The organism is Erythrobacter sp. HI0063 (assembly GCF_001635685.1).
Taxonomy (GTDB): domain Bacteria; phylum Pseudomonadota; class Alphaproteobacteria; order Sphingomonadales; family Sphingomonadaceae; genus Qipengyuania.
This window is the reverse complement of record NZ_LWFF01000108.1, coordinates 1-52,514: the sequence shown is the minus strand read 5'-3', so window position 1 is coordinate 52,514 and position 52,514 is coordinate 1. Positions and strand designations below refer to the sequence as shown.

The following is a 52,514-nucleotide window of genomic DNA, read 5'->3' as shown; positions in this document are numbered from 1 at the left end:
TCGCCGAGCTGGGTCAACGTATCCGTCGAACGCGTCGTGTAATTATTTACGTTCTGACCAAGCGAGACGTCGCCGCGCAGAACGCCGTTATTGACGAGCGTTCCGTCGAGCGCGGCAAGCGAAGCATTGCCGGTCACAAGGCCGTTATTGGTCAGCGTGGCCGTACCGCCGGTTGCCGCATACGTGGTGGTGGTCGTGTCCGTACGGGTCACATCGTTCAGATCGGTCCGGGTCGTCGTGGACGAAATATCCTCGTAGAGCGAGAAAGCCCCGATCGATCCGAAAATCTGGCCATTATTCACTGCGGTAGCCGCAGTGGTGCTGTATACCCCTGCGAAGGCGCTGGTTCCGTCGAAAGCCGCACCGCCATCGTATCCGATGCGTCCGGAATTGGTCAGGGTGGCAGCACCGCCAGTCCCGCTGCGCTCGAACGTCGTGGTCTGGCCGGTCAGGACGCCATTTGTATATTCGTCTTCACGGGTAGAGACCGTGTCGAAGAAATAGGTGCCGACCTGCATCGAAGCACCGTTCGTTGCGGCCAGCACGCTGCTGTTCGCACCGATCGTCGCACTCGATCGTTCGAGACCTACAACCGCTATATTGCCGAAATTGGCAGGAATGTCGGCATTGGCGGCATTGACAGTCAAGGTTGCCGTTCCGCCGGTCCTCGCGGAAGTTCTTTGCTCGGAGTAGCTGGTGCGCAGACCATCTTCACGCTCTTCCTGAAAAGCGAAAGTGGTTTCGGCACCGGAGGCGATAACCGAGATACCGTTGCGAACCTGACCGGATACCGTCGCAATGGCACTGCCAGCGTCGGTCGACAGCGACAGGCTGTTGCCGCCGGCAGTCGCAAGGTCGCCATAGCCCAGCGGATCAACATCCCCGATGCCGATGGTCCCGGCAACGGTAGCCGAGACGTCACCGCCCGATGCCGTGCGCGTTTCAGCGTACTCTTCCGTGAAGGTCGATCCGGTTGGCGTCGAGGTCGAAATCTGGGTGCGATCGTAAGCGAGCGCGGAGTAGCGGCTGTTTTGCGAAACGACGCCACCAATCGAGCTGTCAGCACCAAGCGTGACAGTGTTGGTTCCACCAGCACCATTCGTGAAGATCGAACCTCCAACGGCGCCAGAAGTAATCGCAACGCTAACGTTGCCAGCACTTACGAAATCCTGCTGAGAGAAAGTCCGAACGAGGTCGCTGCTGACGAATGCGCCGTCTTCATCGAAACCCTGCGCAAGATCGTAGGTTTCCGTAAAATCACGGCCACCGAATGCCTGTGCGGTCGCAGTAAGGTTACCACCGATCAGACCGTCATTGCCAATCTGCGCGCTAGCGGAACCCGTAGCGCTGAGGCTGGCATTGCCAGTGATCTCGCCGCCATTGACGACCAACGAGCTGTCGCTGTCTGTGCGACGCTGAGACTCCTCGCGGGTATACTCCCGATCGAAGCTACGCTGGTCGCCATCGACATCGAAAGTGCTGGTCTGACTATCGGTGAAGCTGGATACGAACTCGTCGCCGTCAGCATTACCAGTGAAGCCGCCAAAGATCGTCCCGCTGACGACAGCCGAGCTGTTGCCATTGGCCGACTGGAACACCGAGCCATCGCTTGCGCCACCGAACGGAGCGAACTGAACGGCACCATTGGTTCCCGCATAGACGCCCGTCACGTCGCCCCCGCTCGAGGTTTGTGCCTGGTCACGCTGAATATTGCGCGTCGTCGTCGTGCCGCCGTCCGCACCCGGGACGAAGACCGTGGTCGTCACGTCCGTCTCGAGGAAAGCGGTATCGGTCGCGCGGCTGTTGGCCGAGGTCTGGCCGATCACCGCGCCTTCATTGACTACATCGGCGCTGCCGGTGCCGCTCCCATTGACATTTCCGGTCACAAGACCGCCCGCTGCATTCGCGAAGCTGGCATCGCCGCCCAAATTGGTGCTGCTGTTCGCTCGGGTGTTTTCGTTCACATCGGTGACGATCCCGGTCGCGGCATCAGTGGTTGTCGTGAAGCTGTTGCTGTCGGCATTCTCCGACGAGAAGGCGCTGGCGTTTGAGTTCACGTTGCCATTGATGCGCCCGGCGTTGATGACGCTCGCGGAGGTGTTGCCGAATGCGCTCACCGAAACGGGCGAGGTCGCGGCAAGGCCGATCAGCCCACTCGCTGCGTTGTTGATCGAGGCATTGCCGCCTGTGCCCGCATTGGTCGAGAAGCTGGATGACTGACTGTTGCCCGTCCCGTCAGACGAGGAGGAAGAGCCGCTGGAGCTGCCGTTACCGCTTGCGTTTGCGAAGACCGAATCACTGATAACCCCGGCATTGGTTACGGCCGCGTCATTGTTAGCAAAGACGTTGACGAAACCATTCACCTCACCGGTTTCGCCGACACTGAGTGAACCATCGGAGCCAGTGCTGGTGTTGGTAGAGACTTGAGCGAAGGTACTGGCGCCGGTGTTGGAATCGGAAGAGCTTTCCTGTTCGAAGGTGCTCGCGTTGCCGCTCGAGTTTGCGACCGCAAATCCTGAAGCGCCAGGCGTGCCGACCGATCCATCGATCGAGACATTGGCTCCGGCGAAACCGGATGCATCCACACCGTCGCCAACCGTGCCCGTTTCGCCGACGGCTATAGTTGCCGTACCGCCGGTGCTTTCGCTGCTGGACGATTGCGAAGACTGATTGAAGCTCGCACCATCGAAGGAGGATGCGAAAGCGTTCGAATTGGTGCTGCCATCGGCCTTGGCAAACAGGGATGCACTGACTTCGCCATCGTTCGATACGCTCGCGTTCCCGTCGGCGTTCGCTTCGACAAAGCCATTTACGAGACCGGTCTCTCCGATGGCAATCGACGCATCCGAACCGGTGCTGGAGTTGTTGGACGATTGTGCAAAATCGCTTGCGCCGGTGCTGCTATCGAACGTGTTGTTCTGCGAGAATGTGCTGTTGGTGCCTCGCGAGGAAGCGACGACGAAGCTCGGACTGGCTTCGGTCCCAACGGCACCGTCCAATTCGATAGTTGCCCCTGCAAAGCCGATGGCCTGTACGCCGCCCGTTACGCTTCCGGTCTCACCGACATCTACGGAGGCGGCGCCGCCAACCGTAGCAGATGCCTGCGAAAAACCAGATGTCGAAACAGACCCAACCGTCGTGGACGTATCCATCCCCTCGAAATCGCTGCTCCGCGATATCGCAGCAACATTGGAATTGAACGCATCGTTGCCAACCGCGCCGTCGATCCTCACGTCGGCGGATTCAAAACCGCGCGCTTCGACGAAGCCGCTGACGGAAGCGCCGTCACCAACAATTATGGAGGCCGTCGATCCGATTGATGTCGCGGTCTGGACCCGGTTGAAACTGGAATCGGCACCGTCCATGCTCGACACGGTTACCGTGGCGCCTTCCTGCGTGTTCGAGGACGCAAAGAGGTAGTCGAACTCGGTTTCGGAGCCGACCGCGCCATTATTGACGATCGAGGCACCTTCCAGCGCAACGACGTCGATTGACCCTGTGTTCGCTCCCTCGCCTATGGCGACGGAGCCGGTTCCGCCTACCCGCATGAAGCCAGAGGTGGTGGTCGTCGTGGTAACGCCGTCCACGGTCTCGGTTTCCAAGGTGGATGGAAGGGCGGTGAAAAATTGCGATTGCGCGTAGGTGTCGCGAAGGTCGGAATCGTCGGTCGCGGTCGCTGCCGTCCCCACATCGCCGTTGAGAACGACGTCGGACGAAGTTCTCGAAGCGAGATAGATCGCCTGCGGGCCCGAACTGTCGATCTGGCCTGAACTGGTCAGAGTGGCGGGACCTTGGACGTTGACGAAAACACCTTCGGCTAGAAGCCCGCTATTCGTGATGTCGGTCGCGCCCCCGACGCTCAAAACTGCGACCTCACCTGTAATCGACCCACTGTTGTCGAAGCTGAAAGTGTTTGCCGCGCTGGCTGATGTTCCGACATAGAACAGGCCGACTGGGGCGCCGCTGGTGCCGACATCGCCGCCATTGCCGATCGCGACCGCGCCCTGCTGCGAAGGTTGGATCTGATCGTTCGGCTGGATGACATTCGCGGCATCGGCGATCTCCAGCGTCACACCGCTTTCTGTTACCGATGCAAGAGCCGCATTCACTTCGGCTGCCGTGCTGTCGGCCGTGCAGGTAACCGTGCTGCCGTCCACCGTGCACGCGGCATGCGCGGGGCCGGTGGCGCCGATTGCGATTGCGGTCGATGCGGCGCCCAGCGCCAAGCGAACTTTATACTTCATTTTGAAGCCCCCTCATTGATGAATCGAAGGACGCCATATTCAATCAACACGCGGGTGCGGATATCCCCACATATGGGGATGACGAAAAAATTGTTTTCCGCCAGAGCTTTGGCAAGAGAGAAGGAAATACCTTGGGGGAAGGGTATGAATCTAAGCTTTGAGAAGGCCTATGATCTGGTGACGGATCACGAACAGTTCCTTGCCCACCTCAGCGAGGTCGCGATCTCTATTGGCGCGAAAGATTACGCTGCCGGATGGGCTTCCGATGCAATGGTGGAAAGTATGTTCGCGATCTCGGCCGAGTGGCCGGCGCACATGATTCAAAGATACCACCTGGAATTCGCATCCCAAGACCCCTGGACCGTTGCAATGATTCAGAAGGGATCGTCTGACGGATCGTTCGTCATCATGGACGATCTGGTGCTCACAAAAGTGTTTGATAGAAGCCTGCTTCGAAACGAGCTTCTCCTTCCGGAAGGCGAAGACCTTCTGCACGGGATTGCCAATTCGGTTCAGCTGTCGAATGGCGGCAGGGGCGGTGTGACATTCTATCGTGGAGCGAAACAGAAGCCTTTTTCTGCGGAAGAACGCGCTCGGCTCAACGCGACGTCGCGGGATATGACGCGGCTTATCAATCTGAAGGCCCAGCTCCATAGTCAGCAGATGATTTCGAAAGACTGGCGCAGTCTGGTCGACACCTTCACTTTTCCGGTGTTCGTCATCGATTTGAACCGCAAGATCGTAGCTTCAAATGAGACTGCAGAACGGATTCTGCAGATGGAGCGTGGCCTGATCTGCCGGAACGGTTCGCTCAGTGCTGCTTTGCCGGAAAGAGCGAATGCCCTCGTCGAAATCTGCTCCGCGGTGGCGCATGGCCAGATCGACGACGTAACGAGCTTTTCGGTCCAGTGCGGCGATATCTTGCGGCATTTCACCGTTCTGGTTCCGCCAAACCCCGGAGGCGGGAAGCGCATCCTACTAATCGGCGATCGCGCAAAGCGATTGAGCGCGAGTACCGTGCAACTGCTTCGCGCAAGGTATCGCTTGTCGCCCGCTGAAGCCGAGATAATCTGCGCGATGGCAGAAGGTCATTCGCCCAAGGAGCTCTGCGAAATAAGATCGGTAGGCCTCGAAACTATACGCACGCAATATAGATCGGCGATCCACAAAATGGATTGCAGGGACCTCACCGATGCCGTTATCCAAGTTCGGCAAGCGCCCGATATCATTTGTGACAAGTGAAAAGAAATTGACCGTTCGATACTGAATTTTTGAAGTCACGGGCATACAGCGCGGAACGAAGAGTAAACCATCCCTCACGGCAAATCGATCGAAATTACCCAGCAATTAGAGTGCCCATCTTTGTCGTCTATGGGGCACCATTTGTTCTCATCAGAACGTTCCAAAACATTGCAGAAATGGCGGAATTCTGCCATTCTTGACCTCTAGCGCAGAAAGCGAGGTCTTGTTTTGTTCCGCTTTGTTCCAACGTCTCTGGGGGCCTCGGCTGGGGGCTCCAGCTCAAAGGCCCCCAAATCGCACGAAAGTGAGGCCCCCAAATGAGCCTCAATGTGCAGGAAATCAAAGGCTTCCGGGCTGCCGACAAGTCGTACAAAAAATACGACTCGCGGGGGCTGCTGCTTCTGGTGAAGCCGAACGGCTCCAAGCTCTGGTATTTCAAGTACCGCTACGGCGGGAAGGAAAAGAAGCTGCCCATCGGCGCGTTCCCAGAGGTCAGCTTGTCGCAAGCGCGCCAGCTTCGCGACCGGGCTCGGCTCAAGGTTACCGACGGCGTCGATCCGATGCTGGAGCGGAAGCGCAAGAAGGCCAGGATCAAGCTAGGCGCAGAGAACACATTCGAGGTCATCGCCAACAAGTACATCGATGAGAAGATGGTGCCCGAGGGCCGGGCGGAAGCCACGCTGCGTAAGGCGCGCTGGTTCCTTGACCTGCTCAAGCCTGCAATTGGCAATATGCCGATCAACGATGTCGATCCGCAGTTGATGCTGGCGGCGCTCAAGAAGCTCGAAGCCAAAGGCAATCTGGAGACCGCGAAGAAATGCCGATCCTTCGCAAGCCGGGTGTTTCGGTATGGAGCCGCGCTTGGCCAGTGCCAAACCGATCCAACATCGATCCTACAGGGCGCACTGGTCACGCCCAGAGCGCGGCACTACGCGGCGATCCTCGAGCCAGAGAAGTTGGGCGGGTTACTGCGCTCTATCGATGACTTCGAATGCTATCCCGCCACCAAATTCGCGTTGAAGATCGCACCACATGTCTTTGTGCGACCCGGCGAGCTTCGCCATGGCGAGTGGAACGAGATCGATTGGGACAAGGCCACTTGGACAATTCCGGAAGGCAAGATGAAGGCGCGTCGGACCCATGTGGTGCCGCTTTCACGCCAGGTGTTGGAACTGTTTCGCGAGCTAAAACCGATTACCGGCGGCAAGGGTTACATCTTCCCGGCGTTCCATACGCGACAGCGCCCAATGAGCGAGAATACGATCAACGCCGCATTTCGGCGTATGGGCTTCACCAAGGACGAAGTGACGGCGCATGGCCTGCGATCAACGGCCTCGACCATGCTCAACGAGAGCGGGCTTTGGCACCCCGACGCGATCGAGCGCGCCTTGGCTCACGGCGATAGCAATGCAATTCGAGGGGTATATAATCGCGGTAACTACTGGGATGAGTGGGTGAAAATGGCTCAATGGTGGAGCGACTACCTGGACAAGCTCAAGACGGACGGAGCGATCTCTTGACGTGGGCGATTGGAAGCACGCTTATCGAGCAAACACTGGCGGGGCCAAGCCGTCGCACGATCACCGGCTCAATGTCAGGCGCCTATTTCTTCGGGTTCCAATAGAGCGACACGATCACATGGCGCACATGGTATTCCCTGCCGGTGCGAGCGTGAGTATGTCGAGTTCTCATCTCCAAATCGCCGGTGGCGCGTTCTTCGATGGTGACGTCTTCGCGGGAGGCTCGAAGGTGCTCTTCCCACTTGTCCATCACCCGATCTGACCGCTCACCGAAGTGGTAGATAATTAACCCACCTCGATCTTGATCCTTGTTCGCCGTGGCGTATCGGCTGTCCAGTTGATTGAACCCCTGTAGCAGCCAATCATAGCTGCTGTGGGTCTTAGCCTCTCCGAGCCAGAGAAAATCAAACCTACCATCTATAACGATGTCGCAGTGACCACCGGTCGTAGTGTCATGCGAAGCTTGGAAGCCAAGATGCTTGAGCGAAGTAATGATGTCGATTGAGAGGCCGTCCTCGCTTCGCCCCTGCCTTTCCTTGGGGGTGCGGGAGAACTCTTGGAGGATGTGGTCGATTGCCGGATCAACTTGCTCAAGCAAGTCTTGGGCGCTTCCAGCGAATGCCACCGCAAGCGCGATTTCCGATGCGACATTGCCGTTCGCTTTAAGCTGCAACTCCCGCAGCGTGTAGCTAGTCATCCGTTCGAGCTTTCAGAAAGCGTTCGGATGATTCGAAATAGGGGATCAGCTTGCTCTCAAAATCCTCGATCAGTTCCCCGGTGTGCGGGTGTTCCAATGAACCGGTGCGCCGCGCGCTAGCAAGCTCGACAGCGTCGACATGAAACTCCTCGTCATCATCCTCGGAGTAGAAAGCCTTGGCATCCAGTACGTGAACCGTTGACCCGGCCAAAATAGCCAGCGCGGCAAGAAACTCTTGGTTCACCTCGTCGCATCCCACAGCATGCAACAATGTAGGCACGGTCAGCATCCGCAACTCTTGGTCCTCGAGCTGTCCCATGAAGTCGATAATGCCCAGCGCAAAGGTTGCCGCAGGAATGTCTGGCCATCCCTCCGCCACTTCGTGCTTTAGATCATCTATAGACATCAATTTCCCATGACACTTGCTGCTAGGCGAAGTGAATTATGCGCTCTCGGACGTAGTCGTAGTCGAACAATCCGACAGACTTTCGGATCAACGCGTCGAAAAGTTGGGGGTTCGGGTTCTCAGCAACGCGGCGCGTGGTGTGCAGATTGACCTCTGGATGGGCCTCTACGCCCCCGCCAAGGTCGATTGTGTAGGCTAGACTGAGTTTGTACGGCTTCACTGGGGTTTTGAGCTTCTCTTTGCCGCCCTTGTGATAGAGTTCGTCGCGAAGGCAGTCGCCAGACAGCCTCATGCGCTCCTGCTTGATCGAGCGCGTCGTGGTGCCAAATGCAAGTTCCACGACACGCCCTTCGGAGGCGTCATCATACATGGCCTTCATCGCCGGGAACAGATTGAGTGGCTTCTTGAACGGATCAGTGCCAACCAATTTCCGAAATACATCCATCGCAATCATCTGCGACCCACGCGCAATGTCGGCCTGGGTGTTGCGTGGGCAGTCAACTCGAAGGTCAAAGTAGTCGCCGCTCCCCGGAATCCAAATTACATCGAAAGCCTGATGTCGAATCAGCTTCAGCCCAACCACTTCGTCATAGATTGACAGGGCGTTTGCCGTGCCATCGGCAAAGCTGGAGGGATCTAGCACCACCCTCTCCCGCCTTGCCCTGACCGAGCCGAAGACCGCGCCGATGCCTCCGCCGAACTCTTCGATGGCAAGCAACACCGGCTGGCCCAAGGGGAGCTTTTCTAGCTCCGTCTCATTGAGTAGGAAAGGGTACGCTTCCTGCAATGGGCCAGTCGAGACAGTCGCCGATTTTAGCTTGGCACGCATCGCCTTCATCACTGAGTCGCTGGCCTCGTAGAGCGTCACGAGCTTTTCGCCAGCCAACTGGTGCTCGTTCAGAGCCTCTAGGAGTCCATCGAGCTTGCCGTCTGGCGTCTCTTTCTTGTCGTTGAGCTTGTCGGCAGTTCCCTGCCAGCCACGACCTCTTGGAACGCTATTCAACTCGAATATTGGCTTCGACACATCATAGGGCACGCGTGCGGCCAGACTTGATGCGAGTTTGGATCGACTTTTCTTCACGATGCCTCCTGCGATACGGCAACCTATTGGCGAAATTCACAAGTGTCACCGGTGAAGTTCTCGAAGGAAGCGAATTGGGGCAATCCAAAGCTACCATCCTTTGGTGTGAGAAAAGATCACAGCATAGCGCATGCTCGCAATGACTTTTTGGGCTTCAAATTTTCGGAGGTTGACACACGCCCCCTTGGTAGCCGGCTTTCCCGAAAGCCGGGCGCTAAGCGCCCGGTTCCTTCTTCTCGTCGTCCAGCGAAGGGCGAAGAACGATCCGACCGTTGATCGGCACCACTTCCAGTTGCAGCGAAAGCCCCTTGCGGTCGCGGTGGAACCACGCGGCTCCGATGCGGGTCCAGAACCCCTTGTCGCCCTTGTTGGCGACATGCCAGGCGAGGAAGTCCGGCGGATTGGTCTCCTGCGCGGGTGCGGTATTGCTGCGTGCCATGATGATTTCCTTTCGTGTCTGGTGGCTCGTTGCACCAACGGAAGGGCCGCACGGCCAAGGGCAGAATTCATGTCCCACACGGGTGAGCGGAGCGAACTGGCGCGGGCCGGGCATTGAAGGCTGACCGCGTGCGGTCAGTTGGGTGCTCAAGAACGAAACCGCCTGATCGAAAGGCATGCAAACGCATGGCAAATCGTCACACTTGCGCGCTGGATCACTCTCGCCCAAACCTTCGCCATGGCAATCGAGGGCAGTTCACGGAAACGCTGGAGCGAAGAGGAGACGGTGCTCGCGCTGTATCTCTACTTCCAGCTGCCGTTCGGAAAGCTGCACTCGGGCAATCCGGAAATCCAGGAGCTTGCCGCTGCGCTCGGGCGAACGAACAGCTCGGTTGCGATGAAGCTGTGCAATTTCGCCAGCCTTGATCCCAAAATCACCGATAGCGGACGGAAAGGTCTGGAGGGTGCGTCCAAGCTTGATCGTGCAACCTATGCGGAATTCGGCCAGGACTGGACCGGTCTCGTCTTGCGGGCCGAAGACCTATGGGCTGCACAGATCGGGCAATTTGACTCGTCACCCGCGCCATCGCGCCTCAACGAGAAGCGCAGCGAATTCCGGTTCGAGCCTTATCAAGGCGAGTCCACGACACAGGCGCTCGTCAATCAGCGCGTCGGCCAGGACTTCTTCCGCCGTGCGGTGCTCGCCAATTACGAAGAGACCTGCTGCATCACCGGCATCGCCGATCCGCGCCTGCTAACGGCAAGCCACATCAAGCCATGGGGCAAGGACAGCGACAACCGGCACAACCCCGCAAATGGCCTGCTGCTTTCTGCGACACTCGACCGCGCCTTCGATCGCGGGCTCATCACGGTCGATCGCCAACGGCGCATTCGCGTCTCGCGGCAACTGCGCGAAAGTCAGAGCCGCGAGACGCGCGACTATTTCCAGCAATTCGAGAACGCAACGTTGCGGTCAGCAATCCGGTTCGATCCCGAACCGGCGTTCCTCGATTGGCACAACGAACATTGCTTCGTCGATCAACGCGCCGCCTGACGTGTCAGGCGGCGCGCGGACTGCCTCCCCTCAATATTCGCTGGCGAGCATGAGGGTTAGCACCCTCCGGGTAACCGCAGGATTGGCCGGGTCCTCGCTGCCAAACTGCAAATCGCGGTCGTATGCATCAATCTTCCAGAACACGGTTTCGGCAGGCCTCGCCGGTCGCGTCGTTGTCCAGCGACCTTCGCTGTCTCGATAAATCGCCCCGAAATCGCGTTCGCCATAAGGATCGTTGTCCGGCGTGAAGGCGTCAAAGGTCTCGACCAGCTCGCGCACTCGCGACTGATCCGCCTCGGGCAATGCCCGGAAACCTTCGGTTGCAAGGGCAACGCAAGCCAAGCCCATCGCCTGCCGCGCCAGGTCATTGAGCCGGGCAATCCGCTCGCTTTGGGAAAGGATGCCAGCGGTCATTGCACCGCCCTCCCGCCGCATTCGCAGATGTGAACAAGCTCGCCAAAATCCTCGCGCTCACCCAGTTCCTCGGCCAGTCGCCGCACGGTCCCGAACGGCAAGCCGTTCTCGATCGCCAGCATCCGCAACCAGTCCTCGCGGCACTCGGCACCGCAAGCCCGGTAGTTCAAGATCAGATCACCCATCTTCTGCCCTCCTTCGGCTGAAAGCCGCATCCGACACGCGGCATGCGGCCTGCCTTCCGGCGAGGATGGGAGGGGGAGGGAAAACCGGAATCGATGCCCTGGCGCGGGCCAGCGGGCGAAGCCCGCCACACGGGGGCGTCTATTTCCGGTTTCGGGAACGAGAGGGCAAAGCCCTTGGTGTTCCCGCCAAGGATCGTCCGGCGATCCGGAAAGATCGGCACCCTTGCAACGGCGCGAAGCCGACGGAGGTCCTGCGCGCGCGATCAGTGCGCCAGCGGGCGTCCGGCAATGAGAGAGGCAAGAGTGCCTGCGGGTTAGTTCAGGAATGCCGCGCCCTCAGTAGCGCAGAATGCGCGGGACAGAGCGTGTCCATCAGGAATTCCCGCTCCGCTTAAGACTGCTCCTGATCGTCACCCGGATGGGACGGGACTACAGGCCCGGTCCGCGCCAGCGGATAGAGCGGGTTGCCCGGTAGGGTAGCTCTTTGTTCTCCTTCTCAAAGGATGGCAGTCATTGCCGCATTGAGACCCAACACGAATACTCTCTGGATTCCGAATTGTTTAGGCGTATTGGTAGCTTAAGCGAATGGCCGTAGGCCAAATAAGGCGATCCGCGAGGGGGGACAAATGGCCGGCGCAGAACCACATATCAATGCCATGCCTACCAAGGCGTTCTTTGTCGATATGTTGGTGAAGGACATACCTCTCGAGCGAGCGATACTCGACCTTGTCGACAACTGCATCGACGGAGCGAAGCGCCTTCGCCCGGCCGATGAACCGGACTTCACGGGACTACAGGTAGCCCTCAGTCTCAGCGATGAGGAGTTTGTAATCGAAGATAACTGCGGCGGTTTCGACGTAGCGACTGCCCAAAATTATGCCTTCAGATTCGGCAGGCCATCCGAAGCGAAATCGACTGACTACTCAATCGGTCAGTTTGGCGTTGGAATGAAGCGGGCTCTGTTTAAATTCGGTCGGTACTTCGAAGTCCATTCCACGACACAGAATCAGAAGTGGTCGATGACGGTTAATGTCGATGATTGGGAGGAGGCCCCGGAATGGGTTTTCGACTTCGACGAAATTATCGAAGATCAGGAATTCCCATTGGAGGACTGCGGGACAAGGATCATCGTCCGAGAACTAAGGCCAGAGGTATCGTCGCGGTTTGGCGGAGAGTATTTTAGGCGCCAACTTTCTGAGATGATACGCTCTCATCAAAGGCAGTTTTTAGCCTCCGGTCTCGCCATAGAGTTCGATGAGACCCACCTCACAAATACCGAATTGAAGATTAGGACGGGCGGTAAGTTCAATCCGGCGATAGAGGAGTTTTCCTACGACGAAGAGACCGAGGCCCCGATACTCGTCCGAATTGTTGCCGGACTATCTGAATCGATCCCCTCAGAGGCAGGCTGGTACATCGTCTGCAACGGTCGCGTGATCCTATCGGCTGATCGTTCGGACCAGACTGGCTGGGGTTCGGTGGCGGATCAAAAAGTCGGCATTCCAAAATATCACAATCAGTACGCTCGCTTTCGCGGCGTGGTCTTCTTCAACTGTAGATCGTCCAGCAAGCTTCCTTGGAACACAACGAAGACGGGTCTCGATACATCTTCGGCTGTCTGGCAGGCTACATTCCCAAAAATGTTGGATCACACTCGGACAGTCATCAAGTTCCTCAATTCTCTCGACGAGGAAATTGAGGAGTACGGACGATCTGCAGCGCCATTACTTTCAGCATTGAGCCGTGAAACGCAGGCACAGGAAGTTGAGAAATTCAAAGGGTCGCGGTCATTCTCGTGGAACACTTCGCCTCGTGCTCCAGGCCCGAAAATGACCAAAATCCAGTATTCGCGCGAGGCGAGTAAGATTCGCTCCCTTATGACGGCCTTGGGCGTCGGAAGTGCAAAGGCGGTGGGCGAAACGACCTTCGACATCATCTACAAAGAGCAAGCCGAAGGCGAAGAAGAGTAATGACGGCTAGCTATCAACTCATTGATTATTCTGTGCGGCCGGCGAAATTCGCCGAGCGCAAGATGCTCAGCGAAATGCTTGGGCGACTGAAGGTATTTGGTTCGCTCGAGACATACCGATATATTGGCTTCGGTTCGATCTGGTTCTCAGATTGCGTGCTTTTCCATCGCGCGCTCGGTATTGAGCATATGGTGTCGATTGAGCGCGAACTCGAGCATGAGGCTCGCTTCGAATTCAATAACCCATACCGTGGAATCGAACTTAGGATGGGCGAGTCCACAGATGTGTTGCCTGGGCTCGATTGGAACCAAAGATCCATCGTCTGGCTCGACTATGACGACCCTCTTTCTCCCGCGATCCTCGACGATGTTAGAACTGTCGCAACAAGGGCAAGTCCGGGAACGGCGTTTATTGTTTCTGTGCAATCCCATAAACTTTTCGACAATCAAGACCCTGACGAGCAACCTATTCACATTGACGACCGCGCCAAGTTTCAGCAGTTTTTCGGCGATGCACGCACACCTCCAGAAATGGAGCCGGTCGATCTCCGAGGTTGGACGTTATCAAGCACTTCTCGTCGCATTATCCGCCTGGAAATCGAAGAGGGATTACGGCAAGTGAACGCCGCGCGTGGGCAGGGGCAAAGGCTGCAATTCCGCCATATTGCGGCCTTCGAATATGCTGACGGCGCAAAAATGACTACCATTGCCGGTGTCTTCACGGATGAAGGGCAGAATGGGTTGTTCGAAGGTGCAGGCTTCAGGGAGCTAGCATTCTTCCGAGAGGGTGATGAGGCTCTTCGCATCAACGTCCCGATGCTTACACCCCGCGAAATGAGGCATTTGGACCGAAGTCTCCCTTGTCCGAATGATGCCGAAATTGATCGAGGCCCCATTCCCCAAAGGGAGACAAATCACTACGCGCAGCTCTATCGCTATCTCCCGAATTTTGCGTCGTATGAGCTCTAGCGCAGCCGGAGAACTTAGGCGCTAGCCCTCCGATTGTACTCTTGCAATTCAGTCTCGGTGATATCGCCTTCGGGCACCAGCTTGTAGTGCTTCTCTTGGACAATCCTGACCGAGTCTCCTGAAATTGTGAGTTCGAAAAGTGCGATCACACCTTCACTCATGAACTTTGCAGCCAAAGCGCGGCAAACCAAATTTGGGTATTTCGCCTGGCAGTAGGCGAGGTCTTGAAACAGCTGAGCATAGCCTATCTTATCATTCCCGACCTTGGCCTGTGCTGGAATGATGAAGTGACGACCGTCCTTATCGACGCCCACATAGATCTCATCGATTTCGATCTGTCCAATCGACTCAACAGTCGTCCTGAGATGGTTCTGCAGCGAGTAAGTCGTGATTCCGAAGAAAATATCAGCCAACCGATTATAGCGGACACGCGCGAGAAGTGCTTGCTCGTCGGAGAATGCATAGCGCTTGATCATCTCGGGCGTAGAGTCTGGAATCTTCGTCGAGAGGAGGTTTTCGTTCGGCAAGATGTTGCTGGCCGAAACCAAGCGAAATTCGTATTGCGAAATACCTCGACCGAGTATCACCCACTCCTTACCTTCGGGCTGTGTTTCTAGGATTTCTTTCGGGAGTTTGGTTCGATACCGATAGGAATATAACGCGCCGTCTCCCATGTTTTTGAGCGGTTCAATGTCATGTTTGGTGCAGGCATCGAACAAGTCTTGCCTAGAGAAAAAGACTGACGTCTCGCCCTTCTCAAATCGGTCAAAAAATACAGCTTTTACAATCTGACTTTGCCTGCTTGGTTTCTTAGGCATAATTGGGGTTCCCGGAGAGACGCTCGCGCTCGATCTCGGCCTGCTTACGCTTCTTAGCGCCGCTCTTTCGGTCCCGCCGAGAAGGTGGGGTGTCAACGTCGAAGTAAGCCGCCGCTTTCGATAGCTCCAAGTAAAGCAAATCGGGATTGCCAAGTTTAAGGGTCCTAATTGGACGGCTCGGCTCAATTCCAATTGAGTTTAGAATGCTGCTTGCCACGGCGCGTGCGAGCGGCGGCGGAACTGCATTTCCAATCTGCCTTGCTCCATGCCACTTCGTCGAATGGAAGCGGAACCAATCGGGGAAGCCATGCAAGCGAGCCATCTCCCGGACGGTTATGCAGCGATCATGCTTGAAATGGATTGGTCTAGGGCTTGTGAATGCACCGCGCGATCCATCCGTTCCGGCGCGTAAGGTGTTCGATAAGCCATCCGGTGCCAACTTGAAGAAGCGACTGATGGGTTCGACAGTACCTGGCACTGTCTCAGAAAAACGGCGTCTGGAGATATCCGTATGAGATGTCCGAATGCTTGATGTCAGAATGCTCGGATCCCAATCTCGTACGTAACCAAAATGCCAAGCTTCATTCGTCATGCACCGTAGCTCGGCAGCATACAGCGAGGGTTCTCTGAAGTCCGAGGTTTTGACGCAATCGCTATCTACGAGCGAATTGAAACGCTCAGCATTTGGTAGGTCGCCAATCGCATCTTCGCAGGTTGGACCAAGGGGCAAATTAGGAACTGCCTTTTTCCCATCGGCAGGGGATGACGAGGGTTCTGGGTATTCGGGAAGTGGTCTGCCGGTTTTTGCGCCAAGCAGAATTAGGCGTTCACGATGTTGAGGCACCCCAAAGTTGTCAGCGTTCAATACGTGCCATGGACGTTGGACAGCGTATCCGTGAGCTTCAAATTCATAAACAAGTTCTTCGAGAAACGCTTTGTGCTTTCCGACCGTTAGCCCCTTGACGTTCTCGAAAACGAATGTGTCAGCGTCCAGTTCGGCGACAATCCTGACGAAATCTTTCACCAAATTGTTCCGAGGATCGTCGAGTACTCTATGGCCGATCAGGGAAAACCCTTGGCACGGTGGACCTCCGAAGACGCACGCAATGGGAGCACCACCGATACCTGCAGCCTTCCTGATATCGTCCCCCGAAAGAGATGCGACAGACTCGGGAATGACCGTTGTTTCGGGGAAATTGAACTCATGCGTGGCGCAATGGATTGGGTCGATTTCGACGGCTGCGACAACATCGAAACCCGCCTGCTCGAAACCTAAACTCATCCCTCCTGCTCCTGCAAAGAGATCGATAGCAAGCGGTCTCTTCGAGCGACCGGACTCAAATTTCATGATGGATGAGGCGTTCGACATACTCATATCTTAGGTCCGTGTTCTTGTTTTGTCGCGCCCGAATTGCGAGCCTTCCACGAAAGATTCGAGTTTGGCGACCAATCCGTTTCGATCAGCCAACTCGCACTGCCATAGGACAAGCGTTTCCCATCCGCTTTCATGGAGTGAGCGAAGGTTTCGTGCGTCCCTTTCTCTAGTGGCTGCAATCTTCGGTTGCCAATAATCGAGGCGCGATTTGGGGAGCTGACCCTTAGAGCAATCGTGACCATGCCAGAAGCAACCATGCACGAAGATGGCTTTGCGGCGCCCCGGCATGGCGATGTCTGGCTTCCCGGGGAGTTTCTTGTAATGCAGGCGATATCGATATCCCATTGCAAATAGGAGACGTCTCACCGTCCACTCAGGGCCGGTGTTCTTAGCTTTGACGGATTGCATAATGCGCCGTCGTTGTTCTGGCGATCGTGTGTCGGTCATTCTTGTGGATAGATTCGCAATTGACCATTCGATAGGCGAGGCGATCAATTACCCCAACCCTGCACCCATTTCCTTTGATTTGACGGCCTCGGGAGGGCTCGCGGTCAGGGCCGTCTGCTTCTCGCCCGCGCGTTCGTAAATCGCACGGACAAGCCTGTCCTTGTCGTCGGTCACAACCACGGCCTCGGCCTTGGCGCGCGATAGCGCGACATAGAGCATCTTCTGGTCGACCAGATTGGTGGACCGGCTGTCGGCATGGATCAGGACCCGCTCGGCGGTCTGGCCCTGCGCGGCATGGGCTGTCTGGACATAGGCGTGGCGCAAATGGGTGTCGCGAGGATTGGAGAGGTCGAGCCGCTGCTCGCGTCCGTTGGCGAGCTTTACCGTTGCCCGGCCACGGTCGGAATCGATGCGGGTAACGGCACCGCCAAGGCCATTGACCCGTCCCGTATCGCGGTCGTTGCGGGTGAACTGCACGTGGTCGCCGGTGCGGAGCTCCATCGGTTTCGGCTCGAACACCTCGGACTTGCCAGCGCCCCATTGCCGGGGATGCCAGTCCAGCGACCGGCCATTACGGCCTTCCAAAGCAATGCGCCCGCGCTCGGGATCGACAGCGGAAATAGCGAAGCTCTCGCCCCGGCGCACGCCCTTGGCGGCATAGTCGCGGCTGAACCGGACGATATCGCCGATGGCATAGCTTGCTGCCTCGTGCACTTCGGCGCGGGTGAGACCTTTCACCTCTAGCGCCTCGAAACGCACGGCTTCCGCTGAAAGCTCACCGCGCTGGGTCAGTTCTGCTCGGATCATGCCGGTGAGCCTGTCCCCGCCTTCTCGCGATGGCTCGATCACCAGCGTTCGTGCGCGCTCTGCAGGTGACAAGGCGAGATAGTGCCGGGCCATCGCTCCAAGGCGCTCATCCGGCGTAGTCTCCTCGATAACCCTACCGCCGCCACGCTCCAGCGAGGCCAAGACCTTGCCTGCATGGCCTTCGATTGAGGCCATGACGGCTTCGCGGGTGTCGGCATTGGTCTGACGGACCACCTCGGCAAGTTTCGCGGTCGCCATGCCAGCCTGCTGCAATTGCGCGAAGGCTGCCCCCGCGCCGACCGATCCCAGCTGTTTGACGTCACCTACCAGAACGAGTCGGGCTCCGGCCTTGTCGGCGCGGGTCATGAGTTTCGCCATATCGTGAGCCGAGAGCATCGAAGCTTCATCGACGATCCACACTGCGTCTTTGCCCGCTGTCTTCGCCTCTGGCGCGAGCAAATGCCGCGCCACGGTGTCTCCGCGCAGACCGAGCGCTTCGCCGAGAACGGTTGCTGCCGATGCGGTTGGCGCAAGCGCGGTCACAACGAGCCCGTGGCGCTTTGCCTCGCGCGCATAGGTCGCGAGCACTGTGGTGGTCTTCGCGGTCCCGGCATAACCCTGGACGGCGGCAACGCGGTCGCGTGAAGTGAGCAAGTCTGCGGTCGCGCGTTTCTGGTCCTCGGTCCAGGCATAACCGGAGCGCGCCGATTGGCGCGCGGCGCGTTCGATGGTCCGCGCTGCTGCCAGCGGACTGGCGAGTGATTGCGCCATCCCGCGTCCGGCTTCCTCCAGGCGAAGCATGCTTCGCTCGGTGTCGATGGCCTGCGGCGTCGTGAATCCGGCAAACTCCGCCCCGCGCCGATCAAGGAAAGTGCGCGGGACAAGCTCGCCGCGCTTTCCGGCATCGGCAATCGCAGCACTGATGGTGCCGTGCCCGGCCTTGCCGAAGGCGAAGTCACCGGCTTCGCGCGCCAGCGTGCTGGCCGAAAACACCGCTTCGCGTTCGGACAGCTTGGCAGCGGCCCAGGCCACCGCGTGCCGTGCCAGCAATTCCGGGCTGGCGGTTGCTTCGCTGCTCTTGGCCCGCTCTCTCGCTTCAGCGATCAGCCTGTCCCGCGCTGCCTTGTCGAAAGCATTGGCATCGGCGGTTGCCCGCCAGTCGGCGCGCAAGGTGCGATGATGCGCACTGGTCTTGGCTTCCCGCGTATCGAGCGCTGCAATCTGCTTTTCGGCAGCGCTCGCCTCCGCACGACTGGTGCCGCGCTCGGCAAGCCGCGCATCGATAGCTGCTGTGCGCTGGCTCAGCGCGTCGATGGCCCTTTCCGGAACCCCTGCGATCTCGAACAGCGAATCTTTCCCGGCCTCGATCTTGTATCCCAGGGCGGCAACGCCGTGCGCCAGTTCCTGCCGGTAGATCGCACCGATCTCCTTCTGGAGCTGGTAGAAGGCGCGCGGCTCAAGGCTGCGCCAGTTACCGTCCTTGTCCTGCGTCGCGTTGATGATCACGCCGTGGGTGTGCAGCTGTGGGTCCTGTGCCCTGCTCGTGGCATGGCGGAAGGTGGCGATGGCTAGATTGCCTGTCGCCTCGCGCCGAACCTCGCCGCCCTGCCTGATCCGCGTTGCCGCCATGTGCTTTTCGACATGGGCAAGCGCCACTTTCACCGCCGCGCCATGCGCCTTGATCAGCCGCTTGTCTCCGGCAACCTCGGCCATGATCGAGACCGACTTGGGCGCGGACAGGGTGATGTCCCAGCCTGGCCTGTGCTCGACCTTGCCATCGCGGGTGGTGCCGAGTTGCTGTCCAGCAACGCGCCCTTCCAATAATTCGGCAAACTTCTCGCGATCAACCTCACCCGACAGGCCCAGCTTCTCCGCTGACTCGCCAAACCATTCGGACGGAGCCATGCCGCCTTCGGCGTAGTAATCGTCGGCCTCATAATAGCTGGCCGCCTGACCGGCACTCGACAGCGCCGAGACCGATGCAACCATCAGACCGGTCCCGGTTTGGCATCGGGTTCGGCACCTTTGGCGATCTCGCTGACCCGGCTCCACAGTGTGCCTGCCGGATCGCCTGGCACGTAACCGGGCTGACGCGGCTCGCCACGCCGGGTGATGTGATCAGCGGTGAGACCGATACGCGCGACTGGCAGGCCATCGGGAAGCAGCAGGTAGCCTTGATGCGGACTGAGCCGCAATTCGCTTTCAAGCACGGCGGGGCGGAACTGCCGCTGGGTCGCGATGGTGGTGCGCGGCACTTCGCTGCCAATCGACAACGTGTCGGTGGCAACGCGCAATTCCACCTCGCACTGACCGATGGTCTCGCTCGCCCATTTGCGGGTTTCCTGATCGACCGTTTGCAGGAACAGCTTGGTGTTGCAGCAGGCGAGCATGGCTTCAGCGATGTTCGCACCATACCGATTTCGCATCTGTCCGAGCGCCTGAAAGGTGAGCACAATGGCCGCACCAAATTTGCGACCTTCGGGCAGAAGGCGAGCCAGGTTCTCGACACGTGGCAGGTCGGCCAGCTCGTCGAGCACGAACCAGATGCGGCGGTCTGACGATGGCGACAGACCCAGCACTGCACTCGCCGCGCATTCGAGCCAGCAAGCCATGAGCGGCTTGGACGCTTCAAAATAGTCCTCCTTGCGGGGGACGAATATCCAGGGCTTTGCTCCCTCACACTCGTCCAGCTTGACGATGAAATCGCGGAAGGCGAAGCGCTCCTCTCCCTCATCCTCGACCTTCAGGAACTGGATCAGGTTCGCGGCCTTGGCGAGCATGAAGAGCACGCTGCCGGTGGCGCGGTCGGCGTCATTAGCAAAGGTGCGCGCCGACGAAGTGTGACCCAGCCATTCCTTCAGTTGCTCCTTGTCCTTGACCTGCAAGGTTTCAAGCAAAGCTTCGAGGCTGCAGTTCTTCTCCGCCCAGAGCGAGCGGATCATGTTGGCGACAAGAATGCGGCTTGTTTCAAGCCAGACATCGTCATCCTGGCTACTGGTTTCAGAAACGAGCTGGCGGGCTATCCGGTCTGCATCGGCGGGATGTGATATCTCGTCGAATGGAGTCCAGAAGGCGCAGCGCGCATCGAAGGGATTGAGGATGATGTCCCCGCGCGCGGGGTTGTAATAGTGCGCGATGAACTCGCCCGATGTGTCATATACCAGCGCCGCTTCGCCGCGCCTTTCGATACCGTCGAGCATCTGGCGCAAGGCAGTGGTTTTGCCGCTGCCGGTGGTGCCGAGAAAGGCGAAGTGACGGGTCTCGATCCGGCGCGGAATTGGGACCGGACCGATACGCAGGGCGTCCCTGCCGCAAAGTAAAGTGGTCTGTGCCGCAACATCCTCTTCGTCCGCTACGCGAGTGCCGCCGATGACCCGGTCGGCAAGCGTATCCCTGCCTTGCTCAGACATCGATCTTTTGACAACAACCGATAGGAAAATGCCGATGGCCAGCCCCGCGAGCGTGCCTCCAATTACCTGTCTCACAGTCCAGAAGAAGTTCGCGGCAGTTGCGGGATCGCTGGCAATAACGGAAGCGGGGACGATCAGCCTCTCGCCGTTGACCGTGATCCTCATATCGAAATCCTTGCCAGCGAACTCGCCCAGCAATGAGAGTGCCTTTGCTACAATGAAGTGACCCACAGCAGCTATCTCTTCCGGACCAAGCCGGAGCAGCGGGGTGATGATCGCTCCTGCGACGCAGCTGAATAGAAGGAGCTTGGCAAAGAAGCCGAAACGTTGCTGCCAATGCGCCATACGCACGCGCCAAAGGGCATGGGCGCGGGTGACAAAATCGATGTTCGAATTCATGGCTCGATCTCCAGAGCAAGCGAGCGCTGGCGCTCGAACGCGGCGCGCGCTTCGCCTGCAATTGTCTCGTCGGTTTTCTTCGTGCCCAGCGCGGCATGGCGGGCGTAAGCGTAGGCCGCACAGGCGGTGAACAAGGTACGATCGAGCACCCGTTCGGCCTCGGCCAGGCGCTCCGATATTGCCCCGATCTCGCGCGCCAGTTCGGCAAGATCGGTCTCCTTGTCGGTGCCGTGAAGCATGGCGAGAAAACCTGCTTCCACCACCCGCGCCAGCATGGCGTATTCGGAAAGACCGCGACGCTTTGCGAAGTCAGCCAGCACCCGGTATTGCGACGGACTGAGGCGCACCGTCTGCGCCCGCGCGCTCATCGGTCCGCTCCGGTGGAGATGCTATCCGCCATCGCAAAGAATGGCGGAATTGCGCGGGTCTTGGGCAAGTGGCCTGAACGCGATGCTATCCGCATCCCTTCAAACCCGCAGAAATCCTTGATGCACACGTGCGTGGGGTGTGTATGGAAATCACGGGTCCGATACGCAGTATCGTGGCCCCATCTTTCTCCAGTTTTTTTCCTGTCAATTGGCATGGGCTTCTTGCTCCATGCTTGCCGTTGGAGGCGTCGCAGACAGGATCAGATTGCGGGCGACATCATCGTCGAAATAGCGCTGGCGGGATTGGCGCGAAGGCAACTGGCGGTCCGCCATTTCGGGACGCGTGAACCAGCGAAGCAGGGTCAGGTCGATTGCGGACCGAACCTCATCTGCGAGCTGGTTGGTCTCTTCTGGTGTGAGGTCAAGCCACCCGAATTCGGTACGAAGCTGGCTGCCGAGCGGATACCCGGTTCCGTCCCTGCTCCTGTAGATCGGACCCTCGACAGTGAGGCAACAATCTTGCCCCTCAAACCGCTCGCGGACAGGGCGTTCGTACCAGAGCCAGGGCTGCAATGTGTGGCGACGGGCGCGCCCATCTGCGTTGTCTTCGGCGAGCAATTTGATGAGCTGGGCCGCGCGATCTTCTTCGTCAATCGGAAGGCTGGCGATCAGCCAGCCATGATTCTGCAGGGCTGCGTTGATCAGGGAAAGGATAGACATGGAGGATTGGCTTTCTGCGGGCCATTGCCCGCCTTGGAGGGGTCAATAGCTGCGCAGGGGGAGGGCCTCGATCCACTCCTCGATGTCAGTGGAACGCCAGCGGATACGTCCGCCGCCAATGTCGATGGGATGAGGAAAGGCACCCCGGCGGATGCGTCGCCAGATCGTTGTCCGGCTGCGAATGCCAGTCAGGCGCATGACCTCATGGCAGGTGAGTAATTCAGTATTCGGCACGACAGACTCCTTTGCTTCAAGGTTCTGTCACCGAAGCCGTGTTCCCCCACGACGATGGGTTGTCCTTCAATTTGCCGTTACGGACCGTGCGATCAGATGTTCAACTCAGCGCCACCCTTGGCTTAGGTGACGCTGGACAAGCTATGCGAATCGCAATGCTGTAGGAAAGAACAAATATAGAACTATTGCCGTTCCCCAATGGCGGGTGGACGATGTTGGATCGCTGTGGACAGTCTGGGACTGAAAGATTTTTTCCCGCTGGTGTCCGCTCCCGGGCGATGCAGGTCCGAATCTACGGTTCTGGTGCAGCGGAAGTCCGGTTTCCGCGCGAATCGAAGCTCGAGTCGATATGACAAGCAGTCGCGCTTTCGCTTTGCACGTCGATACGCACATGCAAAGAAAACGCAAAAATCTTTACACGTTGCCCCGGTTCGAGCGCATTTATCCCGCGTTTATTGAAAATTGGAAAATTGTGGGATAAATCGCAGCGATGGCTGTGATCCAACCTTTCTCTGCCGAACAGGAGCGCGCGCTCGTCAATATGCGCCAGCGCTATGACGCGTGGATCGAGGCCGACCGCGAGCTCTATGCGATGCCATACGACCTGAGGCGCAAGAAGGTCGGCGAATACGAGTATCTCTATGAGATATTTGACCGCAGCGGGAACGGCAAAAGTCTCGGTGCTTGGGACGATGATAAGCAATCCCAGCTTGAGGAATACAAGGCTGCAAAGGCTGCTTTGAAGGAGCGCCGTGACGGAGCGCGGGATGCCCTTGGCGAGAGCAGCCGGATTGCCCGCGCGTTGCGCTTGCCGCTCCTTTCGGCGGACGCAGGCCCTATCCTTCGAGAGGCAGACAAGCGCTCGCTTCTCGGCAGCCATCTGCTTGTGGTTGGGACAAATGCGATGGCCGCCTACGCGCTAGAAGCTGCGGGCACTTTCCGCGACGTGCCTGACGAAACAGAGGACTTCGATCTCGCCTGGACGGCTGACGAACCGGAAGACGGAACGCAGCTTTGGGACATGCTCAAAGCGGTCGATCCGACATTCACGATTAATACCGAGCGGGAATTCCAAGCGCGCAACGCGAAGGCCTATGAAGTCGAATTGCTGGTAGCACCATCGCGTGTCGAAACGCTTGCCGGAAAGGATCGGCCAAGACCAGTTCCGCTACCCGAACAGGAATGGCTCTTGCCCGGTCGGCGGGTAGATCAGGTCGTCCCATGCCGTGATGGCAGCCCGGCGCGCATCGTTGCACCTGACCCCCGCTGGTTCGCGCTCCACAAACTGTGGTTGGGCGCTCAGGCCAAGCGGAACCCGCTCAAGCGGCGCAAGGACACGGTGCAGGGAGCGGCGCTACTCGAAGCGGTTGCCGAGGCGATGCCTCATTATTCATTGGGCCAAGAGTTTGTAGAAAGCCTGCCAGATGAGCTAGTGCGCTATTGGGAAGAGTGGGCGAAGGCGCGCGGATAACCCCTGCATTCAGTCACTCGGTTGGGGCAAAATGGCTGGTCATTCCCGTAAATTTGCTGTAAAGAACGGGCATTGAAATCATTAGACTTTTTTGAGGATGAGACCCAAATCCTCTGGTAAAAATGCAATCTGGGGGCACCGACGGGGGCCTCACTTAAGTAACCAAGGTCAAGATTCTCGCAGTTTTGCGACATTCTGAGAGCGGTTCGAGTCCTCTTCTGCCACCACTTCTCTCGTAAAGCATTGGCTTTATGCCTTTTCGACGAGTTCGGTTCGAGCACGGCTCGAATTGTTCATAAACCCGTACACACACTCGTTCACAAGCGGGTGATGGGCGTTGCTGACCATTCGGGAGTGTCTGCCTGTAACATCGGACCCGGTTCGGCGAACGGAGTAATGCGCTGATGGCGTTTTACCCGTTCGTCTGGCTGCGCGGCCGGAACTATCACCTCCCCCGGCGGGTGCCCTTCGGATCGAGTGCAAAAAATCCTATAAGTATTTCCTTGAAGACCCGTGATCCTGATCGCGCCCGTATTTTGGCGCGGCGGCTCGCGGCCAGATGGGATTCCGAAGCGACGCACATGAGTTCAATAAACCATCTGACGCTCGATCAACATTCAACAATCTATCGTGACACGTCCGAACGCCTCGCCCCGAACGGCGCAAAAGATAGGTCCGAACAACTAGCGGACCTTACGCCTGCGGAAATTGAGCTCACACGTTTTTTAGCGCATCTTTGCCGACGAACAGAGTCTCAAAGAAGGTGCCCATTGGAAATTATTTCGTTAGCACAGTCTAATCGCGGAAAGGCCAATACTACAGGAGCGCTGTCTAGGAATCTTTAAAATCTTTCAGCGCCGTCCCAGTATCGGCCATCGCGGAAGGATGACGATTAATTTTATTCGATATAATAAAACGACCTTGAGCGAAGTCTTTTACCGCGTTTACGCAATCAAGTGCAATTACCTCTCCATCGCGCAGATAGATGACTGAGAATGATCGAGTGGCCGGATCGCCACGAAGTATTGTCATATCATGACCAAGGGACAGACCTGCGGTTTGAAGCTTTAGGTCATACTGATTTGACCAGAACCAAGGAAGGGCAGTATAGTCTTGGTCTCGGCCACAGATAGTCAGTGCGGCCACTCTCGCCATTTCATTAGCGTTTTGGACTGACTCGATTCTAATGATAGCGTTTTCCGCCCACTGACTGCGATGCGCAGCGCAGTCGCCGATAGCGAACACATCCTTCAGCGAAGTGCGGCACGATCCATCCACCTCGACGCCGTTCGAACAGATTGCGCCGGCCCGGCGAAGTGGTTCGACCGACGCAACGATGCCGATCCCAACAATCACCACATCTGCTTCAAGTGCGGAGCCATCATGAAGTCGGACGCGAGCGACCCGGCCACGCTCCCCTTCGATAGAATCGACTTGGGTTTCGAGCCGCAGATCGACACCTCGTGTGCGATGTTCGGTCTCATAGAATGCGCTGATTTCCTCTCCCGCCACTCGCGCAAGAATGCGGGATTGCGCTTCTAATAGGGTGACCTCGCAGTCGAGTTTTCGTAGTACCGCCGCCATCTCGAGCCCGATGAAGCCGCCGCCTATAACGACAGCCTTCCTTGCGCCACGGTCGATCGCCCCGACTAGGTTGTCGATATCGTTGCGAGTACGTATCGCATAGACACCTTTCAAATCCGAACCCGAGCAGGTCAGCGATCGCGGCGCGCCGCCAGCAGCCCAGATGAGCTTGTCGTACCGGATCGAGTCGCCGTTGCTTAGCGAAAGTTCATGCTTCGAGGATTCGATGGCGACAACCTCGGTATCGAGAAGACGCTCGATTTTCTTGTCATTCCAGAACTTTTCGGGGCGGATCAGAATCCGTTCGAAAGGCTTGTTGCCAGAAAAGTATTCTTTAGAAAGAGGAGGGCGCTCGTAAGGCAATTCGCTATCATTGCTTATCATCAGAATGGAGCCCTCGAACCCGTTCTGTCGTAAGTAGATAGCTGCTTGCGCTCCGCCATGGCCGGAGCCGACGATGACTACGTTTCTTCTTTCCATAGCAAGTCGTTGCCTGTCTGAAATTGACCTCGCTAAACTAATAACGATAGCGCATCTCCACTCCTAACACCCTGCCGCGGTTAAGCGGAGAGTAGGTAGGACTGGGGCGCGCCCCCGCGCCATCGCCGCCGAATTGGGGGATGTCGGGTAACAGAGTGTCACTTCCATATGTCGTTTCGTTGGTTAGGTTCGTGCCGTAAAACGTTACAGAAAGATCCGACGCATCGGGACGCAGGGTGATATTTAGATCCAAGATATCAGTCGCATCGAAAAACCCGCGATTGTTGTCTGAAAAGAAGTTGGCGTCGCGGTGGTTCCAACTGAAGCGCGACGTAACCAGCGCGAAGCCCGGGAGGTCGAGGTCGTGCGTAAGAGTAGCGCCGTAGGTCCATGGTGCGAGGCGAGGAATTTTCAGAGCAAGGTCGGTGCGGTCGACCAGGCCATCCCCGGTAATATCCGCGATTACGGTCGTATATTCCCCATCGAGATGTCCGACTTGGCCAGATAGAAGCAGATTGTCGGCGAGGCGCAGATTGGCCTCGACCTCGAAGCCACGAATTCTTGCGTCCCCCGCATTGGCAATGATCTGCTGGACGCCAGAAATTGGGTCGGCGGTGATCTGTTCACGTTGGAGGTTCTTGATATCGTTGGTGAAGAGCGCCCCATTGATCCTGAGACGGCGATCGAACAGGTCAAACTTTCCGCCGATTTCGAAAGTCGATTGCTCTTCCTGCCCGAACGGACGCGGAGTGATGCCGAGAGCGGTGTTGCGCAAATTGATCCCGCCGCTGCGATAGCCCCGTGTCCAGAACCCATAAACGAGGATATTGGGCGTGGGCTCCCAATCCAGCCCGATCTTGGGCGACCAGTTGTCGAAGGAGAGGTCGTAGCCGGTATCCGTGAAAGCCAGTTCCCGTGTCTCGAAGATGCCGCCGACCCTGCCGTCGATCGCATTGCCGACCGGTCGGATGCGTGAGATATCGGCCTTCTTGTCTTCCTTGGTGTAGCGAAGACCGGCGTTCACCGTCAGCGTATAGGTCAGGCCGTAGTCGATCGCTGCGAAAGCGCCCAGCGCAGAGAAATCGCCGATCCCGCCGCCGACGGGCACGCTTGCGCCAGGCACCAGAAGATTGGTGTCGATCAGGCGGCGTTCGACGTAGGTCAGGTCCTGCGTGAAGTAATAGAGGCCGGTGGTCAGTTCGAGGCGCCCGAAGGTACCGGCATAGCGCAATTCCTGGCTCAACTGGTCCTGAAGGGTGTTCGTGTCCAGATTGAAGGCCGCGCCCGGCCCGAAATCGATCCCGTCCGAAATGCCCGGGCGGCGAAACGTGCCGTCGACATTGCTGGACGAGATGCCTTCGAAGCGCCGATAGCCCGTGATCGAGGTGATTGTTCCGTCCCCGAAACCCACGTCGAGATTGGCCTCCAGGGTGACCTGGTCCGCCTCGTACTCGAAAAACCCCGCGTAACCGCTCGCATAGTCGTAGGAATTGCGGGAATAAATCGCGTGGTTCTGAGGAACGGGGCCATCGCCATCCCCCTCATTATGATCGTAGCGCAGGATCGCTTCGAAAGCGCCGGTCGTAAGCTTGAGCGCACCGCGCAGGATCAGGGCTTCCGATTTTCCGAGATTCGGGCCAGCGCGATTATCGTCGAACCAGCCTTCGTCCTTAGAGTAATAGGCCGCGACCTTGCCGCTCAGAAGCCTGTCGACCAGGGGCCCGGTAATCACGCCGTCAACGGTGTAGCGGGTTCCGGTTTCAACACCCGCGTGCAAGTTCATGGTGAATGTGTCCGTGGGCTCGGTCGTACGCAGCAAGACGGCGCCGCCCGTCACGTTGCGGCCGAACAGCACCCCCTGTGGTCCACGCAGCACCTCAAGCCCCGCAATATCGAAATTATCGAGAATGACACCGGACGTGATGCCGAGGTACACGCCGTCTACAAAGACGCCCACGGTCGGGTCGATAGAAGGGATCGAGCTGTTGATGCCTAGCCCTCTGATCGAAAAGCTCGCCACGCCCTTCACCGACCCGAGACTTTCAAGCTGAACGTTCGGGACCGAGAAACTGATCGAGGTCAGGTCGCGGAAGTTCTGGGCCTCGAGCTGTTCGGGACCAAAGGCCGTCGCGGCGATTGCCACGTCCTGAATCCGTTCTTCGCCGCGCTTGCGGGCGGTGACGACGATTTCTCCGGTCAGCGCTTCGACGCCGCCGCGCGGGCTCGCCGTGGGAGCAGGTGCGTCTTCTTCAAGCGCGGCTTCGTCACCAGTTTGTGCTCTAGCAGATTCCTGAGCGGCAACGGGCGTGTTGAGGAATGCGATTCCGGCGCAACCAGCCAGCCAAGAGGCGTTCATTTTCATGGTGTTTTCTCTCCCTTGATGATGCATCTTTTGATGCTTTGTCAGTGCGGGAAATATAGCAGACCGACGCGTCGGTCTAGCAATTAATTGATGTCTCGCCGGCGACGGGTGGCTATGTGGAACTTGGTGTGGCAATGCGAAGCGTAAATCAGATAGTTATGGATTAAAGAACGCCTATGCCCCGCGTCCGTGCAAAGGATTACGACGAAAAAGCCAAGACCATCATGGATAAGGCGGCCGCCCTGTTTTCCGAGGTCGGTTATGCGAATGCGAAACTGCAGGCTGTCGCCACCGCTTGCGGGGCGACGAAGTCGATGCTGTATCACTACTTTTCGAGCAAGGACGACCTGCTCAGCGCCATGCTGACCGAGCATCTCGATCAGCTTCTCTCGGATATCGAGGACGTCGGGTCGAGCGATCTGGAGCCGGAAGAAAAGTTCCGGAAGTTTATCGTGCTCTACGTGCAAAAATCCAACGCATCGCGCCAGCGCCACGTCAGCGCGATGAACGATGTGAAGTATCTGCCCGAGGAGAAGCGCGAGCCGCTGATCCAGCTCGAGCGAGACGTGATCGAAGCCACGGCGCAGATTCTGGCGTCGCTCCGTCCCGACCTTCCACGGGACGAGGTCAAAACGCGGTCGCTGCTGCTGCTCGGCATGCTGAACTGGACCGACCTTTGGTACGATCCGGCAGGGCGGCTGTCGCCCGACATGCTGTGCGATCGTATCGGACGGTTGTTTTTGGACGGATATCTGAACGTCTAAGCTTTCGGTTGAATAGTCCGACTCGTCGGACTAACATCGAGCCCGATATGATGGGAGAGGCTCGATGGATTGGGAATTGGTACAACCGTTGATGCATCACGCGCGGTACAGCGCGGATGCAATCGCGACATCTTTCGAAGGGCGGCGGACGAGTTGGCGCGATCTGCAAGATCGCGTGGCGCGACTGGCGGCGGCCTTGGCCGAGCTGGGCGTCGCGGCGGGCGATCGCGTCGGCATCCTAGCGGACAATAGCGACTATTACCTGGAATCCATGCTGGCGACTTGGTGGTCGGGCGCGGCGATCAACCTGATCAATATCCGGTGGAGCGCTGCCGAAATCGCCTTCTCCCTAGACGATTGCGATACGCGCATAATCATCGTCGACTCCGGTTTTGCGCATCTGGTTCCGGACCTGAAGGGCCGTTCCGCCTCGCTCGCCACCGTGATCGCCGTAGGCGGATGGGATGAGGGGGCGGAGGCCACGTATGAAAGCCTGATAGACCGCCATGCGCCCGCGCCGTGCGTCCATCGTGAAGGCGCCGACCTGGCGGGCGTGTTCTACACTGGCGGGACGACCGGCTTTCCCAAAGGGGTGATGCTGTCGCACACCATGCTTGCGAACAACACACTCATCAATCTGCTCGAGATTCCGGTCGATGCCGACGACGTCGTGTTGGCGGTGGCGCCGTTGTTCCATCTTGCCGGCATGTGCGTGGCTATGCGGGCCTATTTTCGCGGCGCGACATGCACCTTCCTGCGCACTTTCGAAGAGCGCGCCTTCATCGACGTCGCCGAGCGGGAGGGTGCGACCTACACCCTGCTGGTGCCCGTCATGCTTCAGCGCCTTATCGCCTACGAGGAAGACATCACCGGTGCGCTCGCGAAACTGCGCCTCATTCAATATGGCGGCGCGCCGATCGACGAGACGCTGCTGCGCAGCATCATCAAGCGACTGCCGCATGTCAGCCTCGTGCAGGGCTATGGCATGACCGAGACGAGCGGCCCCTACACCGTCCTTCCCGCCTGGGTGCATCGCGATATGGACCTGGCGCAAACCGGGCGACTGCGCTCGGCCGGGCGCCCGGCGGTGGGCGTGACCCTGCGCCTGCGGCGCGAGGACGGATCCGAAGCCGCGATCGGGGAAGTGGGCGAGGTGACGTGCAGCGGCCCGATCGTAATGGCGGGATACTGGAACCAGCCCGAAGCGAGCGCCGAGGTTCTGACTGACGGCTGGATGCGTTCGGGCGACATGGGTTATGTCGACGAGGACGGATTCCTGTTCCTAGTCGATCGCCGCAAAGACATGATCGTCAGCGGGGGAGAGAATGTCTATTCTGCCGAGGTCGAGAACGCGCTGGCCAAGCATCCGGCTGTCGCCGCTTGCGCGGTCATCGGCATTCCCAGTGAAAAGTGGGGTGAGCAGGTCCATGCCGTGGTGGTCCCGCATCCGGGCAGCACGGCGGATCCGCGCACGCTTCGCGAACACTGCAAGCAGCATATCGCCGGTTACAAATGCCCCGTCTCGGTCGAGTTCCGCGAGGAGCTGCCCTACACGGGTACCGGAAAGCTGCAGAAGAATGTCCTGCGCGAACCTTTCTGGCGCGAACGCGACCGAGGAATTGGTTGATGCGCATCTTCATCGTCTATGCCAATCCCGAACCGAATTCGCTGGGCGCAGCGATGCGCGATCGGTCGGTCGAGGTCTTGCGGGCAGAAGGCCATGAGGTCGTCGTGTCCGACCTTTACGCGATGCAGTTCGATCCCGTCGCGCGCGGCGATGATTTCCAGGAACGCCGCTTTCCCGACCGGCTGCAGTATGATCGCGAGCAGAAGCACGCGGTTCGGGAGGGTGCCTTCGCGCCGGACATCCGGCAGGAAATCGACCGCCTGTTCTGGTGCGATCATCTGATCCTGCAATTTCCGCTATGGTGGTGGTCGGTGCCAGCCATCCTGAAGGGGTGGATCGACCGGGTATTCGTCAACGGCCTCGTCTATGGCGCGGGCCTGCGGCTGGAGCATGGCGGACTGAAACCACGCAGCGCAATGCTGGCCTTCACGACCGGCTGCTATCCCGAAATGGCGGGGCCGGGCGGCTTGCTTGGCAACATGGAAGCCAGCCTCTGGCATCTGCATAGCGGCACGTTCCACTACGCAGGCCTCTCAGTGCTGCCGCCCTTCATCGGATGGCGCGTACGCTACAGCGATGGCGACCCGCGCGAAGCGACGCTGGACGCTTACGCCGCCCATCTGCGCGCCATGCCAGAAGCGAAGCCTTACGCCTTCCACATATCGAGCGATGTCGGCGCAGACTGGACCTTGCGCGAGGATGTCGCGCCGATCAACGCCGCCTATGCACGCGAGGGATGGCGGCTTTGACCGGCCTGCTGCCCCCCGACCAATTAGCAAAGCGGCTCTTCTGGCAGGAGGCGTCGCCATTCATACGGACGCTCGGAGCCGAGATCGCGGTCGACGGCGATATCGCGCAGATGCGCATTCGTCCGCTGGCGCGCCTGGCGATGCCGGGTGGCTCGGCAATCGACCCGCTCGCCGGGATCGGTCTGATGGACGATTGCCTCAGCCTCTCGATCGGTAAAAGTGTGCCCGCCGACCGTGGTATTGCGACCCTGGATCTGTGGTTCTGTGCACTACGACGCGAGATCGAGGGCGAATGTGTTGCCCGAGCGAACTATGTCGGCGCGGTTGGCGATTTGGCTACGGCCAGAATCGAACTCCGCGACGCAAGGGGCATCGTCATGCATGGCGGGGGCAATTTCCTGCTAGGCAGATTTCCATCGGGCGAGCCGGGCGATCCCGAACATGCCGGTCGCTTCAGCCCCGACGGATATCGCGGCCCATTTCGCGAAACGATCGGTCTGCGAGAGGCAGGGCCCTGTAAGGTGTCGATGGTTGGGAGCGACGCGGTCATCGGCTGGGAGGCGGGGCCGATCGTGCATGGCGGCGCGGTCGCGATCGCGCTGTTCGAGGCGGCCCAGCGAACGGCGCCCGATGACCAGTTCGTCCGGACCATATCCCTGCGTTATCTCAGCCCGGCCGCACATCGCGGGGTCGTGGCTTGCGCGCAGATCGATCGTCCGGCGAAGCGCGCTTGCCATCTTTCGGCCAGCGCGACGGTAGAGGGAAAATTGGTGGCGACGGCCACGGCGGTGACCGCACCGGACCGATAGCGGCGTCAGTCCCGCTCCCCCGGTGCCAGCACGCCCAGTGCGGTTTCGTAGAGAAATGCCTCGTAGCGGCGCTGCAGCACCTCGGTGATGCCGGGTTCGCCGAAGATGTCGCTCATCACGAGCCCGCTCGCCGTAAAATGTTCGGTCGCGCCCACCAGCATGAAATAGAACAATCTCGCATCGACCACGCGAAAAACCCCTTCTCGCGCGCCCTGTTCGATGATCGACTGATAGAATTCGGAGAGCGGGCGAACGTAGATTTCGGCCACCTTGTGCGCGCGCCCCGGATTGTCGGGCAGCATCATGAGCTGCAGCAGCTGGTTGGCGTAGGGGACCTGGATATAGGTTCGCACCAGCCCGGATATGTGCATCCGCAGCTTGGTCTTCACGGGAAGGTCAGCCACGGCGAGCTCGGCGAGCCCGGCCACGGCCTGCGACACGCCAAGGTCTAGCACGGCCAGTAGCATGCCCTCCTTGCTGCCGAAATAATAGATCACCAGTGCCCGGCTCATTCCGGTGCGCTCCGCGATATCGGCCAGCGAGATGTCCGGGGAACGGCGCTCCGCCATCAACGAGGTCGCAGCATCGAGCAGCAGGTCGCGCGTTGCAGCAGCGGATTTGCGCTCCCTTTTTTTCACTTTTCAACACCTGTTCAAAGTTGGTAGGGCCATGTTGGCAGCAAGGGGGACATAATGCGAAGGTTCGAGAACGCAAAGGCACTCGCAACGCAGATCGGCCACGTCATCGGGGCGAGCGATTGGATGGTCATCGATCAGGCGACGATCGATGCATTTGCGCGGACGACGGGCGATTATCAGTGGATCCACACCGATCCGGTGCGCGCAGCACAGGAAGGGCCGGGTGGGAAAACCATAGCGCACGGATATCTCACCCTGTCGTTGATCGCCTCCCTGATGCCTGAGATCCTCGAGGTGGAAGCTTCGCGCGTTCTGAACGTGGGAGCCAACAAACTGCGATTTCTCGCTCCGGTGCCTGTCGGATCCAAGGTTCGCCTGGCGCTTGGGATCAAGCAAGTCGAAGAGGCGTCCGGTGGCATCCGGGTCACGGCTGACGCGACGATGGAGATCGCCGACGAGGACAAGCCCGCCCTCGTCGCCGAACTCGTTTTTCTGTACTTCGACTGATCGCGATTAAAGTGCTTCTACGATGGTGACATTGGCTTGGCCGCCACCCTCGCACATCGTCTGGAGGCCGTAGCGCAGGCCGCGCTTGCGCAGCGCATGGACGAGCGTGGCCATCAGCTTGGTGCCGCTGGCACCCAGCGGATGGCCTAGTGCGATCGCGCCGCCATTGACGTTCAACTTATCCGGGTCGGCGCCGACATGCTTCAACCAGGCAACCGGGACGGAGGCGAAGGCTTCGTTGACTTCGTACAGGTCGATATCCTCGATCTTCAGGCCTGCCCGGTTCAGCGCCTTGTCGGTCGCGAAGAGCGGTTCTTCCAGCATGTTTGCGGGGTTTCCGGCAGTCACCGTCATCGAGTGGATGCGTGCGATCGGAGTGAGGCCGTGTCGCTCGACCGCCGCCGCGCTGGCGACAAGCACGGCGCTGGCGCCGTCGCAAATCTGGCTGGCCGAAGCGGCGGTAAGGCGCCCGCCTTCTAGGATCGGGGAAACACCGGCGATGCCTTCTAGGGAAGCGTCGCGCCTGACGCCTTCATCTGCCGTGTGCAAGACTGTCTCACCGTCTACGGTAACTTTGACCGGCACGATTTCATCCTCGAAGTCGCCGCGGTCCTGCGCCGCGGTAGCACGGCGATGGCTTTCCAGCGCGAAGCGGTCGAGCTCTTCCTTCGAGAGGTCGTGATCGCGAGCGATCTGCTCTGCGCTTTCGAACTGGCTGAAATCTTCACCCGGATAGATTTCCTTCAGGGCTGGGGAGTAGGGGCCGCCCAGGCCCGCCTCCTTGCCGACGAGATGGTTGGCCATCAGTGGCACGCGCGTCATGCTTTCGGTACCCGCAGCAATGACGATGTCCATCTGCCCGGACATGACGGTCGCGGCGGCAAAATGCAGCGCCTGCTGTGAGGAGCCGCACTGGCGATCGACTGTGGTGGCCGGTGTCGATTGCGGCAGTTTCGAAGTCAGTACGGCTTGCCGGGCGATGTTCATGCTCTGCTCGCCGATCTGATCGACGCAGCCCATGATGACATCCTCGACCAGCGCAGGATCGATCCCCGCTCGATCGAGCACGCCATCGATCGCGCTCGATCCGAGGTCTGCGGGATGCACGCTCGCCAGTTTGCCTTTGCGGCGACCGCCTGCGGTGCGGACGGCGGCGATCATATAGGCCTCACTCAATTTTTATCTCCTGAACAACTGTTCAAACAATCTTGGAGGCGTTAGGAGGCTCGTGATCTGGTTGCAAGGCGGAGTTTTGAAAAATGGGTATCGATCTCACGGGGCGCGTCGCTCTCGTCACCGGCGCCGGTGGCGGATTAGGCCGCGAACATGCGCTGCTGCTGGCGCGGTCGGGAGCGCACGTGGTGGTTAACGATCTAGGCGGGGCAATGGACGGCGAAGGCGGCGGTTCCAGCGCCGCTGATCAGGTGGTCGAAGAGATTCGAGCCGCTGGCGGCGTTGCGATCGCGGATCGCAACAGCGTGTCCGATCCGTCTGGCGCAAAGGCCATGATCGACGTGGCGATCAAGCAATTCGGGAAGCTGGATATCCTTGTTAACAATGCAGGTATCCTGCGCGACAAGTCCTTCGCCAAGATGACCGCGGACGATTTCGCCAAGGTCGTCGACGTCCATTTGATCGGCGCATTCCAAGTTACGCACGCTGCCTGGGCGCACATGTTGGAGCGGCAATATGGCCGAATCGTTTTTACGACGTCGGCGGCGGGAACAAATGGCAATTTCGGCCAAGCCAATTACGGCGCGGCGAAGATGGGGCTGGTCGGACTGATGAATTGCCTTGCGATCGAGGGTGCGCGCAAAGGCATCACGGTCAACTGCATCGCGCCAGGGGCCCGGACCCGCATGACCGAAACGATGGAGTTGGGCGCGCTAGCGGACCTGATGAACCCCGCGCTCGTCTCCCCAGCGCTTGCCTATCTGTGCAGCGAAGGCTGCGCGGAAACCGGACTGATCGTCTCGGCGGTAGCAGGCCATTACAGCGCGCTGAAGATGTTCGAAACGCACGGCGTGCAGTTCGACCCGGCCAGCGACGTCGCGCCGGAGGACATCGCCGCGAAATGGAGCGCGATCACCGATCTCTCGACTGCACAGCCGGTCAAGCCGGGGCCAATGGGGGACTTGCTGCGGCATCTGAAGGAAGCCGGACACCTTTAACCGACGCGTCGGTCTGATTTCATTTGACCAAGTGTTCAAAAAAGAACATCGTTCATCGATAATAAAAGCGGGAGGTGAAAATGAAGGCACGTGTGACGGTTTCGGCGATCCTGCTCGCCAGTGGTTCCATTCTGGCTTCGGCCGCGAGCGCGCAGGCGATTGAACCTGCCACCGAGGCCCAGCCGGACAGTGGGGCGCAGCCGGGGATCGATGTCATCATCGTGACCGCGCAGAAGCGCGATCAGGCGGTCAACGACGTGCCTCTTTCGATCAGTCTCGCCACCGGGGAGACGCTGGCGCAGACCGGCGTGCAGAACGTCGCAGACCTGCCCAAGCTCGTGCCCGGCCTGACATTTACGCCCAGCCTCAACGCGTCGCCGATCCTGACGCTGCGCGGAGTCGGGTTCAACGAATACACGCTGGGCGCAAGTCCCACCGTCAGCGTGTATAACGATCAGGCTCCGGTGCCCTTCCTCTCCATGGCGCGCGGCAACACCTTCGATCTCGAGCGAGTCGAGGTATTAAAGGGGCCGCAGGGCATCCTGTTTGGCCAGAACTCGACCGGGGGCGCGATCAACTACATCGTCGCCAAGCCCGTCGATCGCTTCGAGGCGGGATTCGACGCGTCCTATGGGCGGTTCGACGAAACCGTGGTCAGCGGCTTCGTGAACGTGCCGCTAGGCGACACGCTGGCCGGCCGAGTCTCGGTCCGCACGCTGCAGATGTCGGACTGGCAGTACGATTACCGCAATCCTAGCGATACGCACGGCTCGCAGGACTTTCTCGAAGGCCGCGCGCAGATCGGCTGGCAGCCGTCGAGCGGCGTCAACGTGCTTCTGTCCGCTTCGGGCTGGCGCGACAAGTCGGATACGCCCGGCACGCAAATCACCGGCTTCCGCTTTCAGACCACCGCGTCGGCCGCAGCCCAGCAGCGCGCCAACGCTCTACTCGCCGTCCCGCTGGCGCCGGAGGAGGCGCGCGCGTCCAGTTGGGGCGATTTTCCGCGGGAGCGGGACGACAATTACCTGCAAGTCTCCCTGCGTGGCGATTTCGACATGAGCGATAGCGTCACCTTCACCTCGCTGACGTCCGTCGATCGCTATCGCGAAGACTATTCTTACGACCGCGACGGCACTTCGCTCAGGATCCTGGATCTGCTCGAGTCGCTCGGCAGCATCGACGACTTTTCTCAGGAGCTTCGTCTGACCGGCGTCGGCGATCGCTTGAACTGGGTGCTTGGCACAAACATTTTCACCGCCCAGGCATCATCCGTCAACACCTTGACCGTCGCGGATGCGACGAACGGAATCATCCTCGGCCGACCGTTCAGCATAGTGACGCAAACCTTCGATCTGGATATCGACGAGTTCTCTTTCTTCGGTAACGCCGATCTGACGCTCGGCTCGATCGTGACGCTGACCGGTGGTTTGCGGTACACGAACAGCGCCCGTCGGTATAACGGCTGTACCCGTGGCGATGCCGGACTTTCGGCCGGATTGACACAGCTTTCGACGATCCTTTCGGGCAGCCCGACGACGCCGATCGTTCCGGGTGAGTGCGTGACCCTTCTGGCCAACCAGAAGCCCGGTGAGTTCTTCGACCGCCTGGAGGAAGACAACCTGTCATGGCGCGCTGGTGTGACCGTGGAGCCGTCGGCGGACGCACTGCTTTACGCCAACGTGACGAAAGGTTTTAAATCGGGCAGCTATCCAATCCTTTCGGCATCCACCTTCACGCAGTTGCTGCCGGTGACGCAAGAATCGATCCTGGCTTACGAAGCCGGCTTCAAGCTGACTCTGGCCGACCGGCGCGTCCAACTGAACGGAGCGGCGTTCTATTACGACTACCAGGACAAGCAAGTGCGCGGAAACATCCTCGTGCCGGTGTTCCAGGTGATCGAACGACTGGTCAACGTGCCAAGCTCGAGGATCGCAGGGGCTGAACTGCAACTGCAGGTCGCGCCCGTCACCGGACTGACCCTTTCGGCATCGGGCACCTATCTGGACACCAAAATCCTGGAGTTCACGGGACTGAACGATGCACGCGTCTCGCAGGATTTCCGCGGCCAGCCGATACCCTACACACCGAAATGGCAGATTTCGGGCGATGCCGAATATCGGTTCTACGACATCGGCAATTTCGAACCCTTCGTCGGCGCGAACTTCGTTTACAACAGCGAGACCAATTCGGCGATCTCCACACCCGCATTCGCGCGTATCAAACCGTTTACGGTGATCGATCTGCGCGCCGGTGTAACGACGGCCGACGGGCGTTGGACCATCGCCGCCTATGGCCGCAACGTGACCAACGAGTATTATTGGACGAACGCCTATGCGACGCAGGACGTCATCGTGCGTAACGCCGCACGACCCGTCACCTACGGATTACGAGTGAGCGCACGGTTCAACTGAGGGGCGGTGCTACACCGGATTCTCTCTCTCTCTCTTCGGTGCTTGAAACCGCATTCCAACTCCCGGCAGCCGATGACGGCTGCCGGGTTTTTTTGTGCCGCGATCGCACTTTGCCCGGCCCAGCAGACAGCGCGCTGGCGCGGTGCGCCCCACGCAATTCGTTGACGTTATGGTACCGAAAAGGGGCGGGGCCGGCTTAACTGGCCGACAGCACGCCCGAAGCGCGGGGCGACCGCGCCGGCCCGGGAACGGTATTTCAGCAGTACCGCTCGCGCAGAACCCGCTTCAAAACCTTGCCGCCAGCGTTCTTGGGCAGTTCGTCCGCGATGATCACCTTTGACGGGCATTTGTAGTGCGCGATGCGTCCCCGGGCGTATGCGATCAGTTCCGCCTCGTCGACCATGCGGTCGGGCTTTGGCACGACCACCGCAGTCACCGCCTCGCCCCAGCGATCGCAGGGGCGCCCGATGACCGCGATCTCACCCACGGATTCGTGAGAGGCAAGCGCCGCTTCCACTTCCGCCGGGTAGACATTCTCGCCGCCGCTGATGACCATGTCCCTGATCCGGTCGCGGATCGTCAGATAGCCGGAGGCGTCCCGGCTTCCGACATCGCCCGTGCGGTACCAGCCGTCATCGAGCACCGCCGCGGTTTCCTCCGGCAGGCGCCAGTACCCCTTCATAAGCGTATCGCACCGGATGAGGATTTCGCCCGGTTCTCCGGGCGGCAGGTCCGCGCCATCTTCATCCACGATGCGGATGGTTACCCCGTCGAGAGGCTTGCCGCATGATCCCAGGACCGCCGCGTCCCCGCTGCGGTGCTCTTCGGGGCCGAGAACCGTGCCGCTCGTGAACGTCTCGCTCATCCCGAACAATTGCAGGAAACCGCAGTCGAGCGCGGTCTGTGCGCGGGCGAGCAGCGCGGGCGTGATCGACGATCCGCCGTAGATAACCAGCTTGAGCGATGCGAAGGCAGACATATCGATCGTAGGCGAATCCACGATCAGTTGGATCAGCGCCGGAACCAGGCCGATGCGCGTCGCTCCGTGGCGCTGCGCCATGTCGGCGATGGCGGCGGGTATCGCATCGCGCAGGATGATCGCGCCAGCCCCCGAGGTGAGAGAGAAGGACAGCATCAGCAGCGCGCTGACATGGAACAGCGGCAGGACGATCAGCATGCGATCATCGGTGGTCCATTCGCTGCCGATCTGGCCGGAATGCACGACCTGCGCGCCCCGCAGCACTGAACTGTGAGTCAATTCGACGCCCTTCGGCTTTCCGGTGGTGCCCGAACTGTAGATCTGGAGCAGAATGTCGTCGGGGTCGATGGCGGGCAGCGCGCCCACGTCGGCATCGACGCAGGCCTGCCATGCGGCGTCATCGTCCACATCGACGGTGTCGAGCCCGCTCGCCGCAGCATAAGGGCCATGTTCGCGGCTGTGGAATAGCAACGAGGCTTCGCAATTGCCGACGACATAATCCAGCTCCTCATCGGACAGGCGCCAGTTGATCGGCGTGAACACGCAGCCCGCGAAGCCGCAGGCGATCAGCAGCACCGCCATGCGATCATGGTTGCGTCCCAGATAAGCGACCCGGCTGCCCTTCGTGAGGCCCCTGGCCGCGAAGTGGGCAGCGATGTTCCGTGCTTCATTGGCAAGCGCGCCGTGAGATCGCGTGCGGTCTTCGAAAATCGTCGCGGGCATATCGCCGAGATTGCGTGCGTTCGCTTCGACGAGGTCGCCCAAGGTCCGATACTGATCCATCTCCACTCCCATTCCCGTGTTCCAAGCTCCATGCGCTCGCGCCGGGGCGGGTTTCGCCATGCCTCCGGCAATCTGGAAGAAAGCACGATCGCGAGGCAATTGCAAACCGTCGCGTCGGACTAAGAATGGGAGGCGCGGAAAAGCGACGGTCTATCGGGCAGATGGCTGCGCGAATGCCAGCGTGCCGCTCGCTTCCAGCTCCGCGGCACGCTCGGCGGACAGTCCGAATCGCTGGAGGATGTCCAGGGGCTCAGGGCCAGGTTGCGACGGGTGGCGCGCCGTGGTGCGGGAAAAGCGCGGTGCGGGCGTGGGCTGGACGATGCCTTGCGCCTCCACGAAGGTGTCACGCGCCCGGTTGTGCGGATGTCGCGGGGCTTCCTCCATCGACAGTACGGGTGCAACGCAGGCGTCGGTCTGTTCGAGCAGCGCGCACCATTCGTCACGCGTGCGGGTGGCGAAGATCGCGGCGACCCGGCGCTTCAGGTCGGGCCAGGCGGCGCGGTCGAATTGGTTCTCAAAGGCGGGATCGTCCATTCCGGCCAGGCTGCACAGCGTGCGGTAGAACGGCTTTTCGATCGCGCCGACCGCGATGAAGCGATCGTCGCGCGTGCGATAGGTGTCGTAGAAATGCGCGCCGCTGTCGAGGAAGTTACTCCCCCGCTCATCCCGCCACTGGTCCTGCGCGCGCAGCGACCACATCAGCGTGGCGAGCAGCGCGGAGCCATCGACCATTGCGCAATCGACGACCTGGCCCTGGCCGCTGGCGCGCGCCTGGATGATCGCGGCGCACATCCCGAAGGCAAGCAGCAGGCCGCCGCCGCCATAATCGCCGAGCAGGTTAGCGGGCGCGGTAGGGCATTCCCCCGCGCGGCCCAGCATGTGCAGCGTGCCCGACAGGGCGAGATAGTTGATGTCGTGCCCGACATCCGCGGCCTTGGGCCCGGTCTGGCCCCAGCCGGTCATGCGACCGTAAACGAGCGCGGGATTGAGGCCGAGAAGGAGGTCCGGCCCAAGACCCAGCCGCTCCATCACGCCGGGACGATAGCCTTCGATCAGGCCATCCGCCTGTCCGACCAAATCCCTGACGATGCCGACGCCTTCCGGTGTCTTGAGATCGACCTGGATCGCCGGCCGTCCGCGCAGCATCACGTCGGCCCCGTCATCCGCGCCGATCGGGGACGCGGTTCCGCCCAACCGTTCGATCCGGATGATGTCCGCGCCGTGATCTGCGAGCATCATCCCGGCGAAGGGGCCGGGCCCGATCCCCGCCATTTCCACGATCCGGACCCCCTTAAGCGCTCCCATACGTCTCCCCTTTTGTTTGCCGCAACCGGTACAGCCATTGACATAGACCGACCGGACGGTTTATCAATAGCGCAAGATGGTTTTTGGGGACTTTGGATGACGCCGAACACTGCGCAGGTCACGCCGGCAATGGCGGGGCCGACGGGCCTGTCGGTCCGCGATCGGATACGGCCCGACTCGGTACACGGATCGCTCTACACCGACCCCGCCCTGTTCCAGCTGGAGCTGGAGCGGATCTGGCGGCGCGGCTGGGTCTATGTCGGCCATGAGAGCGAAGTGCCTAGGCCGAATGATTTTGTGATGAAGTCGATTGGTCCCGAGCCGCTGATCATGATCCGTGGCAAGGACGGCGAGATCCGACTGTTGCACAATCGCTGCCCCCACCGCGGCAACCGCGTGTGCATGGAGGAGAAGGGGCGGTCCTCGGTCTTCATGTGCCCCTATCACGGCTGGACCTTCAACACCGATGGAAGCCTGCGCGCCTATCCGTTTCCGTCCGGATACGAAGGCGTCGACAAGGAACGGTTCGGCCTCGGCCAGGTCGCCCGGGTGGAAAGCTACCGCGGCTTCGTGTTCGCATCGCTGGCCGAGGACGGTCCGACTCTTGCCGAACATTTGGGTTCCGCACGCGATTCCATCGACTTGCTGTGCAGCAATTCGCCCACCGGAGAGATCGAGGTCACAGCGGGTTTCCTGAAGCACAAGGTGAAGTCGAACTGGAAGTTCGTCGCCGAGAACGAAACCGACGGCTATCACCCCTCCTTCGTCCACGGCTCAATCTTCCAAGTGGCGGACAGCGGGATCGGATCGCTCTACAACGACAAGTCGGACGCGGTCGCACGCTACCTGGGCGAAGGGCATTCCGAGATCGACCTGCGCCCGGAATTCCGCAAGCGGGGCGAGCCGCTGAGCTGGTTCGGCACGACGGCGGAACGGCTGCCCGATTACGTCGCGCAGATGGAAGCGGCGAATGGCGTGGACGAAGCGCGGCGGATCATGATCGACGGTACGCCGCACACAATGATCTTCCCGAACCTGTTCATCGCCGAAATCCAGCTGTTCGTTCTCCAGCCGACCGCAGTGGACGAGACGGTGCAGCACGTCACTGCGCTCCAGTTCAAGGGCGCGGACGATCTCAATAAACGGATGCGGCAGCAGACGATGGGCTCGGTCGGTCCGGCGGGCTTCCTGCTGGCCGACGATGCCGAAATGTACGAGCGCACGCAGTTGGGCGCGCAGGCGCTCGATCCCGAATGGCTGTTCCTAGGACGCGGCACCGGGCGCGAGCGGGCGGACGAGGACGGCTTTCTCGTCGGCGACGCGACCGACGAGACGCCCAGCCGCGGCTTCTGGCGCCATTACGCCGACCTCATGTCCGATGGTGCGGCATGAGCGTGCGTGACGATCTGCTACTGACCAGACGGATCGCGCAGTTCCTGTATCGCGAGGCCGAATACGCCGACCTGCACGAATACGAGGAATGGGAAAAGCTGTGGGAGGATGACGGCATCTACTGGGTGCCCGCCAACGGGGACGGCGGCGATCCCGATCACGAGATGTCGATCCTCTATGACAACCGCTCGCGCATCGCATTGCGGGTCAAGCAGCTGATGACGGGGCGGCGCCTCGCCCAGTCGCCGCTGTCGCGGCTCAGCCGCTCGGTCTCCAACGTCCGCATCGTCGGGCGAGAAGATGACGAGATCATCGTCACGGCAAATGTCCTGATCTTCGAATCCCACACGCGGGGCGAACAAACCTGGGGCACGCGCACCGAATACCGGCTGCGCGAACGCGACGACGATTTCCGCATCGTGCGCAAGAAGGTCGTGCTGACCAACAATCACAAGGCGCTCTACACCATGGCTTTTCTCGTATGAGCGCTGCTCCCCAAATGCTGATGGCGGACGGCGCGGCGACGCTGGCGCTGCACGAGGACGGGGTGATGCATCTCACCATGAACCGTCCGGCTAGTTCGAACAGCGTGGACGCGCAAAGCATGCCCGTGCTGCTCGACGCGATCCGGATGGTGCAGCAGCGGCGCGAGGCGCGCGCTCTGCTGCTGACCGGTGCAGGCAAGAATTTCTGCGCGGGCGGCGACGTCAAGAGCTTCCGCGACCAAGGCGCGGACCTGCCGCAGTATATTCGAGTCGCGACCGCGCAGCTCGCCCAAATCACGCAAGGGCTGATGCGGTTGCACGTGCCGGTCATCGCCGCGGTGCAGGGCTTCGCGGCGGGCGGGGGCGGCATGGGGCTGGTCTGCGCGGCCGATCTCGTGGTCGCGGGCGAGAGCGCGCGCTTCATGACAGGCGCAACGCGCGTCGCGATGGTGCCTGACGCAGGCGTGACCGCCACGCTGGCCCGGCTGGTCGGGTTCCGCCGCGCGATGGAAATGGTTTTGCTCAATTCGGTGATCACGGCCGAGGATGCGCTGGCCATCGGCCTCATCAACCGCGTGGTGCCCGACGATCGGATCGAGGCCGAAGCAATGGATATTGCGCGCGAGATCGCCCGCGGCGCGCCGCTGGCGATGGGCATGGCCAAGCATCTGCTGTGGAGCGGGCAGGTTCTGCCTCCCGAAGCGGCGATGCCCGAAGAGAACGCCGCGCAGGTGCGGCTTTGCGGGACCGCGGATGCGCTGGAGGGGCTCGACGCCGTGATCGCACGCCGCGACCCCGTGTTCGAAGGACGATGACGGGGGAAGCCAGACGCGCCCTGGTGACCGGCGCGGGCCAGGGCATCGGCGCCGCGATCGTGCGCCGTCTGGTCGCGGATGGATGCGCGGTCACGGCGATCGACCGAGACGGCGCGGCGCTCGACCGGCTTGCCGAGGAGACCGGCGCCCGCCCGCTCCTGCTCGACCTGACGGACCAGCGCGCGATTGCGGGCGCGCTTGCGGACGCACCCGCCTTCGCGGTCGTGGTGAACAATGCGGGCATCGATCAGCATGCCTTCTTCACCGACACCACGCCGGAGGACTGGCGCCGCCTGCTAGCGATCAATCTCGAAGCAGTCTTCGCGATCACCCATGTCACGTTGCCCGCCATGCGCGCGGCGGGCGCGGGGCGGATCGTCATGATCGCATCGGAGGCAGGTCGGCTGGGTTCGCGCGGCGGGGCGGTCTATGCCGCGGCGAAGGCGGGGGTGATCGGCTTTGCCCGTTCGATCGCGCGCGAGAATGCGGATCGCGGGATCACCGCCAATGTGGTGGCACCCGGCCCGGTCGACACGCCGCTCTTGCGCGCCGCAGTTAACGCGCGCGGCGAACGCCTGCTGCACGCGATGGAGGCCGCGCCCCTGATGGGTCGATTGGGCACGCCGGAAGAGGTCGCCGCCGCGGTCGGCTTCCTCGCTAGCGAGGGTGCCGCCTTCGTCACCGGCGAGGTGCTGGGCGTCTCGGGCGGGATGGGCTGCGGCGCATGAGCAAGGTCGATCAGGCGATCGAGCGGGTGCGCGCGGTCTATGGCAGCTGGCGGCGCGACACGCCGCTCGCCGCGATGCGTGCGGATTGGGATCGGCTGTTCGCGCCGCTGGCGCCGCCCGACGCCGCGCTTGAGCCCGTGCGCATCGGCGACCTAGACGCGGCTTGGCTGCGCGCGCACGGAACAAACGAAGACGGTCGCGGCGGTGCGAACGCGATCCTCTATCTTCACGGCGGTGGCTTCCGGCTCGGCTCGCCGCGGTCGCATCATCGGCTCATGGCCGATCTGTCGCGCGCGACGGGCGCCCCGGTCCTCGGTCTCGACTATCGTCTCGCTCCCGAACACCCATTTCCCGCAGCACTCGACGATACGCTGGTCGCGTGGCGCTGGCTTCGCGCGCAGGGTTATGCCGCCAGCGATTTGGCGCTGGCCGGAGACAGCGCGGGCGGTTGCCTGGCGCTCGGCGCGATTCTGCGCCTTCGCGACGGCGGCGAGGATCTGCCCGCCGCGGCCTATCTGCTTTCCGCCTGGACCGACCTGACGGCCAGCGGCGAAAGCTTCGACAGCCGGGCGGATGCCGATCCGATCCATGACCGCCGGATGATCCGCGCGATCGCGCAGGGGATGCTGGCCGGAGCCGATCCGAGCGATCCGGCCGTTTCCCCACTCTTCGCCGACCTTTCGGGCTTGCCCCCGCTGCTGTTTCAGGTGGGCGACCGCGAAACGGTGTTGAGCGACAGTGTCGATTTCGCGCAACGCGCGCGGGCGGCGGGCGTCTCTGCGGAGGCGCAGGTGTGGCCCGGCATGATCCATGTGTTCCAACAATTTCCCGATCTCCTGCCCGAAGCGGGCGAGGCGATCGGGCAGGGCGGACGATTCCTGCAAAAGCATTTCGGGGAGACTGCGGCGTGATCGGAATTACCGGCTATGGGGCCTATCTGCCCCGGCTGCGGATGCGCAGGCAGGCGATCGCCGAGGCCAATGCGTGGTATGCGCCCAATATCCGCGGCAAGGGCACGCGCACGCTCGCCAATTGGGACGAGGACGTGGTGACCATGGCGGTCGCCGCCGCGCGCGACTGCCTCGGGCGCGGGGACGATCGCGGAAATATCGCCGCGCTCATGCTCGCCTCGACCACGCTGCCCTTCGCGGAGCGGCTGAACGGCGCAATCGTGGCGCGCGCGCTGACGCTGGACAGGAGTGTCGCCGCGAGCGATGTCGGCGGCAGCCAGCGCGCCGGCCTCACCGCCCTGCAACACGCGCTCGATGCGGTTGCCGCCGGGCGCGGCGACGCGCTGGTGCTGTCCGCCGATGCCCGGCGGGCCCGCCCGGGCAGCGGGTCGGAACTGGCGTTTGGCGACGGCGCCGCCGCGCTGACGATCGGCAGCGAGGGCGTGTTGGCGCAATTTCTTGGCAGCGCGAGCGAGAGCGTCGATTTCGTGGACCGCTTTCGTCTTGCGGGCGAGCCGTTCGACTATGTCTGGGAAGAACGCTGGGTGCGCGACGAGGGCATGTCGAAGATGATGCCCGGCGTCATCGGCGCGGCACTGGCCGATGCGGGCATCGATCCGGGATCGGTGGATCACTTCATCATGCCCAGCACGCTTCGCAACATCGATGCGCAGGTCGCCAAGGCCGTCGGCATTCCGGCCGATGCGGTCGTGCCCACGCTGTTCGAGCGGATCGGCGAATGCGGCACCGCCCATGCGCTGATCCTGTGCGCCAAGGTGCTCGAAACCGCGAAGCCGGGCGAACTCATCGTCCTGGGCCAGTTCGGCAGCGGCGCGCAGGCAATGGTGTTTCGCGTCACGGACGAGGTGGGGGCGGTACGCCCCCTGAGAGGCGTGTCGGGCTGGATGGCGCGCGGGGTGGAGGAAGACCGCTATACCAAATTCCTCTCCTTCAAGGGCGAGATCGCGCTGGAGCGCGGGATGCGAGGCGAACAGGATCAGAAGACTGCCCTGTCGACCGCCTATCGCCATGAAGACGCGTTGCTTGGTTTCGTAGCGGGCCGGTGCGAGGTGACGGGAGAAGTCAGCTTTCCGCCGAGCCGCATCATCTACGCCGAGGGGCAGCCACTGAAGGACACGCAGCGCCCCTATGGTTTGGCCGAACGCCCGGCCAAGGTGCTCAGCTGGTCGGCGGAATACCTCTCGTTCCACCGGTCCCCGCCGCATTGCTACGGGCAGATCGATTTCGACGGGGGCGGGCGCGTCCTGATGGAATTCACCGACGTCGATCCGGACGCGATCGATAGTGGGATGGATGTGGAGATGACATTCCGGATCAAGGCGATCGACGAGACGCGCGGATATCGCCGCTATTTCTGGAAGGCGACGTCCGCGCGGCCCGCACAGGAGGAACACTGACATGGCGAGCGGAATCAAGGATAGGGTCGCGATCCTGGGCATGGGATGCACCCGCTTCGGCGAACGCTGGGACGCCAGCCCGGAAGACCTGATGGTCGAGGCCTTTGGCGAAGCGCTGGAGGATGCTGGCATCGAGCCCGGCCAGATCGACGCAGCTTGGTTTTCGACGCACATGCCCGATGTTGGCACCGGGCGCGGCGGCGTGCCGATGTCGATCGCGCTGCGCCTGCCCAATATCGGCGTGACGCGGGTAGAGAATTTCTGCGCCGGCGGATCGGACGCGATTCGCAACGCGGTCTATTCCGTAGCAGCGGGTGCGACCGATATCGCACTGGCGCTGGGAGTCGAGAAGCTGAAGGACACCGGCTATGGCGGCCTGCCCGTCACCAATGTCGGAACGCTGATCCCGCAATGGTATCCGGCGGCGGTCGCGCCCGCGAATTTTGCCCAGCTGGCCAGCGCCTATCGCGCCAAGCACGGGATCGATGCCGATCTGCTCAAGCGCGCGATCGCGCATGTCTCGGTCAAGAGCCACGACAACGGCGCCAAGAACCCCAAGGCGCATCTGCGCAAGCCGATCACCGTGGAACAGGTCCTCGACGCGCCGATCATTGCCGAACCGCTGGGCCTGTTCGATTGCTGCGGCGTGTCGGACGGCGCGGCGGCGGTGATCGTGACCACGCCCGCTATCGCGCGGTCGCTGGGCAAGAACGATCTTGTCACGTTCAAGGCGCTTCAGCTGGCTACGTCCAACGGGTGGGAATTGCAGGGATCGGGCTGGGACGGTAGCTATTTCCACACCGCCCGCATCGCCGCTCGGCGCGCCTATGACGAGGCCGGGATCGCAGATCCGCGGCGGGGCATCGACCTGACCGAAGTCCACGACTGCTTTTCGGTCACCGAGCTGGTGACGATGGAGGATCTCGGGCTTGCTGACGAAGGCGGGGCGGTGCGCGACGTACTTGACGGTGCGTTCGATGCTGACGGGCGCATTCCGTGCCAGATCGACGGCGGCCTGAAATGCTTCGGCCATCCCGTCGGGGCGAGCGGCATCCGCATGCTCTACGAAGTTTATCTTCAGCTGCTCGGCCGCGCGGGCGCGCGCCAGCTTGCCGATCCGAAGATCGGGCTGACGCATAATCTGGGCGGGCAGCCATCGCAGAATGTCTGTTCGGTGCTGATCGCGGGGCTGGAAAAGGCATGAACGCGGTCGTGCTTCTCGACCGGCCGCGCGTTGGTGTCGCGCGGCTGCTGATCAACCGGCCGGACAAGCGCAACGCGATCGATCATGCCGTTCGCGAGGCGATGTACGAGCGTATCGGCGAGCTTGGCAGCGACGACGAAACGCGCGCGCTCGTGATCGGCGGCGTAGGCGGCGTGCTCTCCGCCGGGGGCGACCTGCCGAGCATGGCAGGGCTGGACGAAGCCGGTGCCCGCTCGCGGATGGAGCATATCCATCGCCTGTGCGGCGCCATCGCGCAGGCGCCGTTTCCGGTGATCACCGCGGTCGAAGGTGTGGCCGCGGGCGGTGCGGTCGGCATGGCCCTGCTGGGCGATCACATCGTCGCGGAGGAGGATGCGCGCATACTGTTTCCCTTCCTGACGCTCGGCCTGACGCCCGACTGGGGCCAGTTGCTGACCCTGCCGCGCAGGATCGGGATCGGCCCGGCGCGCCGCGTCTTGACGTCAGGCGATACCATTAAGGGGGCCGAGGCCCACCGCCTCGGGCTGGCGGATGCGGTGACGGCGAAGGGCGCGGCAATGGATGCGGCGCTGGACGCGGCGCAGCGCCTCGCCGACCTGCCGATGGGCGCGTTTCTGCGGATGCGCGAGCGTCTGAATGCAGGCGCCGAAGCGCTCGATGCCGAATTGCGGCGCGAAGCCGACGATCAGGCGATCTGCCTGACCGGCCCCGAATTCGCGGAAGGCTTCGCTGCTTTCGCGGAAAAGCGGAAACCCGATTTCACGAAAGCTGCGCGGCGATGACGCCCTCGGATCAGGAAATTGTCCAGGTGGAGCGGGACGGTGCGGTCGCGCTGGTCAGGCTCAACCGCCCGGAAAAGCACAACGCGCTGGACCTGGCCATGCGGCGCGCCCTGGCGAAAGCGGTCGAGGCGCTTGTCGCCGAAGACGGGATCCGCGCCATCGTGATCGCAGGTAGCGATACGGTGTTCGCTGCCGGCGCGGATCTGTCGTTGCTGGCGGAAAAGGGTGCGCAAGAAGTCGCCAACCTTGCGTTGCCGTCTTACTGGGCACCCCTGGTTCACTGCCCCAAGCCGCTGTTCGCGGCGGTGAACGGCGTGGCGCTTGGCGCGGGATGTGAGCTGGCGCTGCTTTGCGACGTGATCGTGGCCGATCGCGGCGCTGCCTTCGGCCAGCCTGAGCTGGGTGTCGGCATCATGCCCGGTGCGGGTGGAACCCAGCGCCTGATCCGCGCGGTCGGAAAATCGGTTGCCGGGGCCATGCTCTATGCAGGCGAACGGCTATCCGGCGAACGGGCCCATGCGCTCGGCCTCGTCGCGGTCCTGACCGAACAGGGTATGGCCGTCGACGCCGCCATGGCGCTCGCGCGCCGCGCAGCGCACATGCCCGCCCGTGCGGTGGCGGCAACGAAGCGCACGCTCGCGCTCGGTGCCGATTTGCCGCTGGAGGCGGCTCTCGCGCTGGAAAACCGCGAATTTCTGCTGCTCTTCGACACGTGGGACAAGAGTGAAGGTATGACGGCTTTTCTGGAAAAGCGACGCCCGGAGTTTCGCGGATGCTGAATACGGACCAGCAGCAGACCGTCGGCGTTGTCGGCGCAGGAACGATGGGGCGCGGAATCGTGCAGCTGTTTGCTGCGGCGGGACACCGGGTCCACTGCGTCGATGCGGTACCCGGCGCTGCTCGGGACGCGCTCGACGCCGTGGGCGCGATGTTCGACACGCTGGTCGCGAAAGGCCGGATGGACGCGGACGCCGCCCGATTGGCGCGCGGCGCGATGTCCGCGCACGACGATCTCGCCGGGCTAGCCGACTGCACGCTCGTGATCGAGGCCATTGTCGAGGATCTTTCGGTCAAGCGCACCGTGTTTGGGGACCTCGAGAGGATCGTCCCACGCGAGGCTATCCTTGCCACCAACACCTCCTCGCTCATGGTTTCGGAGATCGCCGCCGGATGCGAGCGGCCGGAGCGGGTTGCTGGACTGCACTTCTTCAACCCCGTGCCGCTGATGCGCGTGGTCGAGGTCATCGCGGGCGTGCGCACGGCGCCGGATGTTGTCGCGCGGCTGAGAACGCTCGTCGCGAGCACGGGGCATCGCGCCATCGCCGCGGCGGATCAGCCGGGCTTCGTGGTCAACCATGCCGGGCGCGGCCTTTATACGGAAGGTTTGCGGATTCTGGAGGAGCAGGTCTGCACACATGTCGAGATCGACCGCGTCCTGCGCCTATCGGCGGGTTTTCGCATGGGGCCGTTCGAGTTGCTTGACCTTACCGGGCTGGATGTGTCGGGCCGGGTGATGGAGGCGATCTACGAACAGTTCCAACAGGAACCGCGCTTCCGCCCTTCATCGCTAGTTCCGCCGCGGATCGCGGCGGGCCTGCATGGCCGCAAATCGGGCGAGGGATGGTATCGTTACCAGGATTGCGAGCGCGAGGATGCCGGACTGCCGGCGCCAGCATTCCCCGATGGCGTTTCGGTCTGGATCGATCCGGAGGCGCCAGACGCGGAAAGGTTGTGCGCCCTGGCCGGATCGCATGCGGTCGGGCAGGCGGAAGCGGACAGCGTCCTCATCGTGCAACCCTGGGGTGTCGATGCGACGACGGCCGCACTCGAGCGCGGGCTAGATGCCGCGCGCACGGTGGCGGTCGATCCGCTACCGCGCCTAGACCGCCACCGCACGGCGATGATGACCGCCGCGACGCTGCCGCGCTACCGGGATGCGGCACACGCCATGCTCGCCTCGGGTGATGCCGGGGTTACCATGATCGCGGACAGCCCGGGCTTCATCTGTCAGCGCGTCTTGGCGGTGGTCGTCAATATCGCGGCCAACATCGCCCAGCGCGGGATCGCTACCGTAGATGATCTCGAGGATGCCGTGCGGCTGGGCCTGGGCTATCCCGACGGTCCGCTCGGCTGGGGCGATGCGATCGGGCCCGCGCGGGTGCTGACCATCCTCGAAGGGTTGCAGCGCGTCACCGGCGATCCGCGCTATCGCCCCGCACCCTGGCTGGCGCGCCGCGCGCGTCTGGGGTTGTCCTTGCTTTCGCCCGAGCCGGCGCGCCATGACTGAGAGCGCGGAGCGGCCTTTCGAAAGCTGGATCGGGTCCGATCGCTGCGTGCGCGACCCCGTGGCGCGCTTCCCCGCAGCCGCTCTGGCGGCGCTGCTCGGCCACGACGAGGGCCCAGCGGACGCATTGCCTTTGCCCTGGCACTGGCTCTACGCGCTTGATGTGGCGGCCCCCGGCCAGACGGGTGCGGACGGCCACCCGGCTCGCGGGGGCTTTCTACCGCCGGTCGAATTGCCCCGCAGGATGTGGGCCGCCAGCGAGATCGAGATCGTTCGGCCGCTCCGTCTCGGCGAGGCCGCGACACGCGTGTCGACGATCGTGGATATCGTGCCCAAGTCCGGGCGCAGCGGGCCGCTTGTCTTCGTGACCGTGGAGCATGTCTGGCGACAGGCGGGCGAGGACAGGCTGCGCGAGAAACAGACGATCGTCTATCGGGGGGAGGGCGACACCGCGCCCGCCAGAACGATTGACGCAACGCCAGACAAGCCGCTCGACAGGGCCCATCTTCGCCGCGAACTCACGCCCGATCCGGTAATGCTGTTTCGTTACTCCGCGCTGACTTACAACGCGCACCGCATCCATTATGATCTCCCCTATGCGCGCGACGAAGAGGGATATCGCGGGCTTGTCGTCCACGGACCGCTGATCGCCACGCTGCTGCTGGACGTAGGGCTGCCGCTGGCGGAGGGGCGCGCGGCGCGGCATTTCGCGTTCCGCGCGCAGAGCCCCGCTTTCGCCGGCGAACCGCTGCTGCTCCACGCCAGGGCGGAAGACCAAGCCATTGCGATGTGGAGTACTGATGCGGCGGGCCGCGTGGGCATGACGGCCCGCCTCGATCTCAGTGCCCATTCCACCGGAAGGACGCCCCGATGACTCTACCTGACCCCGCACCTGACGCTCGCGATCGGGCCACGCGCTGGATCGGGCGCCTGCAAGAGCTTGCCGGTCGCCTTATCGCTGGATTGGCCGAAGCCATCGCGGGCCCGGATGACTCAACCTCGGCCGATGATCTTCAGAT

General features: G+C 61.1%; 46 protein-coding genes. 25 read left to right on the top strand and 21 right to left on the bottom strand.

Annotated elements, in window-relative coordinates; all coding sequences use genetic code 11:
* A partial coding sequence (locus A3736_RS04730) for a beta strand repeat-containing protein (protein ID WP_369815424.1) occupies positions 1–3,587 on the bottom strand: 3,587 nt, incomplete at its 3' end.
* A gap of 429 nt (positions 3,588–4,016) precedes the next feature.
* Between A3736_RS04730 and A3736_RS04725 the strand changes: the two genes are divergently transcribed.
* Together A3736_RS04725 and A3736_RS04720 are read left to right on the top strand one after the other, a co-directional pair.
* Positions 4,017–5,486 (top strand): hypothetical protein, encoded by a 1,470-nt coding sequence (locus A3736_RS04725; RefSeq protein WP_156501975.1) that lies wholly within the window; start codon positions 4,017–4,019, stop codon positions 5,484–5,486.
* Positions 5,487–5,803: 317 nt separating this feature from the next.
* A complete protein-coding gene (locus A3736_RS04720) occupies positions 5,804–7,006 on the top strand; it encodes an integrase arm-type DNA-binding domain-containing protein (RefSeq protein WP_067679843.1) in 1,203 nt (400 codons plus the stop codon).
* 82 nt (positions 7,007–7,088) lie between these two features.
* Here A3736_RS04720 and A3736_RS04715 read toward each other — a convergent pair whose 3' ends face one another.
* The 4 genes from A3736_RS04715 to A3736_RS04700 all read right to left on the bottom strand — a co-directional run bounded on the left by A3736_RS04715 (position 7,089) and on the right by A3736_RS04700 (position 9,629).
* Positions 7,089–7,703, bottom strand: coding sequence for a hypothetical protein (locus tag A3736_RS04715; protein WP_067679841.1), 615 nt, complete (start codon positions 7,701–7,703; stop codon positions 7,089–7,091).
* Positions 7,696–8,109: a hypothetical protein gene (locus A3736_RS04710; RefSeq protein ID WP_067679839.1), complete on the bottom strand. Its 414-nt coding sequence runs from the start codon at positions 8,107–8,109 to the stop codon at positions 7,696–7,698. The genes A3736_RS04715 and A3736_RS04710 overlap by 8 nt, the downstream gene beginning before the upstream one ends.
* 22 nt (positions 8,110–8,131) lie before the next feature.
* Positions 8,132–9,190 carry a hypothetical protein gene (locus tag A3736_RS04705; RefSeq protein ID WP_067679837.1) on the bottom strand — a complete coding sequence of 353 codons (1,059 nt, stop codon included), beginning with the start codon at positions 9,188–9,190 and terminating at the stop codon, positions 8,132–8,134.
* A gap of 214 nt (positions 9,191–9,404) precedes the next feature.
* Positions 9,405–9,629 (bottom strand): hypothetical protein, encoded by a 225-nt coding sequence (locus tag A3736_RS04700; protein WP_067679830.1) that lies wholly within the window; start codon positions 9,627–9,629, stop codon positions 9,405–9,407.
* Between the two features lie 237 nt (positions 9,630–9,866).
* Here A3736_RS04700 and A3736_RS04695 point away from each other — a divergent pair, with 237 nt between their 5' ends.
* The gene (locus A3736_RS04695; RefSeq protein ID WP_067679853.1) at positions 9,867–10,682 is read left to right on the top strand and encodes an HNH endonuclease; all 816 of its coding nucleotides are present in this window, start codon (positions 9,867–9,869) and stop codon (positions 10,680–10,682) included.
* 30 nt (positions 10,683–10,712) lie between these two features.
* On the opposite strand, the gene A3736_RS04690 is transcribed toward A3736_RS04695, so the two are convergent.
* A complete protein-coding gene (locus A3736_RS04690) occupies positions 10,713–11,096 on the bottom strand; it encodes a DUF3768 domain-containing protein (RefSeq protein ID WP_067679827.1) in 384 nt (127 codons plus the stop codon).
* The gene (locus A3736_RS04685) at positions 11,093–11,281 is read right to left on the bottom strand and encodes a hypothetical protein (RefSeq protein ID WP_156501974.1); all 189 of its coding nucleotides are present in this window, start codon (positions 11,279–11,281) and stop codon (positions 11,093–11,095) included. Before A3736_RS04685 ends, A3736_RS04690 begins: the two co-directional genes overlap by 4 nt.
* A 626-nt stretch (positions 11,282–11,907) precedes the next feature.
* Here A3736_RS04685 and A3736_RS04680 point away from each other — a divergent pair.
* Complete coding sequence (locus A3736_RS04680) at positions 11,908–13,251, top strand: ATP-binding protein (protein WP_067679822.1); 1,344 nt, start codon at positions 11,908–11,910, stop codon at positions 13,249–13,251.
* On the top strand, positions 13,251–14,219 hold the full coding sequence (locus A3736_RS04675) for an O-methyltransferase (RefSeq protein ID WP_067679820.1): 969 nt from the start codon (positions 13,251–13,253) through the stop codon (positions 14,217–14,219). Before A3736_RS04680 ends, A3736_RS04675 begins: the two co-directional genes overlap by 1 nt.
* A 14-nt stretch (positions 14,220–14,233) precedes the next feature.
* Here the strand turns inward: A3736_RS04675 and A3736_RS04670 are convergent, their stop codons facing one another.
* The 8 genes from A3736_RS04670 to A3736_RS16610 form a co-directional block, all read right to left on the bottom strand.
* A complete protein-coding gene (locus A3736_RS04670; RefSeq protein WP_067679819.1) occupies positions 14,234–15,037 on the bottom strand; it encodes an endonuclease in 804 nt (267 codons plus the stop codon).
* On the bottom strand, positions 15,030–16,412 hold the full coding sequence (locus A3736_RS04665) for a DNA cytosine methyltransferase (RefSeq protein ID WP_233999233.1): 1,383 nt from the start codon (positions 16,410–16,412) through the stop codon (positions 15,030–15,032). The genes A3736_RS04670 and A3736_RS04665 overlap by 8 nt, the downstream gene beginning before the upstream one ends.
* A gap of 3 nt (positions 16,413–16,415) precedes the next feature.
* Complete coding sequence (locus tag A3736_RS16615) at positions 16,416–16,859, bottom strand: very short patch repair endonuclease (protein WP_082851313.1); 444 nt, start codon at positions 16,857–16,859, stop codon at positions 16,416–16,418.
* A gap of 48 nt (positions 16,860–16,907) precedes the next feature.
* A complete protein-coding gene (gene mobF / locus A3736_RS04660; RefSeq protein WP_067679816.1) occupies positions 16,908–19,655 on the bottom strand; it encodes a MobF family relaxase in 2,748 nt (915 codons plus the stop codon).
* On the bottom strand, positions 19,655–21,475 hold the full coding sequence (locus tag A3736_RS04655; protein WP_067679812.1) for a type IV secretion system DNA-binding domain-containing protein: 1,821 nt from the start codon (positions 21,473–21,475) through the stop codon (positions 19,655–19,657). Before A3736_RS04655 ends, mobF begins: the two co-directional genes overlap by 1 nt.
* Complete coding sequence (locus A3736_RS04650) at positions 21,472–21,843, bottom strand: hypothetical protein (RefSeq protein ID WP_067679807.1); 372 nt, start codon at positions 21,841–21,843, stop codon at positions 21,472–21,474. Before A3736_RS04650 ends, A3736_RS04655 begins: the two co-directional genes overlap by 4 nt.
* A gap of 204 nt (positions 21,844–22,047) precedes the next feature.
* Positions 22,048–22,563, bottom strand: coding sequence for a hypothetical protein (locus A3736_RS04645; RefSeq protein ID WP_067679805.1), 516 nt, complete (start codon positions 22,561–22,563; stop codon positions 22,048–22,050).
* Between the two features lie 42 nt (positions 22,564–22,605).
* Positions 22,606–22,797: an AlpA family transcriptional regulator gene (locus A3736_RS16610; RefSeq protein WP_087910441.1), complete on the bottom strand. Its 192-nt coding sequence runs from the start codon at positions 22,795–22,797 to the stop codon at positions 22,606–22,608.
* Positions 22,798–23,287: 490 nt separating this feature from the next.
* Here A3736_RS16610 and A3736_RS04640 point away from each other — a divergent pair, with 490 nt between their 5' ends.
* Positions 23,288–24,268, top strand: a complete 981-nt coding sequence (locus tag A3736_RS04640; protein WP_067679804.1) for a GSU2403 family nucleotidyltransferase fold protein — start codon at positions 23,288–23,290, stop codon at positions 24,266–24,268.
* A gap of 404 nt (positions 24,269–24,672) precedes the next feature.
* Positions 24,673–25,113: a DUF6538 domain-containing protein gene (locus A3736_RS18245; RefSeq protein WP_369815423.1), complete on the top strand. Its 441-nt coding sequence runs from the start codon at positions 24,673–24,675 to the stop codon at positions 25,111–25,113.
* Here the strand turns inward: A3736_RS18245 and A3736_RS04635 are convergent.
* Both A3736_RS04635 and A3736_RS04630 read right to left on the bottom strand, forming a co-directional pair.
* Positions 25,100–26,332 (bottom strand): NAD(P)/FAD-dependent oxidoreductase, encoded by a 1,233-nt coding sequence (locus A3736_RS04635; RefSeq protein ID WP_067679803.1) that lies wholly within the window; start codon positions 26,330–26,332, stop codon positions 25,100–25,102. The two genes, A3736_RS18245 and A3736_RS04635, sit on opposite strands and share 14 nt — an antisense overlap.
* Before the next feature lie 37 nt (positions 26,333–26,369).
* The gene (locus A3736_RS04630; protein ID WP_156501973.1) at positions 26,370–28,829 is read right to left on the bottom strand and encodes a TonB-dependent receptor; all 2,460 of its coding nucleotides are present in this window, start codon (positions 28,827–28,829) and stop codon (positions 26,370–26,372) included.
* 41 nt (positions 28,830–28,870) lie between these two features.
* Here A3736_RS04630 and A3736_RS04625 point away from each other — a divergent pair, with 41 nt between their 5' ends.
* The 4 genes from A3736_RS04625 to A3736_RS04610 all read left to right on the top strand — a co-directional run bounded on the left by A3736_RS04625 (position 28,871) and on the right by A3736_RS04610 (position 32,643).
* Positions 28,871–29,458 carry a TetR/AcrR family transcriptional regulator gene (locus tag A3736_RS04625; protein WP_067679798.1) on the top strand — a complete coding sequence of 196 codons (588 nt, stop codon included), beginning with the start codon at positions 28,871–28,873 and terminating at the stop codon, positions 29,456–29,458.
* A 64-nt stretch (positions 29,459–29,522) separates the two neighbouring features.
* Positions 29,523–31,085, top strand: coding sequence for a long-chain-fatty-acid--CoA ligase (locus tag A3736_RS04620; protein ID WP_082851312.1), 1,563 nt, complete (start codon positions 29,523–29,525; stop codon positions 31,083–31,085).
* A complete protein-coding gene (locus A3736_RS04615; RefSeq protein WP_067679792.1) occupies positions 31,085–31,834 on the top strand; it encodes an NAD(P)H-dependent oxidoreductase in 750 nt (249 codons plus the stop codon). The genes A3736_RS04620 and A3736_RS04615 overlap by 1 nt, the downstream gene beginning before the upstream one ends.
* Complete coding sequence (locus tag A3736_RS04610) at positions 31,822–32,643, top strand: PaaI family thioesterase (RefSeq protein ID WP_067679790.1); 822 nt, start codon at positions 31,822–31,824, stop codon at positions 32,641–32,643. Before A3736_RS04615 ends, A3736_RS04610 begins: the two co-directional genes overlap by 13 nt.
* Before the next feature lie 5 nt (positions 32,644–32,648).
* On the opposite strand, the gene A3736_RS04605 is transcribed toward A3736_RS04610, so the two are convergent.
* Positions 32,649–33,281 (bottom strand): TetR family transcriptional regulator, encoded by a 633-nt coding sequence (locus A3736_RS04605; RefSeq protein ID WP_067679788.1) that lies wholly within the window; start codon positions 33,279–33,281, stop codon positions 32,649–32,651.
* Positions 33,282–33,335: 54 nt separating this feature from the next.
* On the opposite strand from A3736_RS04605, the gene A3736_RS04600 reads away from it, so the two are divergent.
* Positions 33,336–33,788 (top strand): MaoC family dehydratase, encoded by a 453-nt coding sequence (locus tag A3736_RS04600; protein WP_067679786.1) that lies wholly within the window; start codon positions 33,336–33,338, stop codon positions 33,786–33,788.
* A 6-nt stretch (positions 33,789–33,794) separates the two neighbouring features.
* Here A3736_RS04600 and A3736_RS04595 read toward each other — a convergent pair whose 3' ends face one another.
* Positions 33,795–34,964: an acetyl-CoA C-acetyltransferase gene (locus A3736_RS04595; RefSeq protein WP_197465494.1), complete on the bottom strand. Its 1,170-nt coding sequence runs from the start codon at positions 34,962–34,964 to the stop codon at positions 33,795–33,797.
* 83 nt (positions 34,965–35,047) lie between these two features.
* Between A3736_RS04595 and A3736_RS04590 the strand changes: the two genes are divergently transcribed.
* Positions 35,048–35,959, top strand: coding sequence for an SDR family NAD(P)-dependent oxidoreductase (locus A3736_RS04590; RefSeq protein WP_067679780.1), 912 nt, complete (start codon positions 35,048–35,050; stop codon positions 35,957–35,959).
* Positions 35,960–36,039: 80 nt separating this feature from the next.
* Positions 36,040–38,370 carry a TonB-dependent receptor gene (locus A3736_RS04585; protein ID WP_067679778.1) on the top strand — a complete coding sequence of 777 codons (2,331 nt, stop codon included), beginning with the start codon at positions 36,040–36,042 and terminating at the stop codon, positions 38,368–38,370.
* A 256-nt stretch (positions 38,371–38,626) separates the two neighbouring features.
* Here A3736_RS04585 and A3736_RS04580 read toward each other — a convergent pair whose 3' ends face one another.
* Together A3736_RS04580 and A3736_RS04575 are read right to left on the bottom strand one after the other, a co-directional pair.
* Entirely contained in the window at positions 38,627–40,132 is a 1,506-nt protein-coding gene (locus tag A3736_RS04580; RefSeq protein WP_067679774.1) for an AMP-binding protein, read from the bottom strand.
* Between the two features lie 150 nt (positions 40,133–40,282).
* Positions 40,283–41,437, bottom strand: a complete 1,155-nt coding sequence (locus A3736_RS04575) for a CaiB/BaiF CoA-transferase family protein (protein ID WP_067679770.1) — start codon at positions 41,435–41,437, stop codon at positions 40,283–40,285.
* A gap of 96 nt (positions 41,438–41,533) precedes the next feature.
* Here A3736_RS04575 and A3736_RS04570 point away from each other — a divergent pair, with 96 nt between their 5' ends.
* From A3736_RS04570 to A3736_RS04520, 11 genes are read left to right on the top strand one after another with little or no spacing between them, the layout of a single operon-like run.
* Positions 41,534–42,829 (top strand): aromatic ring-hydroxylating dioxygenase subunit alpha, encoded by a 1,296-nt coding sequence (locus A3736_RS04570; protein WP_197465493.1) that lies wholly within the window; start codon positions 41,534–41,536, stop codon positions 42,827–42,829.
* Positions 42,826–43,314 carry an aromatic-ring-hydroxylating dioxygenase subunit beta gene (locus tag A3736_RS04565; protein ID WP_067679769.1) on the top strand — a complete coding sequence of 163 codons (489 nt, stop codon included), beginning with the start codon at positions 42,826–42,828 and terminating at the stop codon, positions 43,312–43,314. Before A3736_RS04570 ends, A3736_RS04565 begins: the two co-directional genes overlap by 4 nt.
* Positions 43,311–44,129 (top strand): enoyl-CoA hydratase/isomerase family protein, encoded by an 819-nt coding sequence (locus tag A3736_RS04560; RefSeq protein WP_082851308.1) that lies wholly within the window; start codon positions 43,311–43,313, stop codon positions 44,127–44,129. The genes A3736_RS04565 and A3736_RS04560 overlap by 4 nt, the downstream gene beginning before the upstream one ends.
* Positions 44,126–44,857 (top strand): SDR family NAD(P)-dependent oxidoreductase, encoded by a 732-nt coding sequence (locus A3736_RS04555; protein ID WP_067679765.1) that lies wholly within the window; start codon positions 44,126–44,128, stop codon positions 44,855–44,857. The genes A3736_RS04560 and A3736_RS04555 overlap by 4 nt, the downstream gene beginning before the upstream one ends.
* Positions 44,854–45,768 carry an alpha/beta hydrolase gene (locus A3736_RS04550; RefSeq protein WP_067679762.1) on the top strand — a complete coding sequence of 305 codons (915 nt, stop codon included), beginning with the start codon at positions 44,854–44,856 and terminating at the stop codon, positions 45,766–45,768. Before A3736_RS04555 ends, A3736_RS04550 begins: the two co-directional genes overlap by 4 nt.
* Positions 45,765–47,225 (top strand): hydroxymethylglutaryl-CoA synthase family protein, encoded by a 1,461-nt coding sequence (locus A3736_RS04545; RefSeq protein ID WP_067679759.1) that lies wholly within the window; start codon positions 45,765–45,767, stop codon positions 47,223–47,225. Before A3736_RS04550 ends, A3736_RS04545 begins: the two co-directional genes overlap by 4 nt.
* Before the next feature lies 1 nt (position 47,226).
* On the top strand, positions 47,227–48,429 hold the full coding sequence (locus A3736_RS04540; protein ID WP_067679754.1) for an acetyl-CoA acetyltransferase: 1,203 nt from the start codon (positions 47,227–47,229) through the stop codon (positions 48,427–48,429).
* Entirely contained in the window at positions 48,426–49,211 is a 786-nt protein-coding gene (locus A3736_RS04535; RefSeq protein ID WP_067679751.1) for an enoyl-CoA hydratase/isomerase family protein, read from the top strand. Before A3736_RS04540 ends, A3736_RS04535 begins: the two co-directional genes overlap by 4 nt.
* On the top strand, positions 49,208–49,990 hold the full coding sequence (locus tag A3736_RS04530) for an enoyl-CoA hydratase-related protein (RefSeq protein ID WP_067679750.1): 783 nt from the start codon (positions 49,208–49,210) through the stop codon (positions 49,988–49,990). The genes A3736_RS04535 and A3736_RS04530 overlap by 4 nt, the downstream gene beginning before the upstream one ends.
* A complete protein-coding gene (locus A3736_RS04525; protein WP_067679746.1) occupies positions 49,984–51,498 on the top strand; it encodes a 3-hydroxyacyl-CoA dehydrogenase in 1,515 nt (504 codons plus the stop codon). Before A3736_RS04530 ends, A3736_RS04525 begins: the two co-directional genes overlap by 7 nt.
* Positions 51,491–52,369, top strand: a complete 879-nt coding sequence (locus A3736_RS04520; protein ID WP_067679743.1) for a MaoC family dehydratase N-terminal domain-containing protein — start codon at positions 51,491–51,493, stop codon at positions 52,367–52,369. Before A3736_RS04525 ends, A3736_RS04520 begins: the two co-directional genes overlap by 8 nt.
* The last annotated feature ends 145 nt before the right edge of the window (positions 52,370–52,514 follow it).

Excerpts from the sequence above, each read along its gene's own strand:
- A3736_RS04640 (WP_067679804.1), top strand. The coding sequence starts at position 23,288 with ATGGCTGTGATCCAACCTTTCTCTGCCGAACAGGAGCGCGCGCTCGTC.
- A3736_RS04615 (WP_067679792.1), top strand. The coding sequence starts at position 31,085 with ATGCGCATCTTCATCGTCTATGCCAATCCCGAACCGAATTCGCTGGGC.
- A3736_RS04670 (WP_067679819.1), bottom strand. The coding sequence starts at position 15,037 with ATGCCTAAGAAACCAAGCAGGCAAAGTCAGATTGTAAAAGCTGTATTT.
- A3736_RS04650 (WP_067679807.1), bottom strand. The coding sequence starts at position 21,843 with ATGAGCGCGCGGGCGCAGACGGTGCGCCTCAGTCCGTCGCAATACCGG.
- A3736_RS04600 (WP_067679786.1), top strand. The coding sequence starts at position 33,336 with ATGCGAAGGTTCGAGAACGCAAAGGCACTCGCAACGCAGATCGGCCAC.
- A3736_RS04560 (WP_082851308.1), top strand. The coding sequence starts at position 43,311 with ATGAGCGCTGCTCCCCAAATGCTGATGGCGGACGGCGCGGCGACGCTG.
- A3736_RS18245 (WP_369815423.1), top strand. The coding sequence starts at position 24,673 with ATGGCGTTTTACCCGTTCGTCTGGCTGCGCGGCCGGAACTATCACCTC.
- A3736_RS04575 (WP_067679770.1), bottom strand. The coding sequence starts at position 41,437 with ATGGGAGCGCTTAAGGGGGTCCGGATCGTGGAAATGGCGGGGATCGGG.
- A3736_RS04710 (WP_067679839.1), bottom strand. The coding sequence starts at position 8,109 with ATGTCTATAGATGATCTAAAGCACGAAGTGGCGGAGGGATGGCCAGAC.
- A3736_RS04690 (WP_067679827.1), bottom strand. The coding sequence starts at position 11,096 with ATGACCGCTGGCATCCTTTCCCAAAGCGAGCGGATTGCCCGGCTCAAT.
- mobF (WP_067679816.1), bottom strand. The coding sequence starts at position 19,655 with ATGGTTGCATCGGTCTCGGCGCTGTCGAGTGCCGGTCAGGCGGCCAGC.
- A3736_RS04540 (WP_067679754.1), top strand. The coding sequence starts at position 47,227 with ATGGCGAGCGGAATCAAGGATAGGGTCGCGATCCTGGGCATGGGATGC.
- A3736_RS04565 (WP_067679769.1), top strand. The coding sequence starts at position 42,826 with ATGAGCGTGCGTGACGATCTGCTACTGACCAGACGGATCGCGCAGTTC.
- A3736_RS04585 (WP_067679778.1), top strand. The coding sequence starts at position 36,040 with ATGAAGGCACGTGTGACGGTTTCGGCGATCCTGCTCGCCAGTGGTTCC.
- A3736_RS04620 (WP_082851312.1), top strand. The coding sequence starts at position 29,523 with ATGGATTGGGAATTGGTACAACCGTTGATGCATCACGCGCGGTACAGC.
- A3736_RS16615 (WP_082851313.1), bottom strand. The coding sequence starts at position 16,859 with ATGACCGACACACGATCGCCAGAACAACGACGGCGCATTATGCAATCC.
- A3736_RS04675 (WP_067679820.1), top strand. The coding sequence starts at position 13,251 with ATGACGGCTAGCTATCAACTCATTGATTATTCTGTGCGGCCGGCGAAA.
- A3736_RS04700 (WP_067679830.1), bottom strand. The coding sequence starts at position 9,629 with ATGGCACGCAGCAATACCGCACCCGCGCAGGAGACCAATCCGCCGGAC.
- A3736_RS04685 (WP_156501974.1), bottom strand. The coding sequence starts at position 11,281 with ATGGGTGATCTGATCTTGAACTACCGGGCTTGCGGTGCCGAGTGCCGC.
- A3736_RS04625 (WP_067679798.1), top strand. The coding sequence starts at position 28,871 with ATGCCCCGCGTCCGTGCAAAGGATTACGACGAAAAAGCCAAGACCATC.
- A3736_RS04550 (WP_067679762.1), top strand. The coding sequence starts at position 44,854 with ATGAGCAAGGTCGATCAGGCGATCGAGCGGGTGCGCGCGGTCTATGGC.
- A3736_RS04520 (WP_067679743.1), top strand. The coding sequence starts at position 51,491 with ATGACTGAGAGCGCGGAGCGGCCTTTCGAAAGCTGGATCGGGTCCGAT.
- A3736_RS04610 (WP_067679790.1), top strand. The coding sequence starts at position 31,822 with ATGGCGGCTTTGACCGGCCTGCTGCCCCCCGACCAATTAGCAAAGCGG.
- A3736_RS04590 (WP_067679780.1), top strand. The coding sequence starts at position 35,048 with ATGGGTATCGATCTCACGGGGCGCGTCGCTCTCGTCACCGGCGCCGGT.
- A3736_RS04665 (WP_233999233.1), bottom strand. The coding sequence starts at position 16,412 with ATGAGTATGTCGAACGCCTCATCCATCATGAAATTTGAGTCCGGTCGC.
- A3736_RS04655 (WP_067679812.1), bottom strand. The coding sequence starts at position 21,475 with ATGAATTCGAACATCGATTTTGTCACCCGCGCCCATGCCCTTTGGCGC.
- A3736_RS04680 (WP_067679822.1), top strand. The coding sequence starts at position 11,908 with ATGGCCGGCGCAGAACCACATATCAATGCCATGCCTACCAAGGCGTTC.
- A3736_RS04580 (WP_067679774.1), bottom strand. The coding sequence starts at position 40,132 with ATGGATCAGTATCGGACCTTGGGCGACCTCGTCGAAGCGAACGCACGC.
- A3736_RS04695 (WP_067679853.1), top strand. The coding sequence starts at position 9,867 with ATGGCAATCGAGGGCAGTTCACGGAAACGCTGGAGCGAAGAGGAGACG.
- A3736_RS04645 (WP_067679805.1), bottom strand. The coding sequence starts at position 22,563 with ATGTCTATCCTTTCCCTGATCAACGCAGCCCTGCAGAATCATGGCTGG.
- A3736_RS04530 (WP_067679750.1), top strand. The coding sequence starts at position 49,208 with ATGACGCCCTCGGATCAGGAAATTGTCCAGGTGGAGCGGGACGGTGCG.
- A3736_RS04555 (WP_067679765.1), top strand. The coding sequence starts at position 44,126 with ATGACGGGGGAAGCCAGACGCGCCCTGGTGACCGGCGCGGGCCAGGGC.
- A3736_RS04635 (WP_067679803.1), bottom strand. The coding sequence starts at position 26,332 with ATGGAAAGAAGAAACGTAGTCATCGTCGGCTCCGGCCATGGCGGAGCG.
- A3736_RS04525 (WP_067679746.1), top strand. The coding sequence starts at position 49,984 with ATGCTGAATACGGACCAGCAGCAGACCGTCGGCGTTGTCGGCGCAGGA.
- A3736_RS04535 (WP_067679751.1), top strand. The coding sequence starts at position 48,426 with ATGAACGCGGTCGTGCTTCTCGACCGGCCGCGCGTTGGTGTCGCGCGG.
- A3736_RS04720 (WP_067679843.1), top strand. The coding sequence starts at position 5,804 with ATGAGCCTCAATGTGCAGGAAATCAAAGGCTTCCGGGCTGCCGACAAG.
- A3736_RS04570 (WP_197465493.1), top strand. The coding sequence starts at position 41,534 with ATGACGCCGAACACTGCGCAGGTCACGCCGGCAATGGCGGGGCCGACG.
- A3736_RS04715 (WP_067679841.1), bottom strand. The coding sequence starts at position 7,703 with ATGACTAGCTACACGCTGCGGGAGTTGCAGCTTAAAGCGAACGGCAAT.